Source organism: Streptomyces sp. NPDC040410 (assembly GCF_055595715.1).
Genome location: NZ_JBVIVK010000019.1, coordinates 1 through 56970 on the forward strand (window position 1 = coordinate 1; position 56970 = coordinate 56970).

Annotated in this window: 53 protein-coding genes and 1 pseudogene (1 of these 54 only partly in view); 43 read left to right on the plus strand and 11 right to left on the minus strand. The window is 71.1% G+C overall.

Features of this window, described 5'->3' with window-relative positions; all coding sequences use genetic code 11:
* Positions 1–134 precede the first annotated feature (134 nt).
* Together ACZ562_RS30010 and ACZ562_RS30015 are read right to left on the minus strand one after the other, a co-directional pair.
* Complete coding sequence (locus tag ACZ562_RS30010) at positions 135–635, minus strand: DUF3515 domain-containing protein (protein WP_471185416.1); 501 nt, start codon at positions 633–635, stop codon at positions 135–137.
* 20 nt (positions 636–655) lie between these two features.
* Positions 656–889 (minus strand): Lrp/AsnC family transcriptional regulator, encoded by a 234-nt coding sequence (locus ACZ562_RS30015; RefSeq protein ID WP_037677600.1) that lies wholly within the window; start codon positions 887–889, stop codon positions 656–658.
* Between the two features lie 206 nt (positions 890–1095).
* On the opposite strand from ACZ562_RS30015, the gene ACZ562_RS30020 reads away from it, so the two are divergent.
* Both ACZ562_RS30020 and thiD read left to right on the plus strand, forming a co-directional pair.
* The gene (locus tag ACZ562_RS30020; protein WP_471185419.1) at positions 1096–2061 is read left to right on the plus strand and encodes a thiamine-phosphate kinase; all 966 of its coding nucleotides are present in this window, start codon (positions 1096–1098) and stop codon (positions 2059–2061) included.
* Positions 2058–2864: a bifunctional hydroxymethylpyrimidine kinase/phosphomethylpyrimidine kinase gene (gene thiD, locus ACZ562_RS30025; protein WP_471185421.1), complete on the plus strand. Its 807-nt coding sequence runs from the start codon at positions 2058–2060 to the stop codon at positions 2862–2864. Before ACZ562_RS30020 ends, thiD begins: the two co-directional genes overlap by 4 nt.
* Before the next feature lie 191 nt (positions 2865–3055).
* Here the strand turns inward: thiD and rpmB are convergent, their stop codons facing one another.
* Positions 3056–3241: a 50S ribosomal protein L28 gene (gene rpmB, locus ACZ562_RS30030; RefSeq protein WP_004924906.1), complete on the minus strand. Its 186-nt coding sequence runs from the start codon at positions 3239–3241 to the stop codon at positions 3056–3058.
* Between the two features lie 250 nt (positions 3242–3491).
* On the opposite strand from rpmB, the gene ACZ562_RS30035 reads away from it, so the two are divergent.
* Positions 3492–5240: a DAK2 domain-containing protein gene (locus ACZ562_RS30035; protein WP_471185423.1), complete on the plus strand. Its 1749-nt coding sequence runs from the start codon at positions 3492–3494 to the stop codon at positions 5238–5240.
* A 114-nt stretch (positions 5241–5354) separates the two neighbouring features.
* On the opposite strand, the gene ACZ562_RS30040 is transcribed toward ACZ562_RS30035, so the two are convergent.
* Complete coding sequence (locus ACZ562_RS30040) at positions 5355–8303, minus strand: tetratricopeptide repeat protein (RefSeq protein ID WP_471185426.1); 2949 nt, start codon at positions 8301–8303, stop codon at positions 5355–5357.
* Positions 8300–10153, minus strand: a complete 1854-nt coding sequence (locus tag ACZ562_RS30045; protein WP_471185428.1) for an HSP90 family protein — start codon at positions 10151–10153, stop codon at positions 8300–8302. Before ACZ562_RS30045 ends, ACZ562_RS30040 begins: the two co-directional genes overlap by 4 nt.
* A 167-nt stretch (positions 10154–10320) precedes the next feature.
* On the opposite strand from ACZ562_RS30045, the gene recG reads away from it, so the two are divergent.
* The 8 genes from recG (at position 10321) to mutM (ending at position 17696) form a co-directional block, all read left to right on the plus strand.
* Positions 10321–12528, plus strand: coding sequence for an ATP-dependent DNA helicase RecG (gene recG / locus ACZ562_RS30050; protein ID WP_471185430.1), 2208 nt, complete (start codon positions 10321–10323; stop codon positions 12526–12528).
* 160 nt (positions 12529–12688) lie between these two features.
* On the plus strand, positions 12689–13273 hold the full coding sequence (gene rsmD, locus ACZ562_RS30055; protein WP_471185433.1) for a 16S rRNA (guanine(966)-N(2))-methyltransferase RsmD: 585 nt from the start codon (positions 12689–12691) through the stop codon (positions 13271–13273).
* Between the two features lie 26 nt (positions 13274–13299).
* A complete protein-coding gene (gene coaD, locus ACZ562_RS30060) occupies positions 13300–13779 on the plus strand; it encodes a pantetheine-phosphate adenylyltransferase (protein WP_471185671.1) in 480 nt (159 codons plus the stop codon).
* A 98-nt stretch (positions 13780–13877) separates the two neighbouring features.
* Positions 13878–14945: a cell division initiation protein gene (locus tag ACZ562_RS30065; RefSeq protein ID WP_471185435.1), complete on the plus strand. Its 1068-nt coding sequence runs from the start codon at positions 13878–13880 to the stop codon at positions 14943–14945.
* A gap of 150 nt (positions 14946–15095) precedes the next feature.
* The gene (locus ACZ562_RS30070) at positions 15096–15749 is read left to right on the plus strand and encodes a YceD family protein (protein WP_471185437.1); all 654 of its coding nucleotides are present in this window, start codon (positions 15096–15098) and stop codon (positions 15747–15749) included.
* Between the two features lie 2 nt (positions 15750–15751).
* On the plus strand, positions 15752–15925 hold the full coding sequence (gene rpmF, locus ACZ562_RS30075) for a 50S ribosomal protein L32 (protein ID WP_003951102.1): 174 nt from the start codon (positions 15752–15754) through the stop codon (positions 15923–15925).
* A 19-nt stretch (positions 15926–15944) separates the two neighbouring features.
* A complete protein-coding gene (gene rnc / locus ACZ562_RS30080) occupies positions 15945–16733 on the plus strand; it encodes a ribonuclease III (RefSeq protein WP_471185440.1) in 789 nt (262 codons plus the stop codon).
* 102 nt (positions 16734–16835) lie between these two features.
* Positions 16836–17696: a bifunctional DNA-formamidopyrimidine glycosylase/DNA-(apurinic or apyrimidinic site) lyase gene (gene mutM, locus ACZ562_RS30085; protein ID WP_471185443.1), complete on the plus strand. Its 861-nt coding sequence runs from the start codon at positions 16836–16838 to the stop codon at positions 17694–17696.
* Here mutM and ACZ562_RS30090 read toward each other — a convergent pair.
* Positions 17669–18070 carry a winged helix-turn-helix transcriptional regulator gene (locus ACZ562_RS30090; protein WP_471185444.1) on the minus strand — a complete coding sequence of 134 codons (402 nt, stop codon included), beginning with the start codon at positions 18068–18070 and terminating at the stop codon, positions 17669–17671. The genes mutM and ACZ562_RS30090 overlap by 28 nt on opposite strands.
* Positions 18071–18222: 152 nt before the next feature.
* Between ACZ562_RS30090 and ACZ562_RS30095 the strand changes: the two genes are divergently transcribed.
* On the plus strand, positions 18223–18813 hold the full coding sequence (locus ACZ562_RS30095; RefSeq protein WP_471185446.1) for a flavodoxin family protein: 591 nt from the start codon (positions 18223–18225) through the stop codon (positions 18811–18813).
* 47 nt (positions 18814–18860) lie between these two features.
* On the opposite strand, the gene ACZ562_RS30100 is transcribed toward ACZ562_RS30095, so the two are convergent.
* Positions 18861–20000, minus strand: a complete 1140-nt coding sequence (locus tag ACZ562_RS30100) for a CAP domain-containing protein (protein WP_471185449.1) — start codon at positions 19998–20000, stop codon at positions 18861–18863.
* Between the two features lie 160 nt (positions 20001–20160).
* On the opposite strand from ACZ562_RS30100, the gene ACZ562_RS30105 reads away from it, so the two are divergent.
* The 3 genes from ACZ562_RS30105 to smc all read left to right on the plus strand — a co-directional run bounded on the left by ACZ562_RS30105 (position 20161) and on the right by smc (position 24814).
* A complete protein-coding gene (locus ACZ562_RS30105; RefSeq protein WP_471185451.1) occupies positions 20161–20442 on the plus strand; it encodes an acylphosphatase in 282 nt (93 codons plus the stop codon).
* Positions 20443–20826: 384 nt separating this feature from the next.
* Positions 20827–21030: a hypothetical protein gene (locus tag ACZ562_RS30110; RefSeq protein WP_016432419.1), complete on the plus strand. Its 204-nt coding sequence runs from the start codon at positions 20827–20829 to the stop codon at positions 21028–21030.
* A gap of 229 nt (positions 21031–21259) precedes the next feature.
* Complete coding sequence (gene smc / locus ACZ562_RS30115) at positions 21260–24814, plus strand: chromosome segregation protein SMC (protein WP_471185453.1); 3555 nt, start codon at positions 21260–21262, stop codon at positions 24812–24814.
* A 134-nt stretch (positions 24815–24948) separates the two neighbouring features.
* On the opposite strand, the pseudogene ACZ562_RS30120 reads toward smc, so the two are convergent.
* Positions 24949–25092 (minus strand): annotated as a pseudogene (locus ACZ562_RS30120) (LLM class flavin-dependent oxidoreductase); the annotation flags it as partial.
* 228 nt (positions 25093–25320) lie between these two features.
* On the opposite strand from ACZ562_RS30120, the gene ftsY reads away from it, so the two are divergent.
* A complete protein-coding gene (gene ftsY, locus ACZ562_RS30125; RefSeq protein ID WP_471185456.1) occupies positions 25321–26532 on the plus strand; it encodes a signal recognition particle-docking protein FtsY in 1212 nt (403 codons plus the stop codon).
* Positions 26533–26647: 115 nt separating this feature from the next.
* Here the strand turns inward: ftsY and ACZ562_RS30130 are convergent, their stop codons facing one another.
* Positions 26648–27304, minus strand: coding sequence for a bifunctional DNA primase/polymerase (locus ACZ562_RS30130; RefSeq protein WP_471185458.1), 657 nt, complete (start codon positions 27302–27304; stop codon positions 26648–26650).
* A 434-nt stretch (positions 27305–27738) separates the two neighbouring features.
* On the opposite strand from ACZ562_RS30130, the gene nsdA reads away from it, so the two are divergent.
* The 6 genes from nsdA (at position 27739) to ftsH (ending at position 37500) form a co-directional block, all read left to right on the plus strand.
* Positions 27739–29229 (plus strand): transcriptional repressor NsdA, encoded by a 1491-nt coding sequence (gene nsdA, locus ACZ562_RS30135; protein WP_471185460.1) that lies wholly within the window; start codon positions 27739–27741, stop codon positions 29227–29229.
* Between the two features lie 313 nt (positions 29230–29542).
* Positions 29543–30883 carry an ammonium transporter gene (locus ACZ562_RS30140; RefSeq protein ID WP_471185463.1) on the plus strand — a complete coding sequence of 447 codons (1341 nt, stop codon included), beginning with the start codon at positions 29543–29545 and terminating at the stop codon, positions 30881–30883.
* Positions 30880–31218, plus strand: coding sequence for a P-II family nitrogen regulator (locus ACZ562_RS30145; protein ID WP_003997576.1), 339 nt, complete (start codon positions 30880–30882; stop codon positions 31216–31218). Before ACZ562_RS30140 ends, ACZ562_RS30145 begins: the two co-directional genes overlap by 4 nt.
* Positions 31219–31246: 28 nt before the next feature.
* Positions 31247–33694, plus strand: coding sequence for a [protein-PII] uridylyltransferase (locus ACZ562_RS30150; protein WP_471185465.1), 2448 nt, complete (start codon positions 31247–31249; stop codon positions 33692–33694).
* A 219-nt stretch (positions 33695–33913) separates the two neighbouring features.
* Positions 33914–35467 carry a signal recognition particle protein gene (gene ffh, locus ACZ562_RS30155; protein WP_471185467.1) on the plus strand — a complete coding sequence of 518 codons (1554 nt, stop codon included), beginning with the start codon at positions 33914–33916 and terminating at the stop codon, positions 35465–35467.
* A 95-nt stretch (positions 35468–35562) separates the two neighbouring features.
* Positions 35563–37500, plus strand: a complete 1938-nt coding sequence (ftsH, locus tag ACZ562_RS30160) for an ATP-dependent zinc metalloprotease FtsH (RefSeq protein ID WP_471185470.1) — start codon at positions 35563–35565, stop codon at positions 37498–37500.
* A 70-nt stretch (positions 37501–37570) separates the two neighbouring features.
* Here the strand turns inward: ftsH and ACZ562_RS30165 are convergent, their stop codons facing one another.
* Complete coding sequence (locus tag ACZ562_RS30165; protein WP_471185472.1) at positions 37571–38428, minus strand: class I SAM-dependent methyltransferase; 858 nt, start codon at positions 38426–38428, stop codon at positions 37571–37573.
* A 785-nt stretch (positions 38429–39213) separates the two neighbouring features.
* Here ACZ562_RS30165 and ACZ562_RS30170 point away from each other — a divergent pair.
* The 17 genes from ACZ562_RS30170 to ACZ562_RS30250 all read left to right on the plus strand — a co-directional run bounded on the left by ACZ562_RS30170 (position 39214) and on the right by ACZ562_RS30250 (position 52332).
* Positions 39214–39816, plus strand: a complete 603-nt coding sequence (locus tag ACZ562_RS30170; protein ID WP_471185474.1) for a hypothetical protein — start codon at positions 39214–39216, stop codon at positions 39814–39816.
* 286 nt (positions 39817–40102) lie between these two features.
* Positions 40103–40531 (plus strand): 30S ribosomal protein S16, encoded by a 429-nt coding sequence (gene rpsP / locus ACZ562_RS30175; RefSeq protein ID WP_471185477.1) that lies wholly within the window; start codon positions 40103–40105, stop codon positions 40529–40531.
* A 2-nt stretch (positions 40532–40533) separates the two neighbouring features.
* Positions 40534–40773 (plus strand): RNA-binding protein, encoded by a 240-nt coding sequence (locus ACZ562_RS30180; protein WP_003973401.1) that lies wholly within the window; start codon positions 40534–40536, stop codon positions 40771–40773.
* A gap of 107 nt (positions 40774–40880) precedes the next feature.
* A complete protein-coding gene (gene rimM, locus ACZ562_RS30185) occupies positions 40881–41423 on the plus strand; it encodes a ribosome maturation factor RimM (protein WP_471185479.1) in 543 nt (180 codons plus the stop codon).
* Complete coding sequence (gene trmD / locus ACZ562_RS30190) at positions 41423–42256, plus strand: tRNA (guanosine(37)-N1)-methyltransferase TrmD (protein ID WP_471185673.1); 834 nt, start codon at positions 41423–41425, stop codon at positions 42254–42256. Before rimM ends, trmD begins: the two co-directional genes overlap by 1 nt.
* A 134-nt stretch (positions 42257–42390) precedes the next feature.
* Complete coding sequence (gene rplS / locus ACZ562_RS30195) at positions 42391–42741, plus strand: 50S ribosomal protein L19 (protein WP_053848457.1); 351 nt, start codon at positions 42391–42393, stop codon at positions 42739–42741.
* A 45-nt stretch (positions 42742–42786) separates the two neighbouring features.
* Positions 42787–43524, plus strand: a complete 738-nt coding sequence (gene lepB, locus ACZ562_RS30200; RefSeq protein ID WP_471185482.1) for a signal peptidase I — start codon at positions 42787–42789, stop codon at positions 43522–43524.
* The gene (gene lepB, locus ACZ562_RS30205; RefSeq protein ID WP_471185484.1) at positions 43517–44608 is read left to right on the plus strand and encodes a signal peptidase I; all 1092 of its coding nucleotides are present in this window, start codon (positions 43517–43519) and stop codon (positions 44606–44608) included. The genes lepB (ACZ562_RS30200) and lepB (ACZ562_RS30205) overlap by 8 nt, the downstream gene beginning before the upstream one ends.
* Complete coding sequence (lepB, locus tag ACZ562_RS30210; protein WP_471185487.1) at positions 44499–45479, plus strand: signal peptidase I; 981 nt, start codon at positions 44499–44501, stop codon at positions 45477–45479. Before lepB (ACZ562_RS30205) ends, lepB (ACZ562_RS30210) begins: the two co-directional genes overlap by 110 nt.
* Positions 45480–45593: 114 nt before the next feature.
* The gene (gene lepB / locus ACZ562_RS30215) at positions 45594–46370 is read left to right on the plus strand and encodes a signal peptidase I (protein WP_471185489.1); all 777 of its coding nucleotides are present in this window, start codon (positions 45594–45596) and stop codon (positions 46368–46370) included.
* Positions 46360–46893: an NUDIX hydrolase gene (locus ACZ562_RS30220; RefSeq protein WP_471185492.1), complete on the plus strand. Its 534-nt coding sequence runs from the start codon at positions 46360–46362 to the stop codon at positions 46891–46893. The genes lepB (ACZ562_RS30215) and ACZ562_RS30220 overlap by 11 nt, the downstream gene beginning before the upstream one ends.
* Positions 46894–46949: 56 nt before the next feature.
* Positions 46950–47258 carry a DUF2469 domain-containing protein gene (locus ACZ562_RS30225; protein WP_003965949.1) on the plus strand — a complete coding sequence of 103 codons (309 nt, stop codon included), beginning with the start codon at positions 46950–46952 and terminating at the stop codon, positions 47256–47258.
* A 118-nt stretch (positions 47259–47376) separates the two neighbouring features.
* Entirely contained in the window at positions 47377–47748 is a 372-nt protein-coding gene (locus ACZ562_RS30230; RefSeq protein WP_471185494.1) for a YraN family protein, read from the plus strand.
* The gene (locus tag ACZ562_RS30235) at positions 47748–49373 is read left to right on the plus strand and encodes a YifB family Mg chelatase-like AAA ATPase (RefSeq protein WP_471185497.1); all 1626 of its coding nucleotides are present in this window, start codon (positions 47748–47750) and stop codon (positions 49371–49373) included. Before ACZ562_RS30230 ends, ACZ562_RS30235 begins: the two co-directional genes overlap by 1 nt.
* The gene (dprA, locus tag ACZ562_RS30240; protein WP_471185499.1) at positions 49370–50530 is read left to right on the plus strand and encodes a DNA-processing protein DprA; all 1161 of its coding nucleotides are present in this window, start codon (positions 49370–49372) and stop codon (positions 50528–50530) included. Before ACZ562_RS30235 ends, dprA begins: the two co-directional genes overlap by 4 nt.
* A 271-nt stretch (positions 50531–50801) precedes the next feature.
* Positions 50802–51644: an RNA polymerase sigma factor WhiG gene (gene whiG, locus ACZ562_RS30245; RefSeq protein ID WP_471185501.1), complete on the plus strand. Its 843-nt coding sequence runs from the start codon at positions 50802–50804 to the stop codon at positions 51642–51644.
* Between the two features lie 130 nt (positions 51645–51774).
* Positions 51775–52332 carry a TetR/AcrR family transcriptional regulator gene (locus tag ACZ562_RS30250; RefSeq protein ID WP_471185676.1) on the plus strand — a complete coding sequence of 186 codons (558 nt, stop codon included), beginning with the start codon at positions 51775–51777 and terminating at the stop codon, positions 52330–52332.
* A 454-nt stretch (positions 52333–52786) separates the two neighbouring features.
* Here the strand turns inward: ACZ562_RS30250 and ACZ562_RS30255 are convergent, their stop codons facing one another.
* A complete protein-coding gene (locus ACZ562_RS30255) occupies positions 52787–53389 on the minus strand; it encodes a M23 family metallopeptidase (RefSeq protein WP_471185504.1) in 603 nt (200 codons plus the stop codon).
* Positions 53390–53659: 270 nt separating this feature from the next.
* On the opposite strand from ACZ562_RS30255, the gene rpsB reads away from it, so the two are divergent.
* The 4 genes from rpsB to frr all read left to right on the plus strand — a co-directional run.
* Positions 53660–54592 carry a 30S ribosomal protein S2 gene (gene rpsB, locus ACZ562_RS30260; protein WP_471185506.1) on the plus strand — a complete coding sequence of 311 codons (933 nt, stop codon included), beginning with the start codon at positions 53660–53662 and terminating at the stop codon, positions 54590–54592.
* A 94-nt stretch (positions 54593–54686) separates the two neighbouring features.
* Positions 54687–55523, plus strand: a complete 837-nt coding sequence (gene tsf / locus ACZ562_RS30265) for a translation elongation factor Ts (RefSeq protein WP_471185508.1) — start codon at positions 54687–54689, stop codon at positions 55521–55523.
* Between the two features lie 195 nt (positions 55524–55718).
* A complete protein-coding gene (pyrH, locus tag ACZ562_RS30270; protein WP_471185510.1) occupies positions 55719–56477 on the plus strand; it encodes a UMP kinase in 759 nt (252 codons plus the stop codon).
* A gap of 130 nt (positions 56478–56607) precedes the next feature.
* Positions 56608–56970, plus strand: the 5' portion of a protein-coding gene (frr, locus tag ACZ562_RS30275; protein WP_150954080.1) for a ribosome recycling factor. It continues 195 nt past the right edge of the window; the window shows 363 of its 558 coding nt (coding positions 1–363); its start codon is at positions 56608–56610; its stop codon lies beyond the right edge, outside the window.

The window sequence follows — 56970 nt, forward strand, 5'->3', positions numbered from 1 at the left end:
CGCGACGCCCGGCACGCCCTCTCGCCGCACCGGCCGAAAGCCCGAGTACGTCCAGTACGAGGACTTCCGGCCGGCACGCCGAGAGCACGCACCGGGCGCCGCTCCTTGACGGGCGAACCTTGGCTGACCCGGCACTAGTCGGCGGTCCCCTTGGGGATCGCCTTCCTGATCGCCGAGGCCAGGTCGACCAGTACTCCCGAGCTGTCCCGCCCGTCGGGCACCGTCACCTCGACGTACGCGGAGCGATTCGCCGTGGTGAAGCGGTACGACCCGTCGTCCCGCTTCTCCATCAGCCAGTCGACCCCGTTCACCCCACCGCCGACCGCGTCCGGGTCGGCTCCGGTGGCCACCTTCGGATCGATCATCTTCGGCGGCTGTACGACACCGCAGCGCAGTATGATCTCCGGGCCTCCCCAGCCCGCGGTCAGCGCGGACGCGGGCTCGGGATCCCGGCGACCGAGACCGTCGACCTTCCGCGGCAGCACACCGTCCAGGTTTCGGCACAGCTTCGCGGCCTTCGCGTCCGGGCTGGGAACCGCCGTCGGCCCGCTGTCGTCTGCTGAGGAGCAGCCTGCGGCGGTGATCAGCAGGACGAGCGCGGGCAGACCGAAGGGCCGGTGACGGAAGAAGTTCACCGGCCAAGGGTAGACGGGGGCTACAGATGGACTACCGGGCAGGTCAGGGTGCGGGTGATGCCGTCCACTTGCTGGACCTTCGCGACCACCATGCGGCCCAGGTCGTCGACGGTGTCGGCCTGGGCGCGCACGATCACGTCGTACGGTCCCGTCACGTCCTCGGCCTGGACGACGCCAGGGATCTTGCTGATCGTTTCGGCGACGGTCGACGCCTTGCCGACCTCCGTCTGGATCAGGATGTACGCCTGTACCACGGAACCTCCAGGGCGGCCACGAGGATCATGTGGGGAAAAGGAACGCCACGGTATCGCGTCGCCGCTCGCCGCGGGGAGACCTGCGGCACCCCGGGCCCCCGCGCCGGGGTGCAGGCACGACAGAAGTTGACGGTCACCTCGACCGTAGCGAGGACACTGATGACGCGCGAGCGGGCACGGACAGGGACAGAAGGGGCGTAAGGGCAATGAAGGGCACTGTTGGTGAGCTCGGCGAGTTCGGGCTCATCAGGGAGCTCACCTCCCGTCTCACCACCACCCCGGCGGTCCGGGTCGGACCCGGCGACGACGCCGCAGTGGTGGCCGCACCCGACCGCAGGGTCGTGGCCAGCACCGACATCCTGCTGGAGGGGCGGCACTTCCGCCGCGACTGGTCCACGGCCTACGACGTGGGGCGCAAGGCGGCCGCGCAGAACCTCGCGGACATCGCCGCCATGGGCGCCGTACCGACCGCCCTGCTGCTCGGCCTGGTGGTTCCCGCCGAACTCCCGGTGACCTGGCCGACCGAGCTGATGGACGGTCTGCGCGACGAGTGCCAGGTCGCGGGCGCGTCCGTGGTCGGCGGCGACGTCGTACGCGGTGACACGATCATGGTGTCGATCACCGCGCTCGGCGATCTGCGCAACCACGAGCCCGTGACGCGGGCCGGTGCCCAGCCCGGCGACCTCGTCGCGGTGACCGGCTGGCTCGGCTGGTCCGCGGCCGGGTACGCCGTGCTCTCCCGCGGGTTCCGCTCGCCGCGCGCCTTCGTCGAGGCGCACCGGCGCCCCGAGCCGCCGTACCACGCGGGGCCGGCCGCCGCAGGGCTCGGCGCGACCTCGATGTGCGACGTCAGCGACGGGCTGATCGCCGACCTCGGGCACATCGCGGAGGCCAGCAAGGTCCGTATCGACATCCGCTCCGGCGCCATAGACATCCCGACCCAGATGAACGACATCGGGCAGGCCGTCGGCGTCGACCCGATGCAGTGGGTGCTCACCGGGGGAGAGGACCACGCGATCGTCGCGACCTTCCCGCCGGACGTGAAGCTGCCGGCCCGCTGGAAGGTCATCGGCGAGGTGCTCAACCCCTCGGCGCTGCCCCAGGTGACCGTCGACGGGGCGCCGTGGACCACGAAGGGCGGCTGGGACCACTTCGGGGACATCGAGTCATGAGTGCTCCGCCGAGGGTGCTGACGGTCGCGGGTTCCGACTCCGGCGGGGGCGCGGGCATCCAGGCCGACCTGAAGACGATGCTCGCGCTCGGCGTGCACGGCATGAGCGTCGTCACGGCGGTCACCGCGCAGAACTCCCGAGGTGTGCAAGGGACTTGGGAGCTGCCTGTGGAGGCGGTGCGCGCCCAGTACCGCAGCGTCGTGGACGACATCGGTGTCCAGGCGGTCAAGACCGGCATGCTCGCCTCGGCCGAACTCGTGGAGGCCGTCGCCGAGTTGATCGGGCGGACGGAAGCACCGGCCGTCGTGGACCCGGTGGGGGTCTCCAAGCACGGGGACCCGCTGCTGGCCGCCTCCGCGCTCGACTCGGTGCGGACGAAGCTGCTGCCGGCCGCGACCCTCGCGACGCCGAACCTCGACGAGGTGACCCAACTGACGGGTGTGCGGGTCGAGTCGGCGGGCCAGCTGCGGAACGGCGCGGCGGCCGTGCTGGCTCATGGGCCGCGGTGGGTTCTCGTCAAGGGCGGTCATCTGCCCGGCGAGGCCGTGGACCTCCTCACCGACGGCACCGAGGAGCACTGGCTGCGCGCACCCCGGTACGACAACCGGCACACGCACGGCACGGGCTGCACCCTCGCCTCCGCGATCGCGTCGCAGCTCGCCAAGGGACAGACCGTGCCGGAGGCCGTGGCGGCGGCCAAGGAGTACGTCACCGGGGCCATCGCGGCCGGGTTCGCCCTCGGTGGGGGGATCGGGCCCGTGGACCACGCCTGGGCCCTCAGAAGGGGTACTCCCGCAGTCTGATGTCCGTGGCCGCCTTCTCGGTCCCAGGACCTTCGGGGTCTCCCAGCCCATCCCCGCGAACCGCTCGGCCGGGCGCACCGCAGGTCGAGCTTCCCTCGACGACCGCCCGCGGGCACGGCAAAAAGCCGGCCCACCTGAGGTGGACCGGCTCTGAGCAGCGAACCAGCAGTGGCCGCGCGCTTAGCGGTGCGTCAGCGCGAGACCTTGCCGGCCTTGATGCACGAGGTGCAAGCGTTCACGCGCTTCGGCGTCCCGCCGACCACAGTACGCACACGCTGGATGTTCGGGTTCCAGCGGCGGGGCGTACGGCGGTGAGAGTGCGAGATGTTGTTGCCGAAGCCCGGCCCCTTGCCGCAGACGTCGCAGTTGGCAGCCACGGGTCACTCCAAAGACTTCAGATGCACTTACGGTTGATCCCGGCATGCCGGGATCAAGATCAAGGATCTGAAGTGGCGTTGCCAGGGGAGAGCCCGATCTGGATCGGGCAACCGGAGCAGCATACAACGACTGCGCCAGTACAACGAAACTACCATGGCTGCTCAGGAGGCCTGCTCCCGGCCCTCTTCCGGTGGACAGCGACCCGGGGTCTACGCTGCGTCCCACAGCCGGCAGCTCAAGGAGGCGCAGGTGGCGCACGTGCCGCAGACATTCTTCGATGCTCTCGCGGTGCGCACCTGGTGCGGTCTCGCGCTGGAGGCGCTGGGGCGCGCGCGTGAGGAGATCGACGCGATCAACGTCTACCCCGTGGCGGACGGGGACACCGGCACGAACCTGTATCTGACGGTGGAGTCGGCCTTCGCGGCCGTCGAGGCGGTGTTCGCCGGTCACGAGGTGGGCCCCGCGGCGGCCCCAGAGGGGACGGGAGCGCCGTTCGGTGAACCGTCGCTGTCCGACGCCGTCAGGGCCATGGCCCACGGGGCGCTCATTGGGGCGCGCGGCAACTCCGGGACGATCCTCGCGCAGCTGCTGCGCGGCATGGCGCAGGTGTTCGCCGCCGACGGCGAGGCCGCGCACACCGACGGACGTGGCCTCAGGCTCGCCCTGCGCCACGCGGCCGACTCCGCGCGCCAGGCCGTGGCCCACCCCGTCGAGGGCACGGTCCTCACGGTGGCGTCCGCCGCCGCCGACGCGGCCACCGGAGCCGAGGGCGACTGCGGGACGGTCGCGCGCGCGGCCTACGAGGGAGCCCGCGCGGCCCTCGCCGCCACCCCCGGCCAGCTGGCCGTCCTGGAGCGTGCCGGGGTGGTGGACGCGGGCGGCCGGGGGCTGGTGGCGGTTCTGGCGGCGCTGGTGGAGACGCTGACGGGGGAGGCGGCAGTGACGCCGGCCGGGGCGTCGCACGCGCGCGGTCCCCTCAACCATGCCGACGCCTCCCGTGCGCGCGTGGGCGCCAGGTCCGGCGATGCCGCCGTCGGCGGCTGCGCGGACGGCACCCCGGCACCGGAGGAGCGCGGTCCCGCCTTCGAGGTGATCTATCTCCTGGAGGCCGACGACAGCGCCGTCGACCGGCTGCGGGCGCGGCTCGACGCCCTCGGGGACTCGCTCGTCGTGGTCGGCGGCGACGGGCTGTGGAACGTCCACGTGCATGTGGACGACGCCGGCGCCGCCGTGGAGGCGGGCGTGGAGGCGGGACGGCCGTACCGGATCAGGATCACGCACTTCGGTGCGGGTGACGTGCACACCACCGGTGCCGAGCGGTCGCCCCGGGAACGCGCCCAGCGCGCGGTGGTGGCCGTCGTGCCCGGCGAGGGCCTGGCCGGGCTGTACACCGAGGCGGGGGCGACCACCGTGCTCGCGCGACCGGGGGAGGCGCCGGCGAGCGGGGAACTCGTCGAGGCCGTACGGCGGGCCCACGCGCGCGAAGTGGTGCTGCTGCCCAACGACGCCGACCTGCGCCACACCGCGGCCGCCGCGGCCGAGCAGGCCCGTGCGGAGGGCATCCGCGTGGCCCTGATCCCGACCCGCTCCGCGGTCCAGGGCATCGCGGCGCTCGCCGTGCACGAGCCGGAGCGCCGCTTCGACGAGGACGTCGTGGCAATGACCTCGGCGGCGGGCGCCACCCGCCACGCCGAGGTCCTCGTCGCGGAACGCGAGTCGTGGACCATGGCCGGCATCTGCCAGGCGGGAGACGTCCTGGGCCTCATCGACGGCGACGTGGCCGTGATCGGGTCGGACGTCACGGCCACCGCCGAGACGGTCCTCGACCGCATGCTCTCGGCCGGTGGAGAGCTGGTCACCCTCGTCCTCGGCGACGACGCCCCCGAGACCGTCGCGGACCACCTCGAAGCCCGCGTCCGGGAGTCGTACCTCGCCGTCGACACGGTGGTGTACCGCGGCGGCCGGCAGGGGGCCCTGCTGCTCATCGGGGTCGAGTAGACCCCGCCACCGGGCCCGGGCGGCCCCCACCGGGCCCGGGCGGCCCCCACCGGGCCCGGGCGGCCCCCACCGGGCCCGGGCGGCCCCCACCGGGCCCGGGCAGCCCCTGCCGTCCTACTCCGTCACCCCGTCCAGCAGGTGCCGCGCCTCGGCCCGCCGGGCCTGAGCGGCCTCGCTCTCCTCGGCGCCGTACGCCTCCAGGACCGCACGCGCGCGTGCGGCCGCCTCGGCGGGACGGCCGAGGTCCGCCTCCAGCCGGCCCGCGGCCAGTTCGGCGCCGGTCCGGCTGTGCCGGGCGTCGTCCCCGAGGGCCGCGAACACCCCGATCGCCTCCGCCACCTGGGACAGGGCCTCCTCCAGCGCCGACCGGATCGCGTCGTCTCCCGCGTCCTCGGCGGCCCAGCGGGCGAGCAGGTCGCCGAACTGCCGGCGGGTGTGTCCGCGCTCGGCCAGCAGCCGCCTCCGCGCCTCCGCCTCGACCGGGTCGTCCGCCGCGGCCGGCGCCGCTTCGCACTCCTTGACCGCGGCCGTCATCAACTCCCGTGCCGCGTCGAGACCGTCCTCCGTGCGCAGCGCGAGCCACGCGCGGGCCCGCAGCGACCGGACGAGACCGTGGACGTCGCCGAGCGAACGCCACAGGTCGCCCGCGCGCGCGTAGGCATGGTCCGCCTCGGCGGGCAGCCCCGCGTGCCCGAGGGACTCGGCGGCGAGATGCGCAAGCGTCGCGTGGTCGTGCTGCTCGGGCCAGTGGCGGGCGATCTCGGCGGCCTGCAGTCTGCGCTCGGCGGCCGCCCGGTGCTCGCCGAGCTCGCTCAGGCAGTCGCCGAGCCACCACTGCGTCTGGACGACCGCGCCGTCGCCGTGTGTCTCGGCGGTCAGGTCGGGCAGCGCCGACTCCAGCACCTCCGCGGCCTCGGCCCACCGCCCCTGCCGCAGCATGAACCCACCGAGCTGGTGCCGCGCCCAGGCGCCGAGAGTGGACCCCTCTCCGGCCTCGTCGGCCCAGTGCGCGGCCTCCAGGGCGTGCCCGGCGGCCTCCTCGGACAGGCCCCGGCCGCCGACGACCTCGGCGAGCTGCAGGTGCAGCTGCGCGCGCCCCGTCGCCTCCAGGTGCGGCCCGCCGTGCTCCAGGGCCGCCCGCAGCGCCCGCTCCGCCTCCGCCGTGTCGCCGAGGTGGTGCGCGAGGCCGGCCAGCCGGGCCTCGTACTCCACCGCGAACCACGGCAGACCGGCGTCGACGAACGCCGCCGCGGCCCGCGCGAACAGCCCGGCGGCCGCCTCCACGTCCCCCCTGCGCGCCGCCAGCTCCGCGAGCATCGCGTGCGCCTCGGCGGCCCGGGAGGCGAGCCGTACGTCGTCCCCGACATCGCCCTCCACCCGGGCCAGCACCTCCCGTGCGGCCTCCTCGGCGTCCGCGAGGGCGGCCACCTCTTCGGACTCTTCGGACTCGGCGGACTCGTCGGCCTGGTGCACGCGCCGCATCAGGATCCGTGCCCGTCCCATCAGCACGGACGCCGTCTGCCGTACGCCCGTGCCGTCCTCGGCGTAGAGCGCAAGGACGCTCTCGTACGGCTCGGCCACCGCCGCCAGCGCCTCGTCCACCTCGCCCGTCAGAGCGCGTATGTACGCCGCACGCGTGCGTGCCGCCAGGGACTCACCGGGGTCGCCCGCCTCCGCGTACAGCTCGGCGGCACGCTCGAACAGCCCGATGCCCTCGGGACCCCGGTCCATGGCCTCGTGGTCGGCGATCTCCGCCCGGTCGCGCGCGTCCAGCTCGACGCCCTCCGCCGCCCGGGAGACCGCCGCCCACGCCTCGACGGCGTTCGGCTGCAGCGTGTCCGACAGCCGCCGCGCCTCGGCGAGCATCGCGGCCAGATCCGGTTCGTCCGTCGCGGCCACGTCGGCGGGGGCGGGGGCAGCCACAGGAGGAGGAGTCGAGGTGGCCGCCCGCGCCGACCGCACCCCCAGCGGCAGGCGCTCTGCCAACGGCCGCTGCTCCATTCGCGTCAGGGCCCGCTCACTGACGTACGACGTGCCGTTGCGCTCGTCGAAGCGAGCCGCCAGCGCGAGTGCCTCCGTGCGCGCGTAGGCCGCGAGTTCCCGCGCGGTCCACACCCGGCCGGCCGGACCGGGCACCTGCCGGTCGGCCGGCCCCAGCCCGGTCAGCCGGTCCATGAGCAGGGCCACCACGGCCATGAAATCCAGCCTGCTGCGCGGATGCCCGTCGTCCGTGAAGTACGCCGGCCGCTCCGCGAGCAGCTCCAGACCGCGCGCCTCGTTTCCGGTCAGCGCGCAGAACTCGACGTGGTCCGCGTACGCGCCGCGCATGCTCTCCATCGCCCGTACCAGCCGGAAGCCCCGCAGATGGCCGGCGCGCGCCTCCTCGGTGCGGCCCAGCCGCAGCAGGGGAACCAGGGCCGATGCGAGGACGGTGTGCGGCTCGTGGGCGCAGGTGAACTCGCCCTCGAGGACCGGCCGCCACAGCTCCAGGGCCTCGGCGTCCCGGCCCCGCTCCGACTGCCACCAGCCCTGCCCGTGCAGCTCGCACGCGTGGCAGTCGGCCATGCTGTCACGGTCGGCGGCCAGCCAGGCGCCGTACGCCCGCTCCGCGCGGGCGATGTCCCCGACATGGGCGGCCACGCTGAACTCGACGCTGCGCACAGCCCGTTCGGAGTGCCCGGCGAGCCGGTAGCGGTGCTCCATCTCGCCGAGCCACTTCTCGATGGAGGCCAGCGGCACGTGCGGCTGGTCCAGCATGCCCGCCGACATCCACTTGAAGACCCAGTGCAGCGAGTGCGCCTCTTGGGCGTCGAAGTCCCCGGGCCGCTCGTCCCACATTCGCAGCAGGCGGGCGAAGGGGACGAACATCCTGTCCTTCTCGGAGCTGTAGTTGTAGACCTTCAGCTGGTGTCCGAGCGCCTCGATCACCGCGAGCGGGATGTTCAGCTTCTCGGCCTCGGCGAGCAGCTGCTCCGCGCGCGCGTTGCGGGCAGGGCCCTCCGGCTGCCCGGAGTTCTCCGCCATCGCCCTGCGCAGCGCGTCGAAGTCGGTGATCCCGCTCATCGGCGGTCGTCCTCCCGGGAGTCCGAGTCGCTGTGGGTGGCCCATTCCAGGAGGCCGATGAACGCCCGGTTCAGCAGCGCGGAGTCGGACGGGCGCAGCGGGCGCTGCGCCATCAGCAGCGCCTGCCCGTACAGGGACTCCGTGGCGGTGCCGATCAGCTCCGGGTCGCCGAGTGAACTGATCCGCCGGATCAGCGGGTTGAGGTGGTTGAGCACCAGACGCGCGCGCGGGGCGCTGCCGCGCAGCGAGCCGAGGATGCCCGCCCACAGGTCGTCGGCCCGCTCCTCGGCCTCGGCTCGGGCTTGCTCGTGCCGGGCCGCCCGGTCGTCCAGGTGCAGCGCGGGCACGGACAGCGGGTGGAAGGCCCGCAGGACGACGTCGCAGCCCAGCGGGTCGAGCTTGGCCCGCGCGGCCGCCAGGAAGCCGGACAGGGCCAGCTCCTCGGCCGGGTCGACCGCGTCCAGGTGCGCGGTCACGGTGTCGGAGTCCAGTTCGGTGACCACCGTGCCGGGCCGCACCGACGGCAGCGCCTCGACCAGCTCGCTGTCGTACGTGTAACCGCCGTTGATCACCCCGACGCCCTGCGCCGAAGCGATCGGCGCGACCTGACGGTACTCTTCGACCGTCCGCGTGAAGTGCACCACCGGGTGACGCTGCGCGAACCCCTCCAGGGACAGCCGCCCGTCGGTCGTCTCGAAGGGGAGCCACGGCAGCATGGTGCGCAGCATTTCGCTGTCGTGCCGCGCGAGGGACTTCACCCCCAGGTGGTGCACGGACAGGAAGGCCGCCAGCCGTTCCGGATCGCCCGCCGCGAGCCCGGTCAGCCATGAGCGAATCCTTTCGCCCAGCGCCTCCCGCACACCGGCCAGCGTCTCGTCCTCGTACAGCGACTCGCGCGAGGCCGTGGGCCGCAGGCTGTCCGTGTCGAGGACGCAGCGCACGAAGAACGCCCAGTCGGGCAGCAGCTGTTCGGCCTGTTCGGTCAGCAGCATGCCCTTGAGGTGGACGCGGTGCCCCGCGCGCCGGGCCGGGCTGACCGCCGACGGCAGGACGTACGCCACCCCGCGGATCCCGGCGAGCGGCACGTCCAGGTCGATCGAGTCCAGCGGAGTGAAGCCGAACAGGTCGTGGCAGTGCCGGGCCAGCGCCACCCGCCGGGTGGCGGGGCTCGGATACGGCCGGTCCCAGGGCGCGGGCAGATCGGTGACCGCCTCTTCGCCGACCCGCACGTCGTACGGCAGCAGCGACCCGAAGTCCCGTGCCAGCGCGAGGACTCGCTCCTCGGAAAGCCACTCCCCGGCCCCGGCCCGCGCCACCAGGTGCACCGTGGTGCCCGGTTCGGGACGGGCCTCGTCCGGCAGTGTCCGCACGGTGTACGAACCGTCGTCCGCCGCCGTCCACTCCACGGGCGCCGCATCGGGCGTGCGGGCGCTGCGGCTGACGACCCGGATCCGTTCGGCCACCACGAAGCAGGCCAGCAGGCCGATGCCGAACTGCCCGAGGAAGTCGGAGCGGACCTCCTGAAGGCCGTCGGCGCGCTTGGAGCTGCGCCCGATCGTCGCCAGCAGGTCGTGCACGTCCGACTCGGTGAGCCCGATGCCCGAGTCCTCGACGCGCAGGGACCCGTCCGCGCAGCGCTCGGCGTACAGCCGCACCCGCGCCGGAGCGTCGGGCTGCTCGGCCCGCCGGGCGGTGATCGCGTCCACCGCGTTCTGCAGCAGCTCGCGCAGATAGACCTTGGGACTGGAGTACAGGTGGTGGGAGAGCAGGTCGACCAGGCCACGCAGGTCGACCTGGAACGTATGGGATGCCTGGGATGCCTGGGATGCCTGTGAGGTCTGGGAGTCCATCGTCGCAGCGCCGGTGGGGGGACGGGCGACGGCGCGGGGTCGGGCGGTCCCATGTGAGGTGGTGACCGCGGGGGATGGCCGGAGGCGCGTCATCCTATGACCCCAACGAGCCGTCTGACCAGGGGTTTCCCGGTATGTATACGGCAATGTCAGCGCCGTGGTGTGCAATGGATCTCGTGCCCGCACTGCAAGAACCACTGAAGAAGGTGCTCGGCCCCGCCACCGCGAAGGTGATGGCCGAGCACCTCGGCCTGCACTCCGTCGGCGACCTCCTGCACCACTACCCGCGCAGATACGAGGAGCGCGGCCAGCTCACCCACCTCGCCGACCTTCCGATGGACGAGCACGTCACGGTGGTCGCCCAGGTCGCCGACGCCCGCCTGCACACCTTCGCCTCCGCCAAGGCCCCCCGCGGGAAGGGCCAGCGCCTCGAAGTGACCATCACGGACGGCAGCGGCCGGCTCCAACTGGTCTTCTTCGGCAACGGCGTCCACAAACCCCACAAGGAGCTCCTGCCGGGCACACGCGCGATGTTCGCGGGCAAGGTCTCCGTCTTCAACCGCCGCCTCCAACTCGCCCACCCGGCATACGAGTTGCTGCGGGGCGCCGACGACGCCGCGGAGTCCGTCGAGACCTGGGCCGGTGCCCTCATCCCGATCTACCCCGCGACCGCCAAGCTGGAGTCCTGGAAGATCGGCAAGGCGATCCAGACGGTGCTGCCGAGCGCGCGGGAGGCCGTCGACCCCCTCCCGGAATCCCTGCGCGAAGGCCGCGGCCTGGTCTCCCTCCCCGAGGCCCTCCTCAAGATCCACCGCCCGCACACCAAGGCGGACATCGAGGACGCCCGCTCCCGCCTCAAGTGGGACGAGGCCTTCGTCCTCCAGGTCGCCCTGGCCCGCCGCCGCCACGCCGACGCCCAACTCCCCGCGGTCGCACGCAGGCCCAAGCCGCGCGGCCTCTTCACAGCCTTCGACGACCGGCTCCCCTTCACTCTCACCGAGGGCCAGCGGAAGGTCTCCAAGGAGATCTTCGACGACCTGGCGACGGAGCACCCGATGCACCGGTTGCTGCAGGGGGAGGTCGGATCGGGAAAGACCTTGGTGGCGCTCCGCGCCATGCTCGCCGTCGTCGACGCCGGCGGGCAGGCCGCCATGCTCGCGCCGACCGAAGTGCTCGCCCAGCAGCACCACCGGTCGGTGGTGGAGATGATGGGGGAGCTGGCCGAGGGCGGGATGCTCGGCGGGGCCGATCAGGCGACCAGGGTCGTGCTGCTCACCGGGTCCATGGGGGCCGCCGCCCGCCGTCAGGCGCTGCTCGATCTGGTCACCGGTGAGGCCGGGATCGTGATCGGCACGCACGCGCTGATCGAGGACAAGGTGCAGTTCCACGACCTCGGGCTCGTCGTGGTCGACGAACAGCACCGCTTCGGCGTCGAGCAGCGCGACGCCCTGCGCGGCAAGGGCAGGCAGCCGCCCCATCTGCTCGTCATGACGGCGACGCCGATTCCGCGGACGGTCGCCATGACCGTCTTCGGCGACCTGGAGACCTCGGTCCTCGACCAGCTCCCGGCCGGCCGCTCGCCGATCGCCAGCCATGTCGTCCCGGCCGCCGACAAGCCCCACTTCCTGGCCCGTGCCTGGGAGCGGGTGCGCGAGGAGGTCGGGAACGGCCACCAGGCGTACGTCGTCTGCCCGCGGATCGGGGACGAGGAGGACGCCCCGGAGAAGGCCGGGAAGTCCCCCGAGGACGAGGCCGAGAAGCGGCCCCCGCTCGCCGTCCTCGACGTGGCCGGCCAGCTTGCCAAGGGGCCGCTGCAAGGCCTTGAGGTCGAGGTCCTGCACGGCCGGATGCACCCCGACGACAAGGACGCGGTCATGCGCCGCTTCGCCGCCGGCGAGACCGACGTCCTGGTCGCCACCACGGTCATCGAGGTCGGCGTCAACGTGCCCAACGCCACCGCCATGGTGATCATGGACGCCGACCGCTTCGGCGTCTCCCAGCTGCACCAGCTCCGCGGCCGCGTGGGCCGCGGCTCGGCCGCCGGCCTGTGCCTCCTGGTCACCGAGATGCCCGAGGCGAGCGCGGCCCGTCAGCGCCTGAACGCCGTCGCCTCCACCCTCGACGGCTTCGAGCTCTCCCGCATCGACCTCGAACAGCGCCGCGAGGGCGACGTCCTCGGCCAGGCCCAGTCCGGCGCGCGCACGTCGCTGCGGGTCCTCGCCGTCATCGAAGACGAGGAGATCATCGCCGAGGCCCGCGAGGAGGCCGCGGCGGTGGTCGCCGCCGATCCGGACCTCACCAGCCTCCCCGGCCTGCGCACAGCGCTGGACGCCCTGCTGGACGAGGAAAGGGAGCAGTACCTGGAAAAGGGCTGAGAGCAGCTTGCCCAAAGCGGCGCGGGACTGTGCCGACAAGCGGCTCCGCCGCGTGGGCGCGACCAGCCACAACGACCCGCACCCGACCGACGGCGAAACCGCCCCCCACCTCCGCCTGCCAGACTGGATCCGTACACACACCCACGAACAAGGACCCGAGATGACCCGCGTGATCGCCGGCGCAGCCGGCGGACGCCGCCTGGCCGTCCCGCCAGGGACCGGCACGCGCCCCACCTCCGACCGCGCACGCGAAGGCCTCTTCTCCACCTGGCAGTCCCTGCTCGGCGGCCCCCTGGACGGAGAACGCGTCCTCGACCTCTACGCCGGCTCCGGCGCGGTGGGCCTGGAGGCCCTCTCCCGCGGCGCGAGTCACACCCTCCTCGTCGAGGCCGACGCACGAGCGGTCCGTATCGTCCGGGAGAACGTGAAGAGCCTCGGCCTCCCCGGTGCCGAGGTCCGGGCGGGCAAGGCCCGCCAGATCATCCAGGCACCGCCCGCCGAGCCCTACGACCTCGCCTTCCTCGACCCCCCGTACGCCGTCACGGACGACGATCTTCGGGAGATTCTGCTCACACTCCGCACGGAGGGCTGGCTCGCGGACGAAGCCCTCGTCACCGTGGAGCGCAGCACCAGAGGTGGCGAATTCCGGTGGCCGGACGGCTTCGACGCGGTCCGGGCCCGTCGCTACGGCGAGGGAACGTTTTGGTACGGTCGCGCCGCCTCTACGTGCGAAGACGCACGATGACCGGACCGGAGAGCGAGGGATCTCAAGTGCGCCGCGCCGTCTGTCCCGGGTCGTTCGACCCGATCACCAACGGACACCTCGACATCATTTCCCGCGCCTCCCGTCTGTACGACGAGGTCTACGTCGCGGTCATGATCAACAAGGCCAAAAGGGGCCTGTTCGAGATCGACGAGCGGATCGACCTGATCCGCCAGGTCACCGCCGAGTACGGAAACGTCCGGGTCGAGGCCTTCCACGGTCTCCTCGTCGACTACTGCAAGCAGCGCGACATCCCCGCCATCGTGAAGGGCCTGCGCGCGGTCAGCGACTTCGACTACGAGCTGCAGATGGCCCAGATGAACAACGGCCTGTCGGGTGTCGAGACGCTCTTCGTGCCGACCAACCCGACCTACAGCTTCCTGTCGTCCTCCCTGGTCAAAGAGGTCGCGACCTGGGGCGGGGACGTCTCCCACCTCGTGCCGCCGGTTGTCCTGGAGGCCCTCACCGAGCGGCTCACTCAGGACTGAGTATCTGACGGCCCGTCACCCGGTGTCCGGCGGACACCCCGTGGCCGTACAGTCGTCCCGTCCGTCTCCAACACAGCTGTAGAGAGTGGCGAGCACAGGTGGACGTGCAGAAGAAGCTCGACGAGATCGTCGCGATGGTCTCCGGCGCCAGGACCATGCCCATGTCGGCCTCGTGTGTGGTCAACCGCGCGGAGCTGCTCTCGATGCTGGAAGAGGTGCGTGCGGCGCTGCCCGACTCCCTCGCCCAGGCCCGGGAGCTGATCGGCGGCCGGGAACAGATGGTCGAGCAGGCCCGCCAGGAGGCCGAGCGGATCATCGAGACCGCGCACGCCGAGCGCGGCTCCCTGATCTCCGACACCGAGGTCGCCCGCCGCTCGCAGGCCGAGGCCGACCGCATCCTGGACGAGGCCCGCAAGGAGGCCGAGGACGTCCGCGCGGAGGCCGACGACTACGTCGACTCCAAGCTCGCCAACTTCGAGGTCGTCCTCACCAAGACCCTCGGCTCGGTCGGCCGCGGCCGCGAGAAGCTCCTCGGCACCGGCCCGGGCCTCGACGAGCAGGGCTACGCGGACGAGGACGCGCCCGAGCGCAGCCACGACCCGGAGACCCTGCGCCGCGACGCCGACGCCTACGTCGACACCAAGCTCGGCGCCTTCGAGGCGGTCCTCGCCAAGACCCTGGAGGCCGTCGGCCGCGGCCGCCAGAAGCTGCACGGCCGTATCGCCACCGACGACCTCGGCGCCCTCGCCGACGACCTCTCCACCGTTCAGCACTCCAGCGACGCCGACTACCTGGCCGATCTCGCGGCGCTCGCGGAGCAGGACACCCCGGCCGAGCAGCCAGGCCGGCAGGACTACGCACAGCAGCAGCCGGCTTACGGCTACCAGCAGCCCGACCCGTACGCCGCCGGATACCCGCAGCAGGGCTACGCCCAGCAGCAGGACCCGTACGGCTACCAGCACGCCGACCCCTACGCCTACCAGGGCTACGACGGCCGGCAGGCCGCCTACGACCAGAACGCCGCCGACCACGCCCAGCAGGGGTACGCCCCGCAGCAGCCGGCTCAGCAGTCGTCGCACGCCCTCGACGAGACCAGCCTCTTCGACACCGGCATGATCAGCGCCGAGCAGCTGCGGGCGTACGAGCAGGGGCGCGGCAACGGCTGAACCGCGGTCGGCGGCCGGAGCGGACACCGGATTGGGCCGTCGGCGAAAGGTCCAGTATCCTGGCTCTTCGGTCGCGTGTACGTCCGTGATCAACGCTGCCCGGAAGCACCGATGGGCGGTGTCCCCGAGCTCAGAAGATCGAAAGCAGGAATGGCCCTGAACGCCCGCCTCGACCACCGCAAGCCTCTCGTGTTCGACACGCACGAGCTGGGGCGGCGGCCTGGTGCGCTGCAGCGCCTGAACCGCGAGATCGACGCTCCCAAGGATCTCGGGATCCAGGGAGTGATCGGAGTGCCGGAAGGTGCGACGGTGGAGCTCGAACTCCGGCTCGAGTCGGTCATGGAAGGGGTGCTCGTCACAGGCACCGCCCGTGCACAGGCAGAGGGGGAGTGCGTAAGGTGTCTGGAGCCGCTCGAGCTCGAACTCGAAGCGGACTTCCAGGAGATGTTCTCGTACCCTGACGCCGATGACCGGGGCCGCGTCAAAGCGGAACCGGCCGACGACGCCGAGGAAGACGAGGACAGGCTCTTTCTCGAGGACGGCCTGTTCGACCTCGAATCCGTGCTGCGCGATGCGGTGGTGCTCGCACTGCCGATGCAGCCGGTGTGCCAGGACGACTGCCCCGGCCTGTGCTCCGAGTGCGGAGCCCGGCTGGCGGACGACCCGGACCACCACCACGACGCCGTCGACATCCGTTGGGCGGCACTGCAGGGACTCGCCGGTTCACTCGGAGACGGCGAGAAGGACGAGATGAGCGGCGACGCGCCTCGATCAGCACGCGTCGACGAGAAGCAGGAGAAGTAGCCGTGGCTGTTCCGAAGCGGAAGATGTCGCGCAGCAACACGCGCCACCGCCGGTCGCAGTGGAAGGCTGCGGTCCCCACCCTGGTTGCGTGCGAGCGCTGCCACGAGCCCAAGCAGCAGCACATCGCGTGCCCGTCTTGCGGCACCTACAACAAGCGCCAGGTCCTCGAGGTCTGAGCGGCTGGTGAGAGGCACTGTGTCCACGCCTAAGAAGAACTCTGCGGACAACACGGCCTCGTCCCACACGCTGTTGGAAGGGCGGCTCGGGTACAAACTCGAGTCCGCCCTTCTGGTGCGTGCGCTGACCCACCGCTCGTACGCGTACGAGAACGGCGGCCTGCCCACCAACGAGCGCCTGGAGTTCCTCGGGGACTCCGTCCTCGGCCTCGTGGTCACGGACACGCTGTACCGCACCCACCCCGACCTGCCCGAAGGCCAGCTGGCCAAGCTGCGGGCCGCGGTGGTCAACTCGCGTGCACTGGCGGAGGTCGGTCGCGGCCTCGAACTCGGCTCCTTCATCCGGCTCGGCCGCGGTGAAGAGGGCACGGGCGGCCGGGACAAGGCATCCATCCTCGCCGACACCCTCGAAGCGGTGATCGGCGCGGTCTATCTCGACCAGGGCCTCGACTCGGCGGCGGAGCTGGTGCACCGCCTGTTCGACCCACTGATCGAGAAGTCCTCGAACCTCGGAGCCGGCCTGGACTGGAAGACCAGTCTCCAGGAGCTCACCGCGACCGAAGGCCTCGGCGTGCCCGAGTACCTGGTCACGGAGACCGGCCCCGACCACGAGAAGACCTTCACTGCTGCCGCCCGCGTCGGAGGCGTCTCGTACGGCACCGGCACCGGCCGCAGCAAGAAGGAGGCGGAGCAGCAGGCCGCTGAGTCCGCGTGGCGGTCGATCCGGACCGCGGCGGACGAGCGAGCCAAGGCGGCTGCCGAGAAGGCCGCCGAGGACGACGAAGGTCCGACGTCCGTCTCCGCCTGACCGAACAGCGCACCCGAGCGCCCGGCGCCCCGATCTGGTTCGTTCACCTTTCGGGGAGGCGGGCGCTCGGTTTCATACACCGGTGTCGTCACGGGGGATCCCATGCCCGAGTTGCCCGAGGTCGAGGTCGTCCGGCGCGGCCTGGAGCGGTGGGTCGCCCACCGCACGGTCGCCGAGGCCGAGGTGCTGCATCCGCGCGCGGTGCGCCGTCATCTCGCCGGTGCCGACGACTTCACGCACCGCCTCAAGGGCCACCGCATCGGCACCCCCAGCCGCCGCGGCAAGTACCTGTGGCTGCCCCTGGAGGACACGAACCAGTCGGTCCTGGCGCACCTCGGGATGAGTGGCCAGCTCCTGGTCCAGCCGCACGCGGCTCCGGACGAGAAGCACCTCAGGATCCGCGTGCGGTTCGCGGACGAGGTGGACACGGAACTCCGCTTCGTCGACCAGCGCACCTTCGGCGGCCTGTCGTTGCACGACAACACGCCGGGCGGCCTGCCCGACGTCATCGCGCACATCGCCCGCGACCCCCTCGACCCGCTGTTCGACGACGAGGCCTTCCACCAGGCCCTGCGCCGCAGGCGCACGACCATCAAACGGGCCCTGCTGGACCAGTCGTTGATCAGCGGCGTCGGCAACATCTACGCGGACGAGGCCCTCTGGCGCGCCCGCGTCCACTACGAGCGTCCCACCGCTGCCTTCACCCGCCCGCGCACGCTCCAACTCCTGGGCCATGTACGGGACGTGATGAACGCGGCCCTCGCCGTGGGCGGCACCAGCTTCGACAGCCTGTACGTCAACGTCAACGGCGAGTCAGGCTACTTCGACCGCTCACTCGACGCGTACGGGCGTGAGGGCCTGCCGTGCCGCCGCTGCGGCACGCCGATGCGCCGGCGCCCCTGGATGAACCGCTCCAGCTACTTCTGCCCGAGGTGTCAGCGGCCGCCGCGCGCGTCGTCGTAGCGCCCCCGTGCTTCGAGTACGTCGTCCATACTGCCCTCCAGGAAGTGGATGAGGGTCAGCAGCCGCTCGGCCACCCCGCGGCCCAGCGGTGTCAGCTCGTAGTCCACACGAGGCGGGTTGGTCGGCTGCGCCTCGCGGTGTACCAGGCCGTCGCGCTCCAGGGCGTGCAGCGTCTGGGAGAGCATCTTCTCGCTCACCCCGTCGATGCGGCGGCGCAGCTCGTTGAAGCGCAGGGAGCCCTCGTACAGCGCGCCCAGCGTGAGCGAGCCCCAGCGCCCCGTGACGTGCTCCAGCGTGCCGCGCGAGGGACAGGCCTTGGCGAACACGTTGTACGGGAGGTCCTGCTCCTCCGTGAGCTCCTGCATGGTCTCCATACCTCAAGCGTACTCGCACGCAGCGCTAACTGGCAGGTTGCACTAACTGGAAGTTAGTGCTTTCCTTTGGTCATCGCCGATGAGCTGCTGCTTCCGCGGCATCACTTGTCGTTGGTCTCTGTCTCTCGCTGTTTCTCCCTGAGGAGTACGTTGTGACCACCCCTGTTGTGTCCATCGCCTACCACTCCGGCTACGGCCACACCGCCGTCCTCGCCGAGGCCGTCCGCTCCGGAGCCGTCCAGGCGGGCGCCGAGGTGCACCTGATCGACGTCGGGCAGATCGCCGACGAGCAGTGGGCGCTCCTCGACGCCTCGGACGCGATCGTCTTCGGCTCGCCGACGTACATGGGCACCGCGTCCGGCGCCTTCCATGTGTTCGCGGAGGCGTCCTCGAAGCGCTGGTTCGGGCAGGACTGGAAGGACAAGCTGGCCGCCGGCTTCACCAACTCCGGCTCGAAGAGCGGCGACAAGCTGCACACCCTGCAGTTCTTCCAGATCCTCGCCGCGCAGCACGGCATGAACTGGGTCAACCTCGGTCTGCACCCGGGCTGGAACAAGAGCGACGGCTCCGAGCACGACCTAAACCGCCTCGGCGTCTTCGCCGGCGCCGCCGCCCAGACCAATGTCGACGAGGGGCCGGAAGGCGTGCACAAGGCCGATGTGGCCACGGCGGAGCACCTGGGCCGACGGGTGGCCCAGACGGCGAAGGTCTTCGTTCAGGGCCGGGCGGCGGCAGCGGCCTGAGCGGGCGGGCGAGCCGCGAACCGTGGCTGACGCGGCACTAGCAATGGCTAGTACCCGAAGTCCTGCGTCCACCAAGGGCCGCCCGACCCGAAGTGGACGCCGACCCCCAGTGTCTTGAAGTCGCAGTTCAGTATGTTCGCCTTGTGGCCCGGGCTGTTCATCCAGGCCTCCATCACCGCGGCCGCGTCGGACTGCCCCCGGGCTATGTTCTCGCCGCCCAGGCTGCTTATCCCGGCCTTGTCGGCCCGGTCCCACGGGGACGCCCCGTTCGGGTCGGTGTGGTCGAAGAAGCCCTGAGCGGCCATGGCGTCACTGAAGTCCTCGGCCAGGCCGGCCAGGGCGCTGTTGGCGGACACCGCGCTGCAGCCCACCTTCGCCCGCTCCTCGTTGACGAGCTTGATCACCTCGGCGGCGGCCTTCTTCTCCGCCGACAGGGTCACGGGGGCGCTGCTCTGCTCCGGAACCTTCGTCGCCCTCTGCGCGGGCGTCGTGCTCGGCTTCTTGCTGGGCGTCGCCTTCGGCTTCTTCGACGGTGTCCTGGTCGGCGCGGCCGACGAGGCCGAGGCGGACGGCGTGGGCGAGGCGGAGCGACCCGTGTCGCGGCTCGCCGGCGAGCCGTAGTCGGGGCTCTCGGCGCTGCCGGAGGCGCCGCCCTGCTCGGTGGCGCTGTTGGCCGGCGAGCCCGCGGACTGCACGTTGTCGCCGGTGTTGCTGCCGCCGCCGAGCTTGTACTCGCCGAGGCCGGGCACCGCACCGGTGGCGACCGCGACCGTTCCGAGGGCGACCGCGGCGGAGACCCCGAGCAGGCCGGTGCGGACCGGTGTCACGGCCTTCTTCTTCTTGCGGCGGTGCGATCCGCCGCGCCGGGAACCGCCGTCGGGCGTGAAGCCGTCGCCGGTGCCGAAGACCGTGGCGTAGTCGTCCTCCGTCGCGAAGAGATAGGCGGCACTCCTCGCGGACGCCTCGGCCTGGGCCTCGGTGTTCAGGTACGGGGCGATGCCCTCCGTGGGGCGGTCTCCCGCATACGTGCCCCGGGGGCTTTGAACGTAGGAACCTTCCGGGACGTGGTCATAGCCGTACGAGTTCAGCGGATTGTGTCCGCCCGTGTACGAGCTGTAGGTTTCTGTGACCCCCGTGGCGCGGCCCGTGGCGGCGCGGCCGGCGGCGGAGCGTCGGTGGCGTCCCATGTCCTTGCCTTCCTCGTTCTGGCGGTCGACGCGTCCCCCCGGGTCAACCAGCCCCACTCGATCGAGTGAGTTTCATATGAGATTCATTGGGGGTGGACGGTACCGCATGGCGCCAGAGGAGGAAGTGCCCAGCGAGACATTGGTTGGCTAGGTTGCACTCATGAGCGAGGAAGTGCGACTGGTCGCCTGGGTGCGCGGACGTGTCCAAGGTGTGGGTTTCCGCTGGTTCACGCGGGCCAAGGCCCTGGAGATCGGCGGCCTGAGTGGTTTTGCTCTCAATCTGGACGACGGACGGGTCCAAGTCGTCGCCGAGGGCCCGCGCCCGGGCTGCGAAGGACTCCTTGACTGGCTCCAGGGCGACGACACGCCCGGCCACGTCGACGGTGTCACCGAGATCTGGGACACACCCCGCGGCGGCTACGACGGCTTCGCCGTCCGCTGACCCGTTTCCGCAAAACAGTCGGGGCGAAAGCGGAGGGACATGCCACCGGCACCCGGCCGGAGCGGAAAATGGCCTGGTGGTTGCCAAGAACGGCTTGCGATGGCAAGCTCCGCAGCGTAAGGATGATCGCCACGCCCCGAGGGCCCCGCAGGAGTCGCAGCGCCGCCGTTTTCCGGCCGCGCCCCCCGGGTTGCCCGCCAATACGGGGCGTGATCGTGTTGACCGTCAAACTTTTTGGTGAGACGCTGAAAGCACCCCGCGCACCTTAGCTGTTTGGCATGGAAGAACGGCAGCACGAACTCAAGAGTGTCAAGCACCGCGGGTGCGAATCCCTCACGACCCACACCGCTTCGGTCGGTCACTCAGTGTGGAGGACCATCCATCATGGCAAAGGCGCTTCTCGGTTACGTCGGCGGCTCCGACCCTCGACTCCTCGCCGAGATGCGACGGCTCCAGCAGCGCGTACAGGACCTGGAATCCGAGCTCGTACGGATCCAGGCCGAGAACGACGCGCTCGCGGCTGCCGCTTCTCACGACAGGATCATGGAGAGCATCGACGCACACCAGGCGGAGCCTGCGCTCACCTGATCACTGCATCGCTCCACGACAGCTCACGCAGTGGTTGGGCGGCCCGTATCAACCGCTAAGTTGTCAGAGTTTGCAAGGGACGCCTCGGCGTCCCTTCTTTCTTGCCCCCGTCTTTTCTTGCTCCCGCGCATCCTTTCACCCTCTTTAACGTCTGGTGTGCCCTGCACGTTCACAGGTGAAACCGCGGGTTCATGGAGTGAGACACCCCCGGAAGGTAGAGTCCAGCGGCGTGCACCTCAAGGCCCTGACCCTCCGTGGGTTCAAGTCGTTCGCCTCGGCGACCACACTCCGGTTCGAGCCGGGGATCACATGTGTCGTCGGACCGAACGGCTCGGGCAAGTCCAACGTCGTGGACGCGCTCAGCTGGGTCATGGGCGAGCAGGGCGCCAAGTCGCTGCGCGGCGGCAAGATGGAGGACGTCATCTTCGCCGGCACCACCGGCCGCCCCCCGCTGGGCCGCGCCGAGGTGTCCCTGACCATCGACAACTCCGACGGGGCGCTGCCCATCGAGTACGCCGAGGTCACCATCACGCGGATCATGTTCCGCAACGGCGGCAGCGAGTACCAGATCAACGGCGACACCTGCCGTCTGCTCGACATCCAGGAACTTCTCTCCGACTCCGGCATCGGCCGCGAGATGCACGTCATCGTCGGCCAGGGCCAGCTCGACTCCGTCCTGCACGCCGATCCCATGGGCCGCCGTGCCTTCATCGAGGAGGCGGCCGGCGTCCTCAAGCACCGCAAGCGCAAGGAGAAGGCACTGCGGAAGCTTGACGCGATGCAGGCCAACCTCGCGCGCGTGCAGGACCTGACGGACGAACTGCGCCGCCAGCTCAAGCCGCTGGGCCGTCAGGCGGCGGTCGCCCGCCGGGCCGCGGTGATCCAGGCGGACCTCCGCGACGCGCGCCTGCGCCTGCTCGCCGACGACCTCGTACGGCTCCGGGAGGCGCTCAGGGCCGAGATCGCCGACGAGGCCGCACTCAAGGAACGCAAGGAAACCGCCGAGCAGGAGCTGAAGAAGGCCCTCCAGCGCGAGGCGCTCCTGGAGGACGAGGTACGGCAGCTCACGCCGCGCCTCCAGCGCGCCCAGCAGACCTGGTACGAGCTCTCCCAGCTCGCCGAACGGGTGCGCGGCACGGTCTCGTTGGCCGACGCGCGCGTGAAGAGCGCCACCTCCGCGCCCCCGGAGGAGCGGCGCGGGCGCGACCCCGAGGACATGGAGCGCGAGGCCGCCCGGATCCGGGAGCAGGAGGCCGAGCTCGAAGCGGCCCTGGAGGCGGCCGAGCGGGCGCTGGAGGACACGGTCGCCCACCGCGCCGACCTGGAACGCGAACTCGCCCTCGAAGAACGGCGCCTGAAGGACGTCGCCCGCGCCATCGCCGACCGCCGGGAGGGCCTGGCCCGGCTGAACGGCCAGGTCAACGCGGCCCGTTCACGCGCCGCCTCCGCCCAGGCCGAGATCGACCGCCTGGCCACCGCTCGCGACGAGGCACAGGAGCGGGCCGTCGCCGCCCAGGAGGAGTACGAGGCACTCAAGGCGGAGGTCGACGGCCTCGATGCCGGCGACGCCGAACTCGCCGGACAGCACGAGGCGGCGAAGCAGCGGCTCGCCGAGGCGGAGGCCGCCCTCACCGCCGCCCGCGAGGCGGCCACCGCGGCGGAGCGCAGCAGGGCCGCGACCCAGGCCCGTCACGAGGCCCTCGCCCTGGGCCTGCGCCGCAAGGACGGAACCGGGGCGCTGCTCGGGGCGACGGACCGGCTCACCGGCCTGCTGGGCCCGGCCGCGGAGCTGTTGACCGTGGCCCCGGGCCACGAGGCAGCCCTCGCCGCCGCCTTCGGTGCCGCCGCGGACGCCCTCGCCGTGTCCACACCGTCGGCCGCCGCCGACGCCATCCGGCTGCTGCGCAAGCAGGACGCGGGGCGGGCGGCACTGCTGTTGAGCGGAGCCCCCCAAGACGCACCTCACCAGCCGCGGGGCGACGGGCCGCCGTACGCCGCCGACCTCGTCCGCGGCCCCTCGGACCTCATGCCCGCCGTACGACGGCTGCTGCGCGGGATCGTCGTCGTCGGCACCCTCGAGGACGCGGAGGACCTCGTCTACGCGCGGCCCGACCTCACCGCCGTCACGGCCGAAGGCGATCTGCTGGGCGCCCACTTCGCACACGGCGGGTCCGCCGGGGCGCCCAGTCTGCTGGAGGTGCAGGCCTCCGTCGACGAGGCCGCCGCCGAGCTGGAGGAGCTGGCGGTGCGGTGTGAGGAGCTCACGGAGGCGCAACACGCGGCCGGCGACCTGCGCAAGGCGTGTGCCGCGCTCGTCGAGGAGCTGGGGGAGCGGCGCCGGGCCGCCGACCGTGAGAAGTCGGCCGTCGCCCAGCAGCTCGGCCGGCTCGCTGGTCAGGCGCGGGGCGCCGCCGGCGAGGCCGAGCGGTCCACCGCGGCGGCCGTACGGGCGCAGGAAGCGCTCGACAGGGCCGTAGAGGAAGTCGAGGAACTCGCCGAGCGGCTTGCCGTCGCCGAGGAGCTGCCGGTCGAGGAGGAGCCCGACACGTCGGTACGGGATCGTCTCGCCGCCGACGGGGCCAATGCGCGGCAGACCGAGATGGAGGCGCGCCTCCAGGTCCGTACGCACGAGGAGCGGGTCAAGGGGCTTGCCGGGCGGGCCGACTCGCTGGACCGGGCCGCGCGCGCGGAACGCGAGGCACGCGCGCGTGCCGAACAGCGGAGGGCCCGGATGCGGCACGAGGCGGCCGTGGCGGAGGCCGTCGCCTCCGGCGCTCGCCAGTTGCTCGCGCACGTCGAGGTGTCGCTCGGCCGGGCGGATGAGGAGCGGGCCGCCGCGGAGACCGCCAAGGCCCGGCGCGAGCAGGAGCTGACCGCCGCCCGCGGCACCGGGCGCGACCTCAAGGCCGAACTCGACAAGCTGACGGACTCGGTGCACCGCGGCGAGGTGCTCGGCGCCGAGAAGCGGCTGCGGATGGAGCAGTTGGAGACCAGGGCGCTGGAAGAGCTCGGCGTGGAGCCGGCCGGACTCGTCTCCGAGTACGGCCCGCACGAGTTGGTGCCGCCCTCCCCGCCCGCCGAGGGCGAGGTGCTGCCGGAGGACCCCGAGCACCCGCGCAACCAGCCCAGGCCGTTCGTCCGGGCTGAGCAGGAGAAGCGGCTGAAGGCGGCCGAGCGTGCCTACCAGCAGCTCGGCAAGGTCAACCCGCTCGCCCTGGAGGAGTTCGCGGCGCTGGAGGAACGGCACAAGTTCCTCAGCGAGCAGCTGGAAGACCTGAAGAAGACCCGCGCCGACCTGCTGCAGGTCGTCAAGGAGGTCGACGAGCGGGTCGAGCAGGTCTTCACCGAGGCCTACCGGGACACGGCCCGTGAGTTCGAGGGCGTCTTCAGCCGGCTGTTCCCCGGCGGGGAGGGGCGGCTCGTGCTGACCGACCCCGACAACATGCTGACCACGGGCGTGGACGTCGAGGCGCGCCCGCCGGGCAAGAAGGTCAAGCGGCTGTCGCTGCTCTCCGGCGGTGAGCGGTCGCTGACGGCCGTCGCGATGCTGGTGTCGATCTTCAAGGCCCGGCCCAGCCCCTTCTACGTCATGGACGAGGTCGAGGCGGCGCTCGACGACACGAACCTGCAGCGGCTCATCCGCATCATGCAGGAGCTGCAGGAGGCCTCGCAGCTGATCGTGATCACGCACCAGAAGCGCACGATGGAGGTCGCCGACGCGCTGTACGGCGTCTCCATGCAGGGCGACGGGGTGTCGAAGGTCATCAGCCAGCGACTTCGCTGACCCCCGCCGGTACCCGATACCGGCTACCGTCGCCTGTCGCCTGTCGCCTGTCGCCTGTCGCCTGTCGCCTGTCGCCTGTCGCCTGTCGCCTGTCGCCTGTCGCCTGTCGCCTGTCGCCTGTCGCCTGCCGCCTGCCGCCTGCCGCTGAGCAGATCGAGTACGGCGATGTCCTCGGCGAGCCGCAGGGCGTCGTGCAGCGGGCCGATGACCGCCGAGACGGTGACCGCGAGGTGCCGGGTGGCCCCGAAGACCGCTCCCGCGAAGGCGAACGGCGACGGCCGCGAACGAGGCGGCAGTGGCGTCGGGCTCGACGAGGTTGAAACGTACGACCGTGACGTGCCTGCCAGGTCCTCCTTCGCCGGACGGATGTGCGGGAGGTCGTCGACTGACGGAGCACCAGACGGCCGCGGCGGCGTTCAGTCGGTCAAGCGTTCGAATGCCGGGCGGACATCCCCGCGCGGACGAAGAAAGGCCGCGCGGGCAGGTCACGCCATACTGGAGCTGTTATGGAAACCGTCATCCTTGCTGTAGTCATCGCCGTGGTCGTGCTCGGCGCGCTCGGCGGGCTCATCGTCGGCAGCCGGCGCAAGAAGCCGCTGCCTCCGCCGCCCCCCGCCGCGCCCGACATCACCGCCCCTCCGGCCGAGCCGCACGTCGGCGACGAGGCCGAGACGCCGCGCGACGAACCGCGCCGGACGATAGAGGAGGTGGACCTACCGGACGGCTCGGCCCCCACGGCCGTCGCGGAGCCCCCTGCCGCCCCCGAACTCGAGATTCCCGAGATCGAGGTCCCCGAGCCGACGGCCGGGCGCCTCGTACGCCTCCGTACCCGGCTCTCCCGCTCCCAGAACGCGCTCGGCAAGGGGCTGCTCACGCTCCTGTCGCGCGAGCACCTCGACGAGGAGACCTGGGAGGAGATCGAGGACACGCTGCTCACCGCCGACGTCGGCGTGCAGCCCACCCAGGAGCTGGTCGAAGGGCTGCGCGAGCGCGTGAAGGTGCTCGGCACCCGCACACCCGAGGGGCTGCGCGCGCTGCTGCGCGAGGAGCTGCTCAAGCTGGTCGGCACCGGCTTCGACCGCACGGTCAGGACCGAGCCCGAGACCAGCAAGCCCGGCATCGTGATGGTCGTCGGCGTCAACGGCACCGGCAAGACCACCACCACCGGCAAGCTCGCCCGCGTCCTCGTGGCGGACGGCCGCACCGTTGTCCTCGGTGCCGCCGACACCTTCCGCGCCGCCGCAGCCGACCAGCTGCAGACCTGGGGCGAGCGGGTCGGCGCCTACACCGTGCGCGGACCGGAGGGCGGCGACCCGGCCTCCGTCGCCTTCGACGCGGTCAAGGAGGGCAAGGAGATGGGCATGGACGTCGTGCTCATCGACACCGCCGGCCGGCTGCACACCAAGACCGGGCTCATGGACGAGCTCGGCAAGGTCAAGCGAGTGGTGGAGAAGCACGCGCCGCTCGACGAGGTGCTGCTCGTCCTCGACGCGACGACGGGGCAGAACGGTCTGGTGCAGGCCCGCGTCTTCGCCGAGGTCGTCGACATCACCGGCATCGTGCTCACCAAGCTGGACGGTACGGCCAAGGGCGGCATCGTGGTCGCGGTCCAGCGCGAGCTGGGCGTGCCGGTCAAGCTGGTCGGGCTCGGCGAGGGTGCGGACGATCTGGCGCCGTTCGAGCCGGAGGCGTTCGTTGACGCCCTTATCGGCGAGTAGACACCTGCCGAATTCGGCAACTGCCGGCACCTCCCGATTCGGGATCGGCGAGAGAAGAAGCGCCCGCCCCCAAGGTGCAGTTGGGGTCGGGCGCTTCGCTGTGTACGCCGTGGTCCTACGCCCGTGACCGGTGCGCCACGTAGGCCAGCGTTCCCAGCAGCAGTCGTGCCGCCGGTGGCTTCGTCGCGGAGTCCAGGGCCGGGGAACGCAGCCAGCGGACCGGGCCCAGGCCGCCGCGGTCGGAGGGCGGGGCCGTGATGGACGTACCGGGGCCGAGGCCGTGCAGGTCGAGGGAGGCCGGGTCGTCCCACCCCATGCGGTAGAGCAGCTCGGGAAGGCCGGCGGCGGCGCCGGGCGCGACGAAGAACTGGGCGCGGCCCTCCGGGGTCGCGGTCACCGGGCCGAGGGGGATGCCCATGCGTTCGAGCCGGACCAGGGCGCGGCGCCCGGCGGGCTCGGCGACCTCGATCACGTCGAACGACCGCCCGACCGGCAGCATCACCGAGGCCCCGGGAGACTCGGCCCACGCCTTGGTCACTTCGTCGAGCGTGGCCCCGGCCGGGACGCGGGGCGCGAAGTCGAGCGGATGGGCGCCCGGGGCGGGGCAGTCGGCGTGCCCGCACGAGCAGGCGCCCGCCGCGGCCCGCGCACCCGGCACGACGTCCCAGCCCCACAGTCCGGTGAACTCGGCGACGGCGGTGCACTCCGAGGAGCGCCCGCGCCGACGCGAGCCGGGGCGGATCTCCCGAATGCCGCCGATCGTGAAGCCCATGCCCCCTCCAACGGGTCCAGCGCGCCGGTGGTTACGAGACGAACGCGAAGTGTGACTCTGTGTCACCATTTCCGGTGTATGTGGCGCTCGGAAGCGTCCCGGGTGGTGTGCCCGTCCTCGCGCGCCCCCGAGTGCACCGCTCCGCCCACTCTCGTCGCGTCCTGTGTCAAGTGAATCGCGCGCAGGCCACCGCGAGTTCATTCGAAGGGGTGGCGAATGGTGGCGTTTCAGGGTTCGCCATGGCTGGGCGCGTGATCGTGGGATTACTTTGAGTGCACGAGCCGTGGGGGCACATGCGCTCGTGGGTATGCCGGAGGCAAGTCGGCTTTCCGCTCGAAGGGTGACAACTACCGGACGGGAGGACGCATTTACCGGCATTCTGATAGGGCTTGGCGCACTCAGTGACAAGTGGTCTCAGGGATGGGGGCGTTCCAGTGGGCGGCAACGGCGGAAGCGGATCGAGTTCTGGAAACGCCGCGCAGGCTGACAAGCGCCCCAACGAGTTGCTCACCTCGTGGTTCGTGCGCAGCGGCTGGTCCAAGGGTGAACTCGCCCGCCAAGTGAACCGCAGGGCCCGCCAGTTGGGGGCCAACCACATTTCCACGGACACCTCCCGCGTACGCCGCTGGCTGGACGGCGAGAATCCCCGCGAACCGATCCCCAGGATCCTGTCCGAGCTGTTCTCCGAGCGGTTCGGCTGTGTGGTCTCCGTGGAGGACCTCGGCCTGCGCGCCACCCGCCAGTCACCGTCCGTGTCCGGCGTCGACCTGCCCTGGACGGGCCCGCAGACGGTGGCCCTGCTCAGCGAGTTCTCGCGCAGCGACCTGATGCTGGCGCGGCGCGGCTTCCTCGGGACCTCGCTCGTCCTGTCCGCCGGCCCGTCCCTCATCGAGCCGATGCAGCGCTGGCTCGTGCCCACGCCGGCCGCCCCGCGGCCGGAGCCCGAACCGGCGGCCAACCGCCGCGGCGGCCGGCTGTCCCGGCCGGAGCTGGAGCTCCTCGAGTCCACCACCGTGATGTTCCGTCAGTGGGACGCCCAGTGCGGCGGCGGCCTGCGCCGCAAGGCGGTCGTCGGCCAGCTGCACGAGGTGACGGACCTCCTCCAGGAACCCCAGCCCGAGGCCACCACGCGCAAGCTGTTCAAGGTCGCCGCGGAGCTCGCCGAGCTGGCGGGCTGGATGTCGTACGACGTCGGGCTGCAGCCCACCGCGCAGAAGTACTTCGTCCTCGCCCTGCACGCCGCCAAGGAGGCGGGCGACAAGCCGCTCGGGTCGTACATCCTCTCCAGCATGAGCCGCCAGATGATCCACCTGGGGCGGCCCGACGACGCCCTGGAGCTGGTCCACCTCGCGCAGTACGGCAGCCGGGACTGCGCGAGTCCGCGCACCCAGTCCATGCTGTATGCGATGGAGGCGCGCGCGTACGCCAACATGGGGCAGCCCGGCAAGTGCAAGCGGGCGGTCCGGATGGCCGAGGACACCTTCGCCGACACCGACGAGTGGGACGAGCCGGACCCCGACTGGATCCGCTTCTTCTCCGAGGCCGAGCTGTACGGCGAGAACTCCCACTCCTACCGCGACCTGGCCTACGTCGCAGGCCGCAGCCCCACGTACGCCTCCCTCGCCGAGCCCCTCATGCAGCGGGCGGTCGACCTCTTCGCCAAGGACGACGAGCACCAGCGGTCGTACGCACTGAACCTGATCGGCATGGCCACGGTGCACCTGCTGCAGCGCGAGCCCGAGCGGAGCGCGGTGCCGGCCACCGAAGCCATGCGGATCGCCAAGAAGGTCCGCTCCGAGCGCGTCACCACTCGTATCCGAAAAACGGTCGACACGGCCGTACGCGATTTCGGGGACCTCGCCGAGGTCGTGGACCTGACCGAGAAGCTCGCCGCAGAGCTGCCCGAGGCCGCGGAAGCGGTCTGAACCCAATGAACCCCGGCCGCGGCCGGCCCTCCCGAACTGCCCGACTCGGCTCCCCCATGCCAGGTCATCGGAAGGCCGCCCGCGGCCGGATCCCTTCCCTCTTCGAAGGTTGCGCCACGATAACGATCGACGCGGGCGATATCCGCCAGTTCATCGACGCGTAACACAGCAGGCGCCTTCGTCACGGCGGCGAAACAACGAGGGGCTTCCACCGAAACGGCGCTGCGTCAATCTCGTGGCGCATAACCGGCCCACCCCTCAATCCGCTCAGGCTTCGCCCGCACGGGGCCGTACCAACGACGAGGAGACGCCGATGGCACCAGCCATCACACTCGCCGCAGAAGCACCCAAGCTGTCTGCCGCCAACACGGGCTTCATGCTCATCTGTTCCGCCCTGGTGCTGATCATGACTCCGGGTCTCGCCTTCTTCTACGGAGGCATGGTCCGCGTCAAGAGCACCCTCAACATGCTGATGATGAGCTTCATCAGTATGGGGATCGTCACCATCCTTTGGGTGCTGTACGGCTTCTCCCTTGCCTTCGGTACGGACTCCGGCAGCGTCATCGGCTGGACCTCCGACTGGGTGGGCCTCAGCAACATCGGGCTGACGGAACTGTGGCCCGGATACACCATCCCGGTCTTCGTGTTCATGGTCTTCCAGCTGATGTTCGCGATCATCACGCCCGCCCTGATAAGCGGTGCCCTCGCGGACCGCGTGAAGTTCACGGCATGGTCGCTGTTCGTCGCCCTGTGGGCCACGATCGTCTACTTCCCGGTCGCCCACTGGGTCTGGGGCACCGGCGGCTGGGCCTTCGAGCTCGGTGTCATCGACTTCGCCGGTGGTACGGCGGTGCACATCAACGCCGGTGCCGCGGCGCTCGGCGTGATCCTGGTCATCGGCAAGCGCGTCGGCTTCAAGAAGGACCCGATGCGTCCGCACAGCCTCCCGCTGGTCATGCTCGGTGCCGGTCTGCTGTGGTTCGGCTGGTTCGGGTTCAACGCCGGTTCGTGGCTCGGCAACGACGACGGTGTCGGCGCGCTGATGTTCGTCAACACGCAGATCGCCACCGCGGCCGCCATGCTGGCCTGGCTCATCTACGAGAAGATCCGCCACGGCGCGTTCACCACGCTGGGCGCCGCCTCCGGTGCGGTCGCCGGTCTGGTCGCCATCACCCCGTCCGGTGGTGCGGTCTCCCCGCTCGGCGCGATCGCCGTCGGCGCCATCGCCGGTCTGCTGTGCGCCATGGCCGTCGGCCTGAAGTACAAGCTCGGCTACGACGACTCGCTCGACGTCGTCGGCGTCCACTTGGTCGGCGGTGTCGTCGGCTCCCTGCTGATCGGCTTCTTCGCCAGCGGCAAGGGCCAGTCCACGGTCGAGGGCCTCTTCTACGGCGGCGGCCTGACCCAGTTCTGGAAGCAGTGCGCCGGTGTCTTCGCGGTCCTCGCCTACTCGCTCGTCGCCTCCGCGATCCTCGCCTTCCTGATCGACAAGACGATCGGCATGCGGGTCTCCGAGGACGAGGAGGTGGCCGGCATCGACCAGGCCGAGCACGCCGAGACGGCATACGACTTCAGCGGCGCCGGCGGCGGTGCCGCCCGGACCGCCGTACCGGCCCCGGTCGCCGACGCTGCGAGCAAGAAGGTGGACGCATGAAGCTCATCACCGCCGTCGTCAAGCCCCACCGGCTCGACGAGATCAAGGAGGCCCTCCAGGCCTTCGGAGTCCACGGCCTGACGGTCACCGAGGCGAGCGGCTACGGTCGTCAGCGGGGCCACACCGAGGTCTACCGCGGTGCCGAGTACACCGTGGACCTGGTCCCCAAGATCCGCATCGAGGTGCTGGCCGAGGACGACGACGCCGAGCAGCTGATCGACGTCATCGTCAAGGCCGCCCGTACCGGCAAGATCGGTGACGGCAAGGTCTGGTCCCTGCCGGTCGAGACGGCCGTACGGGTCCGGACCGGCGAGCGCGGCCCGGACGCGCTCTGACATTCAGAAGAAGGACAGGAGTCGCTGGGTGACGAGTACGGACGTGAGCAAGGAAGCAGAGGACTCGGGACCCAGCGGCTACGCGGCGGCCCGGCTGCGCCTCCTCCACGAGGAGGCGCGGTCCGGGCCGCCGCGCCGTGCCGCCCTCAGCGAACTGACCGACGACTGGCTCTCCGGCCTGTTCGACGCGGCCGCCCCGGGGCTGCGCGGCGCGTCCCTCGTCGCCGTCGGCGGTTACGGTCGCGGCGAGCTGTCCCCCCGCAGCGACCTGGACCTTCTGCTGCTGCACGACGGCAGCGACTCCGACACGGTCGCCGCCCTCGCCGACCGCCTCTGGTACCCCGTCTGGGATCTCGGCCTCGCCCTGGACCACTCGGTCCGTACGCCCGCCGAGGCCCGCAAGACCGCCGCCGAGGATCTCAAGGTCCAGCTCGGCCTGCTCGACGCCCGCCATCTCGCGGGCGACCTCGGCCTCACCGCAGGACTGCGCACGGCCGTGCTCGCCGACTGGCGCAACCAGGCGCCGAAACGTCTCCCCGAACTCCAGGAGCTGTGCGCCGAGCGCGCCGAGCGCCAGGGTGAGCTGCAGTACCTCCTGGAACCCGACCTCAAGGAGGCCCGCGGCGGCCTCCGTGACGCCACCGCGCTGCGCGCGGTCGCCGCCTCCTGGCTGGCCGACGCCCCGCGCGAGGGCCTCGACGACGCCCGGCGCCGGCTGCTGGACGTCCGCGACGCGCTGCACCTGACGACGGGGCGCGCGACCGACCGGCTCTCCCTGCAGGAACAGGACCAGGTCGCCGCCGAGCTCGGCCTCCTCGACGCCGACACGCTCCTGCGGCAGGTTTACGAAGCGGCGCGCCTCATTTCGTATGCGAGTGATGTCACCTGGCGCGAAGTGGGGCGCGTGCTGCGGTCGCGCTCAGTGCGGCCGCGTCTGCGCGCCATGCTCGGGGGCGGCAAGCCCGTCGCCGAGCGCTCCCCGCTGGCCGAAGGGGTGGTGGAGCAGGACGGCGAGGTGGTGCTCGCCCGCGCCGCGCGCCCCGAACGCGACCCCGTACTTCCGCTGCGCGCCGCGGCGGCCGCCGCCCAGGCCGGCCTTCCGCTCTCCCTGCACGCCGTGCGGCGCATGGCGGCCACCGCGCGCCCCCTGCCCACGCCCTGGCCCGCGGAGGCGCGCGAGCAGCTCGTGACGCTGCTCGGCTCCGGCCGCCCCACCATCGAGGTCTGGGAGGCGCTGGAGGCGGAAAGCCTGATCACGCGGCTGCTGCCCGACTGGGAGCGGGTGCGCTGCCGCCCGCAGCGCAACGCCGTCCACCTCTGGACCGTCGACCGGCACCTCATCGAGACCGCCGTCCGGGCAGCCGAACTGACCCGCCGCGTCAGCCGGCCCGACCTCCTCCTGGTCGCCGCGCTGCTGCACGACATCGGCAAGGGCTGGCCCGGCGACCACTCGGTGGCCGGGGAGATCATCGCCAAGGACGTGGCCGCGCGTATCGGCTTCGACCGCGCGGACGTGGCCGTGCTCGCCGGCCTCGTACGCCATCACCTGCTGCTCGTCGAGACGGCCACCCGGCGCGACCTGGAAGACCCCGCCACCGTGCGGTCGGTCGCGGAGGCGGTCGGCACGCAGAGCACCCTCGAACTGCTGCACGCCCTGACCGAGGCGGACGCGCTGGCCACCGGGCCTGCCGCCTGGTCCTCATGGCGCGGGTCCCTCGTCAACGACCTGGTGAAGCGGGTCGCCGCGGTGCTCGCCGGGGACGACCCCGTCGAGCCCGAGGCTGCCGCGCCCACCGCGGAGCAGGAGCGGCTCGCCATCGAAGCGGTCGCGACGGGCAGCCCGGTGCTGAGCCTGCGCGCCCAGGCCGAGCCGCCGGTGGAGGAGCAGCCGTCCGGTGATCCGGAGCCCCTCGGCGTGGAGCTGCTCATCGCCGTACGGGACCAGGCGGGTGTGCTGCCCGCCGTGGCCGGCGTCCTCGCCCTGCACCGCCTGACGGTCCGCACGGCCGAACTGCGTGCGCTGGACCTGCCGGACGGCGTCGAGGGCTCCGTGCTGCTGCTGAACTGGCGGGTCGCCGCCGAGTACGGCTCCCTTCCGCAGGCCGCGAGGCTGCGTGCCGATCTGGTGCGGGCCCTCGACGGCACCCTGGACATCGCCGGCCGCCTCGCCGAGCGGGACGCCGCGTATCCGCGCCGCCGGGGCGTCGTCGCGCCCCCTCCGCGGGTGACGGTCGCGCCGGCCGCCTCCCGGCTGGCGACGGTGATCGAGGTCCGCGCCCACGACGCCCCCGGCCTGCTGCACCGGATCGGGCGGGCGCTGGACGACCTGAACGTACGGGTGCGGAGCATGCACGTCAGCACGCTGGGTTCCAACGCGGTCGATGCCTTCTACGTGACGACCGCCGAGGGCGTGCCCCTGGCGGGCGACGAGGCGGCATCGGCGGCAAGGAAGCTGGAAGAGACGCTACGGGAGTGACCTTGCCCGCGCTCGCGCGTTCGGCCGGACGTGGTCCCCGCCGGTGCGGGGGTGATCCGGCCGTGGACCCGTGCCGCGCAACGGGGCCCGGCTGCTCCCCGCCGACGCGGGGCTTGCGCCGCCGCCCGCTCCGTACCGCGGGCGGGGACGATTCTCTTGCAGGGCCGGATACTCTGGAAGACGCTCACACTGCCCCCGACTCCGAGGACCGACGCCGCCGTGTTCGATACTCTCTCCGATCGCCTTTCAGCGACCTTCAAGAACTTGCGCGGCAAGGGGCGCTTGAGCGAGGCGGACATCGACGCCACGGCGCGCGAGATCCGTATCGCCCTCCTCGAAGCGGACGTCGCCCTGCCCGTCGTGCGTACGTTCATCAAGAACGTCAAGGAACGCGCGCTCGGCGCCGACGTCTCGCGGGCGCTGAATCCCGCCCAGCAGGTCCTCAAGATCGTCAACGAGGAACTCGTCACGATCCTCGGCGGTGAGACCCGGCGCCTGCGCTTCGCCAAGCAGCCGCCGACCGTGATCATGCTGGCGGGTCTGCAGGGTGCCGGTAAGACCACCCTCGCGGGCAAGCTCGGGCGGTGGCTGGGGGAGCAGGGTCACTCGCCGCTCCTGGTCGCCGCCGACCTCCAGCGCCCGAACGCCGTGAACCAGCTCAGCGTGGTCGCCGAGCGCGCGGGCGTGGCCGTCTACGCGCCCGAGCCGGGCAACGGCGTGGGCGACCCGGTCAAGGTCGCCAAGGACTCCATCGACCACGCCAGGGCGAAGGTCCACGACATCGTGATCGTGGACACCGCCGGCCGCCTCGGTATCGACCAGGAGATGATGCAGCAGGCCGCGGACATCCGGGACGCGGTCTCGCCGGACGAGATCCTGTTCGTCGTCGATGCGATGATCGGTCAGGACGCGGTCAACACGGCCGAGGCCTTCCGCGACGGCGTCGGCTTCGACGGTGTGGTCCTGTCCAAGCTCGACGGTGACGCCCGCGGTGGTGCGGCCCTGTCGATCCGCCAGATCACCGGCAAGCCGATCATGTTCGCGTCGAACGGCGAGAAGCTCGACGACTTCGACGCCTTCCACCCCGACCGGATGGCCTCCCGCATCCTCGACATGGGTGACCTGCTCACCCTGATCGAGCAGGCGGAGAAGACGTTCAGCCAGGAAGAGGCCCAGAAGATGGCCTCCAAGCTGGCGTCCAAGAAGGGCCAGGACTTCACCCTGGACGACTTCCTGGCCCAGATGGAGCAGGTCCGGAAGATGGGCAGCATCAGCAAGCTGCTCGGCATGCTCCCGGGCATGGGCCAGATCAAGGACCAGATCAACAACCTCGACGAGCGAGACGTCGACCGCACGGCCGCGATCATCAAGTCGATGACCCCGGGCGAGCGCCAGGAGCCGACGATCATCAACGGCTCGCGCCGTGCCCGTATCGCCAAGGGTTCCGGTGTCGAGGTCAGCGCCGTGAAGAACCTGGTCGAGCGGTTCTTCGAGGCCCGCAAGATGATGTCCCGCATGGCCCAGGGCGGCGGCATGCCGGGGATGCCCGGGATGCCGGGCATGGGCGGTGGTCCCGGCCGGCAGAAGAAGCAGCAGAAGCAGGCCAAGGGCAAGCAGCGCTCCGGCAACCCGATGAAGCGCAAGCAGCAGGAGCAGGAGGAGGCCGCGCGCCGCGCGGCCGCGGCCCAGGGCGGCAACGCCTTCGGCGTGCCGGGGCAACAGGCGCCTCAGGACTTCGAGCTGCCGGACGAGTTCAAGAAGTTCATGGGCTGACGCGCACCTGAGCCGTACGACAGTGAGGGCGCCCTCTCTCCAAGGGGGCGCCCTCACTGCGTGCCGTGGCCCGCTGTGTGCCGTAACGTCCATGTATGAGCAATGCCGCGCCGCCCCGCAAGGCACCTGATCAGCCGTGGCGCACCGAGGGCACCCCGGACGAGCCGCCCCGGCGGCCCGAGGGCAGAAGAATGCGTGGCAGATGGTGGGGCCTGGCCGTCACCGCGGTGATCGTCTTCCTGCTGGCCTACATCGGGCTGAACTACCTCGGCAAGGGCAGCGAGCCGACGATCTCGTACACGGAGTTCAGCAGGCAGATCGACGCCGGCAACGTCTCCAAGATCTATTCCAAGGGCGACGCGATCCAGGGCCAGCTCAAGAGCCCGCGGGACGATCCCGACGGCAGCGGCGAATACACCAAGTTCAAGACGCAGCGCCCGGCCTTCGCGGACGACAGGCTCTGGCAGAACCTGAGCAGCCACGACGTCACGGTGACCGCGCGGCCGGTCGTGCAGGAGCGCAGCTTCCTGGCCAATCTGCTGATCTCCTTGATCCCGATCGTGCTCCTGGTCGCGGTGTGGATCTTCTTCGCCCGGCGGATCGGTGCGGGCCTCGGCGGTGCGGGCGGCATGTTCGGCCGCAAGGCGCCGCCCAAGCCGGTCGAGTTGCGGCCGGGCACCGAGCGCACGACGTTCGCGGACGTGGCCGGCATCGACGAGGTCAAGGGCGAGCTGGACGACGTCGTCGACTTCCTGGAGCACCCCGACGCCTACCGCAGGATGGGCGCGAAGATGCCCCGCGGTGTGCTCCTCGCGGGTGCGCCCGGCACCGGCAAGACCCTGCTGGCACGAGCGGTCGCGGGCGAGGCGGGCGTGCCGTTCTTCTCAGCCTCCGCCTCCGAGTTCATCGAGATGATCGTCGGCGTCGGCGCCTCCCGCGTCCGCGAGCTGTTCGCCGAGGCCCGCAAGGTGGCGCCGTCGATCATCTTCATCGACGAGATCGACACGATCGGCCGGCAGCGGGGCGGCGGCCCGTCGGTGAGCGGCCACGACGAGCGCGAACAGACGCTGAACCAGATCCTCACCGAGATGGACGGCTTCTCCGGCTCGGAGGGCGTGGTCGTCGTCGCGGCGACGAACCGCGCCGACATCCTGGACCCGGCGCTGACCCGGCCCGGCCGATTCGACCGGGTGGTCAACGTCTCCCCGCCCGACCGGGCCGGGCGCGAGGCGATCCTGAAGATCCACACCCGTGAGATCCCGCTCGCCGAGGACGTGGACCTGGCCCAGATGGCTCGCAGGACCCCGGGCATGACAGGTGCGGATCTGGCCAATCTCGCCAACGAGGCCGCTCTGCTCGCGGTCAAGCGCAAACAGGAGACGGTGACCCAGCCGGACCTGTCCGAGGCGCTGGAGAAGGTGCAGCTGGGTGCCGAACGCACCCTCGTGATGCCCGAGGAGGACCGCCGTCGCACCGCGTACCACGAGAGCGGGCACGCCCTCCTCGGCATGCTTCAGCCGGGCGCCGACCCCGTCCGCAAGGTCACCATCGTCCCGCGCGGCCGGGCGCTCGGGGTGACTATGTCGACCCCCGAGGTGGAGCGGTACGCGCACTCGGAGGAGTATCTGCGCGGCCGCATCATCGGCGCCCTGGGCGGGATGGCGGCGGAACAGGTGGTCTACGGGGTCATCACCACGGGCGCGGAGAGCGACCTCGAACAGGTCACCAACATCGCGCGCGGGATGGTGGCCCGCTGGGGCATGAGCGAGCGCGTGGGCCGGCTGTCGGCGCTGCCGAGCGACGCCCAGCAGGCCTACGGCCTCTCGGCCGCCCCGCAGACGCTGGACGTGATCGACGCCGAGATGCGCCGGATCGTCGACGAGTGCTACGAGGAGGCCTGCCGCAAACTCCGCGACCACCGGGGCACGCTGGACGCCCTGACCGAGGCTCTGCTGGAGAACGAGACGCTGGAGGAGGCGGACGCCTACCGCATCGCGGGGATCACACGGGTGACGAAGGACGCGGACGCCTGAGAACCCGTCCGGCGGACCTGCGGCTTGATCCGCCGGACACGCCACAGCCCCGTCTCGGACGGGCAGGCCGCTACGGCGTGCGCGCGATCAGGTACCGGAACACGTTCGGCATCCACACCGTCCCGTCCTGGCGCCGATACGGATGCAGCGCCTCCGTCACCTCCTTGTCCACCTGCGCCCGGTCCGTCGCCGAGATCGCCGCGTCGAAGAGCCCTGTCGACAGCAGTCCGCGTACGGCGCTGTCGACATCCGCGTACCCGAAGGGGCAGGCGACGCGACCGGAGCCGTCCGGCTTGAGGCCGGCCCGCTGGGCGACCTCCTCCAGGTCGTCACGCAGAGCGGGGCGCCAGCTCCCCGTACCGCGCAGCGGGTCCGCGAGCTTCTTGGCGACACGCAGCACGGCCGACGTGGCGCAGCGTTCCGGCGGGCCCCAGCCTGCCAGCACCACCGCCGCCCCGCGCCCGGCGAGCGGCGTCGCCGCGGCGAGCAGCTCAGCGAGGCCCTCCGAGTCGCCAGCTAGGCACCCGATGGGCTCGAAGGCGGTCACCAGGGTGTACGCGGGCGTCTCCGCGTCGGCCGCGTCCCCGGGCGAACCGTCCACGAGCCGGGTGTCCGCACGCGCGCGCGTGCCCCACGCCTCCGGGAGCAGCCGCTCCCGCGCGAGGGCCAGCCGCTCGGGGGAGGAGGGCTCGACACCGGTGACCGCGGCGCCTCTGGAGGCCGCCATCAGGAGGGCGAGCCCGCTGCCGCAGCCGAGGCCGAGCAGCCGCGTACGGGGGCCCGCTTCCAGCCGCTCGTAGACGGCCTCGTAGAGCGGAACCAGCATCCGTTCCTGGATCTCCGACCAGTCACGCGCGCGTGCCCACCGGTCCACGCGGGGAGTGGATCCCGCGGGAGACAGCTGGTGCCGCACGAGCGTAGGTGTCATAGGAAAGCGCCCCAATCCGCCGAGAGTTGCCGCTGTGCCCGTTTCCGTGGCCCCCGTGACGTGCGCTAGCACTCCCCCCGTATGCCAGATAACTCCGCCCTCGACCCGGCGTCCAGGGGTCGTGAGCCCCTGCTTGCGGGTGAGGCGGGCCTGTGGCGAGATTTCACATTCCGGCAACTTGGGCCCGTAGCATCGCGCCCATGGCGGAGGCGCCTCGGCGTTGTTGATCAGATCCTGGTACCAGCCCGGGAAGTCAGTCGTCACGCCGCGAGGTGATAACGGGCACCCCGTTCGGGCGTCGCGCGGTCGACTCGGAGCTCAAAGGCGTGCCCGTCCGCATCGAGACCGGACCCAGTCACCTGGCCCAACGGCACGGCGACGCTGGCCCGCCGCATCCCGGGCGGCGAGGGCGCCGGTGTCCCCGGACTCCTTGGTGACGATGCTTTCGGCGGGCCTCGAAGAGGGTCGGTGCCGGACGACGGCGACACCCCCAGTAACGTCGCGACCGTCTCGCGCGCTTACTGAAGTAGCGCCCCCCGGTGGGAGAGCGGCCTAAACGCCTCTTGCGCACGCGCGGACCACAGGTGCCCCGGCGTGTGGACATCGTCTACGCGCCGGGCCGTACGTCAGACTACGCACCACATTGTTATGACCTGTGAGGCTTCTCCGCAGATCAGCGCACCCGCCCTCGTCAGGACACATCAGCGGCAACTGACGGGTACGTGCAAATTATTTGGGATGCCCCGGAATCGGAACACAGAGGCACTCCGGCTCGTTGTCATTACGTGAGCACGACACAGACACCACCTGTACTCGCCGCAGAGCTGGCACAGGCGTGGGCCGACATCCAGCGGTACCACCCCGATCTGCCCGATCTTGCCGCGCCCGAGTCTCTGATCGGAGAGTCCTCGTCCGCCTGCGGGCACGAGCTCTCCTTCGAGCGGCTGCTTCACGAGGCAGTCCATGGCATCGCCGCCGCGCGCGGTGTACGCGACACGTCCCGTGCCGGCCGCTACCACAACCGCAGATTTCTCGCGATCGCCGAGGAGCTGGGCCTGGACCACCCCGAGGAACCGCACCCCAGCAGCGGCTTCTCGCTGGTCACGCTCAACCCCGAGGCGAAGCGACGCTACCGTCCGACGATCGACCGCCTCCAGCGCGCCCTCAAGGCGCACACGGCCGCGACCGCGGCGGACACGACCCGCTCGTTCCGCGGCCCGGCCGCCCGCCACGGCTCCTCCGGCGGAGGCGTCCGCGTGAAGGCGGTCTGCGACTGCGGCCGAAACGTACGGGTCGTCCCGTCCGTACTGGCCCAGGCGCCGATCGTGTGCGGCGGCTGCGGAAAGCCGTTCCGTATCCCGGAGGTCGTGGGCGCGGCGGCAAGCTGAGGCGACGGCTGCTCGTGGCAGCCGTACCAGCCAGCTGTCGTGCCCCCGGGTCGCGCACCCGACGTAGGGTGATGCCTGCGCCGGGTGCCGATTCCGCCTGCCCGGCTGCAAACACCCTCGGTCTGAAGCGACCCGCCGGGTGTGGCACAATGGCTAGCTGTACTCGACAGCCGCACAGGACCCCTCTCTCCTCCGGCTGACGCGTCCATCGGGCACTCGGGTACCGCAACCCCACGCGGCCATCTCGCCGTGCCCAACCACGTCAAATCCAGGAGAACCCACTCCCGTGGCAGTCAAGATCAAGCTGAAGCGTCTGGGCAAGATCCGTTCGCCTCACTACCGCATCGTCGTCGCCGACTCCCGTACCCGCCGTGACGGCCGGGCCATCGAGGAGATCGGTCTGTACCACCCGGTGCAGAACCCCTCGCGCATCGAGGTCAACGCCGATCGCGTGGCGTACTGGCTCTCCGTCGGCGCCCAGCCGACCGAGCCCGTGCTCGCCATCCTGAAGAAGACCGGCGACTGGCAGAAGTTCAAGGGCGAGCCCGCCCCGGCTCCGCTGCTGCAGCCGGCCCCGAAGGCCGCGCGCCCGTCGTTCGAGGCTCTCGGTGGCGACGACCAGGGCAAGGGTGAGGCCATCACCCAGAAGAAGAAGGCTGAGAAGAAGGACGAGGCTTCCGCCGAGTCCTCTGCGTCTGCGCCGACCGAGGCCTGAGCATGCTCGAGGAGGCTCTCGAGCACCTCGTGAAGGGCATCGTCGACAACCCTGACGATGTGCAGGTCGCCTCGCGCAACCTGCGCCGCGGGCGTGTGCTCGAGGTCCGGGTCCACCCCGACGACCTCGGCAAGGTGATCGGCCGCAACGGCCGTACCGCACGCGCCCTGCGCACCGTCGTGGGCGCCATCGGCGGCCGCGGTGTCCGCGTCGACCTCGTCGACGTGGACCACGTCCGCTGACGCCAAACGCAGCACCGGCTCGGGCCGGGGAGGGCCACAGGGCCGTCCCCGGCCCGTAGTCGTCCACGAACCAATGCCGTAGGGCACACGACAGGAGAGCAAGCACAGTGCAGCTGGTAGTCGCACGGATCGGCCGCGCCCACGGCATCAAAGGCGAGGTCACCGTCGAGGTACGTACCGACGAGCCGGAACTGCGGCTCGCGCCCGGCGCCGTACTGGCCACCGAGCCCGCATCGGCCGGACCGCTCACCATCGAGACCGGCCGCGTGCACAGCGGCCGGCTGCTCCTGCGCTTCGAGGGAGTCACCGAGCGCAACGGTGCCGAGGCCCTGCGCAACACCCTCCTCATCGCGGACGTCGACCCGGACGAGCTGCCCGAGGACGAGGACGAGTACTACGACCACCAGCTGATGGACCTCGACGTCGTGACCAAGGACGGCATGGAGGTCGGACGGATCACCGAGATCTCGCACCTGCCCTCCCAGGACCTGTTCATCGTCGAGCGGCCCGACGGCAGCGAGGTGATGATCCCGTTCGTCGAGGAGATCGTCACCGAGATCGACCTCCAGGAGCAGCGGGCGGTCATCGACCCGCCGCCCGGACTGATCGACGACCGGGCGGAGATCGCCTCCTCACGGGACGAGGCGTGATGCGGCTCGACGTCGTCACGATCTTCCCCGAGTACCTGGAGCCCCTGAACGTCTCCCTCGTCGGCAAGGCACGCGCGCGTGGACAGCTGAAGGTGCGCGTGCACGATCTGCGGTCCTGGACGTACGACCGGCACAACACGGTCGACGACACCCCGTACGGCGGCGGCCCGGGCATGGTCATGAAGACCGACCCCTGGGGTGACGCCCTCGACTCCGTCCTCGCCGACGGCTACGAGACGGGCTCGCACGCGCCGGCGCTCATCGTGCCCACCCCCAGCGGCCGCCCCTTCACCCAGGAACTGGCCGTCGAGCTCTCCGGGCGCCCCTGGCTGATCTTCACACCGGCCCGCTACGAGGGCATCGACCGCCGCGTCATCGACGAGTACGGGACCCGGATACCCGTCTACGAGGTGTCCATCGGCGACTACGTCCTGGCCGGCGGCGAGGCGGCCGTGCTGGTCGTCACCGAGGCTGTGGCGCGGCTGCTGCCCGGCGTCCTCGGCAATGCCGAGTCCCACCGGGACGACTCGTTCGCTCCCGGAGCCATGGCCAGCCTGCTGGAGGGGCCCGTCTACACGAAGCCGCCCCGGTGGCGCGGGCGGGAGATCCCGGAGGTGCTGCTCAGCGGGCACCACGGCAAGATCGCCCGCTGGCGCCGTGACGAGGCCCTGAGGCGCACCACGGCCAACCGGCCCGACCTCATCGAGCGTTGCGACCCCAAGGCCTTCGACAAGAAGGACCGCGAAATGCTCTCCATCCTGGGCTGGGCGCCGGACCCCGAGGGGGAGCCGCACGGCCGATTTTGGCGCAGGGCAGAGGGCGTGGAAGAATAGGCCGCTGTTGTGCGCCGTCCGGTGTGCGCCCCTGCCACAGGGGGACATGACGCCCGCCCCGACGCGCACGGCTCTCATCCGGTACATCTAGTTCCCGTTGATGACCTGTGGCATCAGCGAAGAAAGCAGACGAAATGTCTCACCTGCTCGACTCCGTCGACTCCGCGTCGCTGCGCAGCGACATCCCGGCCTTCCGCCCGGGTGACACCGTCAACGTCCACGTGCGCGTCATCGAGGGCAACCGCTCCCGTGTGCAGCAGTTCAAGGGCGTGGTCATCCGCCGTCAGGGCGCCGGTGTCCGCGAGACCTTCACGGTCCGCAAGGTCTCGTTCTCCGTCGGCGTCGAGCGCACCTTCCCGGTGCACACCCCGATCGTCGAGAAGATCGAGCTCGTCACCCGCGGTGACGTGCGTCGCGCCAAGCTGTACTACCTGCGCGAGCTGCGCGGCAAGGCTGCGAAGATCAAGGAGAAGCGCGAGAACTGATCTCGCGAAGGGGTTCGAAGCGGGGCCGGATAGCATCTGGCCCCGATGGACACCGAAGCACAGCCGACGGAGCGCGACCGCTCCTCCCGCCCCTCCGGCTCCGAGGCGATCTCGGACCCAGGGGGACAGGAGGGACGGTCGCGTTTTGCGTGGGTGGCGTGGATCACCGACCGGGTCCCCGGCGGCCGGATCAGCCTGACCATGCTGATCTGCCTGCTGTTTTTGCTGCTCCTCAACTCGTTCGTGGCGAAACCATTCGAGATTCCCAGCGGATCCATGGAATCCGGATTGAGGATCGGGGACCGCGTTCTCGTAAATAGGTTGGCGTACCGTTTCGGTGCCGAGCCGCGGCGCGGCGACGTCGTCGTGTTCGACGGCACCGGCTACTTCGGGCACGCGGACTACGTCAAGCGCGTTGTGGGTGTGGGGGGAGACCACGTGGTCTGCTGTGACAAGGAGGGGAGGATCCAGGTGAACGGCCGGCCGGTCGACGAGTCGACTTTCCTGTACCCCGGTGACAGGCCGTCCACGGTGTCCTTCGACGTCGTCGTGCCTGACGGCACGCTGTTCGTCCTCGGCGACCATCGCAGCGACTCCGGCGACTCCCGCGACCACCTGGGCTCGCCGGGCGGCGGCATGATCCCCGTCGGGCACGTCATCGGACGGGCCGACTGGATCGTGTGGCCCACCGCCCACTGGACCCGCGTGCACCGCTCCGGCGCCTACGCGCGCGTACCCGAGGCGGACGCGCCGAAGAACGCGGACGGTGGTGCCCATGGGTAACCGCGGCAAACCGCGCGGTTCGTCCAGCAGCGCCGCCGACAACCTCCTGCCCACGGGTTCCCGGCGCGCCTCCGGCCAGGTCGCCGGCCGCTCGCGCGCCGAGCGGCGCAAGCTCCAGCGCAAGGTCAAGCGACGGCGCAGGCGCAGCGCGGTCAAGGAGATACCCCTCCTCGTCGGCGTCGCGGTCCTCATCGCCCTCGTCCTGAAGACCTTCCTCGTCCAGGCGTTCGTGATCCCGTCCGGCTCCATGGAGCAGACGATCCGGATCGGGGACCGCGTCCTGGTCGACAAGTTCACCCCGTGGTTCGGCTCCAAGCCAGAGCGCGGGGACGTCGTCGTGTTCAAGGACCCCGGCGGCTGGCTGAAGGACGAGCAGACCACCACGAAGAAGAACGACCCAGTCGTCGTCAAACAGGTCAAGGAAGGCCTCACCTTCATCGGCCTGCTGCCGTCCGACAACGAGAAGGACCTCATCAAGCGAGTCGTCGGCGTCGGCGGCGACCGCGTCAAGTGCTGCGACTCGCAGGGACGGGTGACCGTCAACGGCGTTCCCCTGAACGAGGGGGAATACCTCTATCCCGGCAACGTCCCGTCCGAAATGAAGTTCGACATCACCGTCCCCCAAGGGCGGTTGTGGGTGATGGGCGACCACCGGGACAACTCCGCGGACTCCCGCTCGCACCAGAACACCGACTACGGCGGCACGGTCTCCGAGGACTCCGTGGTGGGCCGCGCCATGGTCATCGCCTGGCCCCTCGGCCACTGGACGTCGCTGAACGAGCCCAATACCTACGCTTCCGTGTCCGACTCGGTATCCGGGTCGACCGCGGCTCCCGCACCGTCGCATAGGGTTGCTCCAAAGGATCTGAACGGAACGATCCAACTCCCGAGCCCTGCGGAACTCCCGCTCGTTATGGGAGTGGTGGGCCTGCGCCGAGTATGGGGCAGGCGGCGGCACAGAGTGAGGAGTTGGCGTGGGGGATGTGGCGGTCGGCGCACGGTCCGGACACGACGGCGAGGAACACCGCGGACGTCCCGTGGAAGCAGCTGTCCCGGCCGCGGACAGCGCCGTGTCCGGGAGTGACGACTCCGGGACGAGCGAGGACGGCACGGTGACGGACGAGCGGAGCGGCCCCGGGGACCAAAGGCCCGGCGCCTCCACCCCCAGGACGAAGAAGCCGCGCTCCTTCTGGAAGGAGCTGCCGATCCTGATCGGCATCGCGCTCGTGCTCGCGCTGCTCATCAAGACGTTCCTGTTGCAGGCGTTCTCCATCCCCTCCGACTCGATGCAGAACACCCTCCAGCAGGGTGACCGCGTCCTGGTCGACAAGCTCACCCCCTGGTTCGGTTCGGAGCCCGAGCGCGGCGAGGTCGTCGTCTTCCACGACCCCGACAACTGGCTGGCGGGCGAGCCGACGACGAACCCGAACGCCGTACAGACGTTCCTCAGCTGGATCGGCCTGATGCCGTCCGCGGAGGAGAAGGACCTCATCAAGCGCGTCGTCGGCGTCGGCGGCGACACCGTCTCCTGCAAGGGCACCGGCCCGCTGAAGGTCAACGGCAAGGCGCTCAGCGAGCCGTACGTGTTCCCGGGCAACACCCCGTGCAGCGTCGACGAGCAGGGCGGCCAGTTCTCGGTGAAGGTGCCCGAGGGCTACATCTGGGTCATGGGCGACCACCGGCAGAACTCGCGTGACTCCCGCTACAACCAGTCGGACAAGCACCACGGCATGGTCCCGGTGGACGAGGTCGTCGGACGGGCCGTCGTGAAGGCCTGGCCGGTCAACCGCTGGGGCACGCTGCCGGTCCCGGACACCTTCGACCAGCCGGGTCTGAACGACCAGTCGTCGGCCGCCGCCGCGCTGACGGTCGCCCCGGACGGGATCGCGCTGGCCGGCGTGGTGCCGGTGGCGCTGTGGCGCCGCAGGAAGATCGCCGCGGCCGAGACCCGCTGAGATCCGCTGAGTCCTGCTGGGCGGGCTCCGGAGTGAATCCCTCGTGGAGCTTGTGACCTTGGCCGGGGTGGAAGGGCTGACCCGGTCAGGTACCGCCGGGTAGGGTGCGGACCCATGGGTGAGACCACGACGCGTACGGCCACGCGCAGCGGCGGCGCGGACAGGGGCCAGGTGGGCAGCCGGACCGGGCAGCGGTTGTCCGGGCTGGCCGTCGCGCTGGGCCTTGTGCTGTTCCTCGGCGGATTCGGCTGGGGAGCGGTGGTCTACCGGCCCTACACCGTGCCCACCAGTTCGATGAGCCCGACGATCGACGCGGGCGACCGGGTGCTGGCGCAGCGCGTCGACGGCGGAGAGGTCCGCCGCGGCGACGTCGTCGTCTTCACGGACAAGACCTGGGTGACCAACGCCCCCGTGGTCAAGCGCGTGGTCGCCGTCGGCGGTGACACGGTCGCCTGCTGCACGGACGGCAAGCTGACCGTCGGCGGCAAGCAGATCGACGAACCGTATCTGCCGAAGGGGAGCCTGGCCGAGATCACGGACTTCCCGACCGTGACGGTGCCCAGGGGGCGACTGTTCCTGCTCGGCGACGAGCGCCAGGGCTCGCTGGACTCCACGGCCCACCTCACCGACGCGGCCAAGGGCACCGTGTCGCGTGACGCGGTCACGGCCCGGGTGGACGCGGTCGTCTGGCCCATGGACGGCATGCTGGAGCGCCCGGCCGGCTTCGAGCCGCTCGGCGCCCTCTCCTCGCCGGGACCGCTGCGTACGATCGTCGCCCTGATCGTCGTCGGCGCGGTGCTCGTCCTGGGCGGCGGCGCGTACGGTCCGGTCGCCAAGCGGCTGGCCGGCGGGCGCTCCCGTACACGGACGGAGCCCGCCGGTGCCCGCTGAGGCGACGGAGACGGGCGAGGGCGCGGACTACTCCCGCCAGGGCGGGCTGCGCAGGGTCGCCCGGGTGGTGCTGCTCGACCCGCAGGACCGCATCCTGTTGCTGCACGGCCATGAGCCGGACGATCCGGCGGACGACTGGTGGTTCACGCCCGGCGGCGGCGTGGAGGGCGACGAGACCCGTGAAGAGGCCGCGCTCAGGGAACTCGCCGAGGAGACCGGCATCACCGAGGTCGAGCTGGGTCCGGTGCTGTGGCGGCGGAGGTGCTCCTTCCCGTTCGCCGGCCGCCGCTGGGACCAGGACGAGTGGTACTACCTGGCCCGTACGACCCAGACGGCCATCGAGGCGGCTGGCCTCACCGAGCTGGAGCGGCGCAGCGTCGCCGGAGCACGCTGGTGGACGTGCCCGGAACTGACCCGGGCACATGAGACGGTGTATCCGACCAGACTCGCCGAGCTGCTGCGCAGGCTGCTCGACGAAGGTCCCCCGGCCGGGCCCGTGACCCTTGACACCGAAATCGTCTAGGGGCTGACGGGACTGGCGCACAATGGTGGGATCGCACGGCTGAAGGGGAACATGCCATGAGCGCCGAGGACCTCGAGAAGTACGAGACCGAGATGGAGCTCAAGCTCTACCGGGAGTACCGCGATGTCGTCGGTCTGTTCAAATACGTGATCGAGACCGAGCGGCGCTTCTACCTGACCAACGACTACGAGATGCAGGTGCACTCGGTCCAGGGTGAGGTCTTTTTCGAGGTGTCCATGGCGGATGCCTGGGTGTGGGACATGTATCGGCCAGCTCGTTTTGTGAAGCAGGTTCGGGTGCTCACGTTCAAGGACGTGAACATCGAGGAGCTGAACAAGAGCGATCTGGAGCTGCCGGGCGGGTGAGAGCCGGGTGACGGCCACTCGCGAGGGTGACGAGGTTTTCCACAACCGCTGAGTCATCCACCAAGATCCACTGAAGAGGCCTGGATACGTGACGGTTGGCGCCGGAGGTGGTGCCGACATGAACACGCATCGGGCACGCAGCGCACTCGGCAGGTACGGCGAGGATCTGGCCGCGCGGCGGCTGACCGAGACCGGGATGACGGTCCTGCAGCGCAACTGGCGCAGCGGCCGGACCGGAGAGATCGACATCGTGGCCCGGGACGGTGACGTCCTGGTCGTGTGCGAGGTCAAGACCCGCAGGACGGGTGCCTTCGAGCATCCCATGGCCGCGGTGACCCCGGAGAAGGCGCATCGGCTGCGCGGCCTGGCAGAGCGCTGGATCCAGGCGCACGGAGGGGCTCCGCCGGGTGGCGTCCGCATCGACCTGATCGGCGTCGTCCTGCCCCGCCGCGGCGCGCCCGTCGTCGAGCACGTGCGGGGGGTGGCCTGATGGGATTCGCCCGTACCTGCGCGGTGACGCTGGTGGGCGTCGAGGGCGTGGTGGTCGAGGTCCAGGCCGACCTGGAACCGGGCGTCGCGGCGTTCACACTGGTCGGCCTGCCCGACAAGAGCCTGACGGAGAGCCGGGACCGGGTGCGGGCCGCGGTGGTCAACTCGGGCGGGGAGTGGCCGCAGAAGAAGCTGACGGTCGGGCTCAGTCCGGCCTCGGTGCCGAAGGCGGGCAGCGGTTTCGATCTTGCGGTCGCGTGCGCCGTGCTCGGCGCCGCCGAGCGGATCGACCCGCGGGTCCTGGCCGACATCGTGATGATCGGGGAGCTCGGCCTGGACGGACGCGTGCGTCCGGTGCGGGGCATCCTGCCCGCGGTGCTGGCCGCCGCGGACGCCGGCTTCGAGCAGGTGGTCGTGCCGGAGTGCGCCGCCGCCGAAGCCTCTCTGGTGCCCGGCGTGTCCGTGCTCGGCGTGCGCAGCCTGCGACAACTGATCGCCGTCCTCGCGGACGAGCCCGTGCCCGACGAGGAGCCCGACGACCTGGGCCGGCCAGACCCGCTCCTCGCGGGTCTGCGCATGCCGGGTACGGGCGCCGCCACAGGAATGCACGGCATGGGCGGCGCACGGCACGACCACGGCCATGACCTGGCCGATGTCGTGGGTCAGATCTCCGCACGCACGGCGGTGGAGGTCGCCGCGGCCGGCGGGCACCACCTGTTCCTGGAAGGGCCGCCCGGCGCCGGCAAGACGATGCTCGCGGAGCGGCTGCCCGCCATCCTGCCCCGGCTCGGCCGGCAGGAGTCGCTGGAGGTCACAGCGGTGCACTCGGTGGCGGGCCTGCTGCCGCCGGGCAGACCACTGATCGACGTCGCCCCCTACTGCGCCCCCCACCACTCGGCGACGATGCAGGCGCTGGTCGGCGGCGGCCCCGGTATCGCACGGCCCGGAGCCGTGTCGTTGTCCCACCGGGGCGTCCTCTTCCTGGACGAGACGCCGGAGTTCAACAGCCAGGCCCTCGACGCGCTGCGGCAGCCCCTGGAGGCGGGGCATGTCGTGATCGCCCGCAGCGCGGGCGTCGTGCGCTTCCCGGCGAAGTTCCTCATGGTCCTCGCGGCCAACCCGTGTCCCTGCGGACGCTTCTCGCTCAAGGACTCCCTGTGCGAATGCCCGCCCTCGGCGATCCGCCGTTATCAGGCGCGGCTGTCCGGCCCGCTCCTCGACCGGGTCGACCTCCGCGTCGAGGTGGACCGCGTCACGCGGGCGGAGCTGACCGGGCGCGGTGCGCGGGGCGAGTCCACCGCGACGGTCGCCGACCGGGTGCGGGCCGCCAGAGAACGGGCGACGGCACGCCTCTCCGGCACCTCGTGGCGCACCAACAGCGAAGTTCCCGGCCGTGAGCTGCGCAGCCGCTGGCACGCGGCGATCGGCGCCATGGACGAGGCGGAACGGAACCTGGAGCGGGGCGTACTGAGCGCTCGCGGCATCGACCGCGTCCTGCGCGTCGCCTGGACCGTCGCGGATCTCGTCGGCCATGACCGGCCGGACGCGACGGACGTCGCCCTGGCGCTGCAGCTGCGCACCGGAGTGCCGCGAGGCGTGCCCATGGCCATCGGGGCGCTGACGTGAGCGCCAGTGACGATCCGGATCACGAGCTGCTCGCCCGTGTCTTCCTCACCCGTGTCATCGAGCCCGGCGACGAGACCTGTGGGCGGTGGATGCGGGAGTGCGGGGTCCGGGAGGTGGTCAGGCGGTTGCGGGCAGGCGGGCCGCGGCCTTCGGGAGTGAGTGAGAAGCGGTGGGCGGGGCTGCTGGCCCGGGCCGGGCAGGCCGAACCCCACAGGGACCTGGACGCCGCGCGGGCCGCCGGGGTGCGGTTCGTGTGCCCCGGCGACGCAGAGTGGCCCGGACAGCTCGACGACCTGGGCGACACACGGCCCCTGGGGCTGTGGGTCCGCGGTCGGCCCAGTCTGCGGATGTGGGCGCTCCGCTCGGTCGCCGTGGTCGGCGCCCGCGCCTGTACCGAGTACGGCGCGCACATGGCGGCCACCCTCTCCGCCGGGCTCGCCGAGCGCGGGTGGGTGGTCGTGTCGGGGGGTGCCTACGGGGTCGACGGGGCCGCCCATCGCGGCGCTCTCGGCGCCGGTGGTGCCACCGTCGCCGTCCTGGCCTGCGGCGTCGACCGGCCCTACCCGCGCGGACACGCCGAGCTGATCACCCGGATCGCCGAACAGGGACTGGTGGTCGGGGAGTTGCCGCTCGGTGATCACCCGACGCCGAGCAGATTCGTCCTGCGCAACCGGGTGATCGCCGCACTCACCAGGGGGACTGTGGTCGTCGAGGCCGCCTACCGCAGCGGCTCGCTCGTCACCGCGCGGGCCGCGGAGCGGCTGGGACGTCACACGATAGGGGTACCCGGCCCGGCCACCAGCGGTCTCTCCGCGGGCGTGCACGAGCTGCTGCGCAAGGACGCGGTGCTGGTCACGGACGCCGCGGAGGTCGTCGAACTGGTCGGCGACATGGGTGAGCTGGCACCGGACCGGCTCGGGCCGGTGCTGCCCCGCGACCTGCTCGACGCCGCCGCCCGGCACGTCCTGGCCGCACTGCCGGGGCGCCGCGCGGCGACCGCGGGCGAGATCGCGCGCGGTGCGCAGACGACGGAGGACGACGCCACCGCGAGGCTGTACGAACTCCGATCACTTGGTTACGTCGAACGACACGGCGACGGCTGGAAGTTGACACGCCAGTCGATGATCTCCGTCCGCGGTGATCGGAGCCGATGTTGACCGAGCGTGTTCGGCCGTCCGGGGGACCCTGACGCCCTTGAGAAATCCCGGAGTTGGCGGGACGGGCCGATCACGCACAGCGACCGGCGCGCCCCGTCGGGGCGTCCAGCGGAACGTATCTGCGCACGGGGTGAGCCTCGTTCTTCGCGCACCGCGACACTCCAGTCACGCTACGCTCACGTGGGTTCCGACGCAGACAGGCAATCTCGACATCAGACCGACAGCTCACTCCTGCAGCTGCACTTCACGGCAGAACGGCACAAGGCGACGAATGCCCCAGCACACCTCCGGGTCCGACCGGGCGGCGATCCCCGCAGCCGCCCGCGACGGTGGCAGCGTGCGGCCCCCCGCTCCCTCGACGCTCGACGAGTTGTGGCGGTCGTACAAGGCGACGGGGGACGAGCGGCTGCGCGAGCAGCTGATCCTGCACTACTCACCGCTCGTCAAGTACGTGGCCGGCCGGGTGAGCGTGGGACTGCCGCCCAACGTCGAGCAGGCGGACTTCGTCTCCTCCGGGGTGTTCGGGCTGATCGACGCGATCGAGAAGTTCGACATCGACCGGGAGATCAAGTTCGAGACGTACGCGATCACGCGGATCCGGGGCGCGATGATCGACGAGTTGCGGGCGCTGGACTGGATTCCGCGGTCCGTGCGCCAGAAGGCACGGAACGTCGAGCGGGCGTACGCGACGCTGGAGGCGCGGCTGCGGCGCACGCCCACCGAGGGCGAGGTGGCCGCGGAGATGGGGATCGCGGTGGACGACCTCCACGCGGTGTTCAGCCAGTTGTCGCTGGCGAACGTGGTAGCCCTGGAGGAACTGCTGCACGTGGGCGGCGAGGGCGGCGACCGGCTCAGCCTGATGGACACGCTGGAGGACACCGCCGCCGACAACCCCGTGGAGGTAGCCGAGGACCGGGAGCTGCGGCGGTTTCTGGCGCGGGCGATCAACACCCTGCCCGAGCGGGAGAAGACCGTGGTCACGCTGTACTACTACGAGGGCCTCACGCTCGCCGAGATCGGGAACGTGCTGGGTGTGACCGAGAGCCGGGTGAGCCAGATCCACACCAAGTCCGTGCTGCAGCTGCGCGCGAAACTGGCCAGTTTTGGGCGTTGACCTCGTCCACCGTGACGCGGCGGACGGCCGGCGTCCGGTGGTCGGACGGGCGCCGGCAGCGTGGAGTGACTCCCCTCGGGGATGCCGCGCTCGTAAAGTGGTCGACGTGCCAAGGATTCGAGCGGCCTCCGTGGCCGAGCACCGGTCGATGCAGCGAGCCGCCCTGCTGGACGCGGCACGCTCCCTGCTGTCCGAGGGCGGTACGGAGGCGCTGAGCTTCCCGGCCCTTGCCGAGCGGACAGGACTTGCCCGGTCGTCCGTGTACGAGTACTTCCGGTCCCGGGCGGCCGTGGTCGAGGAGCTGTGCGAGGCCGACTTCCCGGTCTGGGCCGCGGAGGTCTCGGCGGCGATGGAACTGGCGGACTCGTCCGAGGGCAAGGTCGAGGCGTATGTGCGGCAGCAGCTGGCGCTGGTCGGGGACCGGCGGCACCGGGCTGTCGTGGCGATCTCGGCGAGCGAGCTGGATGCGGGGGCCCGGGAGAAGATCCGGGCCGCGCACGGCGGGCTCGTGGCGATGATCGTCGAAGCGCTGGGGGAGATGGGCCACGCGGAGCCCCGGCTGGCGGCGATGCTGCTTCAGGGCGTCGTCGACGCGGCCGTGCGGCGGATCGAACTGGGCGCGGCGGAGGATCCTTCGGCGATCACCGACGCGGCCGTTTCCATGGCCTTGCGCGGGGTCCGGGGCTGAGGCCCGCTACGGCCGACGAGGGTCGGGCCGCGCGACCGGCGCCACGGGGTACCGTCCCGCGCCCACCCGTGCCGCCCCAGCGGCACGACTGACCGCGCGGCTCCGCACACCCGGCGGCCAGCCCTGTCGTCACATTCCCGCCTGCCCGCGACGCCATGCACGCTCCCCCACTGCCTTGGGGGCGTGGGAGGTGCCCCCACTCGCCGCACCGGGCCCGTGCCCACGTGCATCCCGTACGAGGGCCAGGGCCCGGCACGCCGAGAGCACGCACCTGACGCCGTGGGGCCCGCCCTCCCAGCGTCAGGTGCCCCACTCGCCGCACCGGGCCCGTGCCCACGTGCATCCCGTACGAGGGCCAGGGCCCGGCACGCCGAGAGCACGCACCTGACGCCGCGCGGGGCCCGCCCTCCCAGCGGACGACGGGAATATGGCGACAGGGCCTGGCCGTCCGCCGCTACGGCAGCGGAACCCCCAGCACCGGCAGCAGCCGTGACGGGCCCCGTCGCAGCAGCCACGGCGGCACCAAGGACAGCGGGTCCAGGTACGTCTCACCGCTGAGCAGACCCCAGTGCACACACGCAGCCGTGCAGTGCGAGCCCGTCGGCTCCACCGTGCCCACCACCTCGCCCGCCGTCACCTCGGCGCCCTTCTTCACCGACGCCCGTACCGGTTCGTACGTCGTTCGCAGGGGCGGCTCACCCGTCGTCGGCAGTTCCACCGAGACGACACCCTTGCCGGCCACCCGGCCCGCGAACGACACCTTCCCCGACGCGACGGCCCGCACCGGTGTGCCAGGCGGCGCGGCCAGGTCCACGCCCCGGTGTCCTCGCCCGTACACCGTCGCCGGAGGCTCCCAGCCCCGCAGGACCACGGGCCGCGTCCCCACCGGCCAGGCGCGGCCCACGGGAGGGACCGGCACATCCCGGCCGACCGGCTCCAGGAGCGCCGGCCGTGCCGGGTGGCCCGGCCGGCACGTCGAGGTGGAAACCGCCGCCGTCAACAGCAGCAGCAGCCCCAGCCACGCGCCCGCACGTCGCTCACATCGCTTCACTCGCATGCGAGAACCGTTCCGCAGCCCCGTCGATCATGGCCGGGATCTGTGGAATACCCGCCGGTTGTGGACAGCGGCGTCACCCGGTGCCTCGCGGGTCCCGTACACTTCTTCTGGCGATCCGGGTCACCGGGTCGACTTCGCACGCCCCGACACCTGGTGGTCAAAAGCCGGTGTCAGCGCTCCTCGGTCCTTAGCGGCACGGCGCACGCGGGCGTCAGGCGCGGGTGCCGTCCGGCACCCGCGGCACAACCGAGAAACTCAAGGAGAACGGCCATGGCCGTCGTCACGATGCGGGAGCTGCTGGAGAGCGGCGTCCACTTCGGTCACCAGACCCGTCGCTGGAACCCGAAGATGAAGCGCTTCATCTTCACCGAGCGCAACGGCATCTACATCATCGACCTGCTCCAGTCGCTGTCGTACATCGACCGTGCCTACGAGTTCGTCAAGGAGACCGTCGCCCACGGCGGCACGGTCATGTTCGTCGGCACGAAGAAGCAGGCGCAGGAGGCCATCGCCGAGCAGGCCACCCGCGTCGGCATGCCCTACGTCAACCAGCGCTGGCTGGGCGGCATGCTCACCAACTTCTCGACCGTCTACAAGCGTCTGCAGCGCCTCAAGGAGCTCGAGCAGATCGACTTCGAGGACGTCGCGTCCTCCGGTCTGACGAAGAAGGAGCTCCTGGTCCTCTCCCGTGAGAAGGCCAAGCTGGAGAAGACCCTCGGTGGTATCCGCGAGATGCAGAAGGTGCCCAGCGCCGTCTGGATCGTGGACACCAAGAAGGAGCACATCGCGGTCGGCGAGGCCCGGAAGCTCAACATCCCGGTCGTCGCCATCCTCGACACCAACTGCGACCCCGACGAGGTCGACTACAAGATCCCGGGCAACGACGACGCGATCCGCTCCGTCACCCTGCTCACCCGTGTGATCGCCGACGCCGTCGCCGAGGGCCTCATCGCCCGCTCCGGCGTCGCCACCGGCGACAAGGGCGAGAAGGCTGCCGGCGAGCCGCTGGCCGAGTGGGAGCGCGACCTGCTCGAGGGCGAGAAGAAGGCCGACGAGGCCGAGGCCCCCGCCGCCGAGGCCGCTGCCGAGGCCCCCGCTGCCGAGGCCCCCGCTGCCGAGGCCCCCGCTGCTGAGGCTCCCGCCGCCGAGGCCGCCGCCGAGGCTCCGGCCGAGGCCCCCGCCGCGGACGCCGAGCAGGCCTGACCCCTCACCGCTTCGGGTCACGGACGGCGGGGGCCACACAGCCCCCGCCGTCCGGCCCGTAGATCTTCAGACATCGAGAGAGATTCCAGGAATCATGGCGAACTACACCGCCGCCGACGTCAAGAAGCTCCGTGAGCTCACCGGCGCCGGCATGATGGACTGCAAGAAGGCGCTGGACGAGGCCGAGGGCAACGTCGAGAAGGCCGTCGAGGCGCTCCGCATCAAGGGCCAGAAGGGCGTCGCCAAGCGCGAGGGCCGCTCCGCCGAGAACGGCGCCGTGGTCTCCCTCATCGCCGACGACAACACCTCCGGTGTCCTGGTCGAGCTGAAGTGCGAGACGGACTTCGTCGCCAAGGGCGACAAGTTCCAGGCCGTCGCCAACCAGATCGCCGAGCACGTCGCGAAGACGTCCCCGGCAGACCTCGAGGCGCTGCTCGCCTCCGAGATCGAGCCCGGCAAGACCGTTCAGGCGTTCGTGGACGAGGCCAACGCCAACCTGGGCGAGAAGATCGTCCTGGACCGCTTCGCGCAGTTCGCCGACGGTTACGTCACGGCGTACATGCACCGCACGATGCCCGACCTGCCGCCGCAGATCGGTGTCCTCGTCGAGCTGGACAAGCCGAACGCCGAGGTCGCCAAGGGCATCGCCCAGCACATCGCCGCCTTCGCGCCGAAGTACCTCTCCAAGGAGGACGTGCCGGCCGAGGTCGTCGAGTCCGAGCGCCGTGTCGCCGAGGAGACCACCCGCGCCGAGGGCAAGCCCGAGGCCGCCCTGCAGAAGATCGTCGAGGGTCGCCTCAACGGCTTCTTCAAGGACGCCACGCTGCTCGGCCAGCCGTACGCGCTCGACAACAAGAAGTCTGTCCAGAAGATCCTGGACGAGGCGGGTGTCACCCTGAAGCGCTTCACGCGCATCAAGGTCGGCATCTGAGTCCGTACCGCGATCGACGCGCGATCCGGGGCACGAGCCCGCTAGGGTCGACAGCAGTCGTCAAGGTACGCCGCCGCACACGCGCGTGTGGCGGACGACAGCAGATCTGACGAGGAGGCCATTGCCGCGCATGGGTTGCGAACGACACCCCACCGGCAGTGGCCTTCTTCGTATGTGCACCATTAGGAGAACGCCATGAGCACCAAGGCCCAGAAGAGCGACGACGGCAAAGGAAGCGGCCGGTTTCTGCTGAAGCTGTCCGGAGAGGCCTTCTCCGGGGGCGGGGGCCTGGGCGTGGACCCCGACGTGGTGCACAAGATCGCCCGCGAGATCGCGGCCGTAGTGCGCGACGGCGCGGAGATCGCGGTCGTCATCGGCGGCGGCAACTTCTTCCGCGGTGCCGAACTGCAGCAGCGCGGCATGGACCGGGCCCGCTCGGACTACATGGGCATGCTCGGCACGGTCATGAACTGCCTCGCCCTCCAGGACTTCCTGGAGAAGGAGGGCATCGACAGCCGGGTGCAGACCGCCATCACCATGGGGCAGGTCGCCGAGCCGTACATCCCGCTGCGCGCCGTGCGCCATCTGCAGAAGGGCCGCGTGGTCATCTTCGGCGCCGGTATGGGCATGCCGTACTTCTCCACCGACACCACAGCCGCCCAGCGCGCCCTGGAGATCGACGCCGAGGCGCTGCTGATGGGCAAGAACGGCGTGGACGGGGTCTACGACTCCGACCCGAAGGCCAATCCGGACGCCGTCAAGTTCGACTCCCTCGGCTACGGCGAGGTCATCACACGCGACCTCAAGGTCGCCGATGCCACGGCGATCACGCTGTGCCGCGACAACAAGCTCCCGATCCTGGTCTTCGAGCTTCTGACGGAGGGCAATATCGCGCGCGCCGTCAAGGGTGAGAAGATCGGCACGCTAGTGGGTGACCAAGGCAGCCAGGGCTGATCACCCTGACCGGGGGATGGACAATGTCCTGCCGGTCGGGAACCGTGCAGGAAGAAGACGCGACGCAGCCGGCCGCCGCCCCCGTCAAGGAACCGCAGCCGGGCCTACTCAAGACACGCAGGAGCAAGTGGTGATCGAAGAGACCCTCCTCGAGGCCGAGGAGAAGATGGAGAAGGCCGTCGTGGTCGCCAAGGAGGACTTCGCCGCGATCCGCACCGGCCGTGCGCACCCGGCGATGTTCAACAAGATCGTGGCCGACTACTACGGTGCGCCGACGCCGATCAACCAGTTGGCTTCGTTCTCCGTGCCGGAGCCGCGCATGGCCGTGGTGACCCCGTTCGACAAGAGCGCGCTGCGCAACATCGAGCAGGCGATCCGCGACTCGGACCTGGGCGTCAACCCGAGCAACGACGGCAACATCATCCGTGTGGTGTTCCCCGAGCTCACCGAGGAGCGCCGCCGCGAGTACATCAAGGTCGCCAAGGGCAAGGGC

Excerpts from the sequence above, each read along its gene's own strand:
- ACZ562_RS30110 (WP_016432419.1), top strand. The coding sequence starts at position 20,827 with ATGGCAAAGGCGCTTCTCGGTTACGTCGGCGGCTCCGACCCTCGACTC.
- ACZ562_RS30165 (WP_471185472.1), bottom strand. The coding sequence starts at position 38,428 with ATGACACCTACGCTCGTGCGGCACCAGCTGTCTCCCGCGGGATCCACT.
- rsmD (WP_471185433.1), top strand. The coding sequence starts at position 12,689 with ATGACCCGCGTGATCGCCGGCGCAGCCGGCGGACGCCGCCTGGCCGTC.
- ftsY (WP_471185456.1), top strand. The coding sequence starts at position 25,321 with ATGGAAACCGTCATCCTTGCTGTAGTCATCGCCGTGGTCGTGCTCGGC.
- ftsH (WP_471185470.1), top strand. The coding sequence starts at position 35,563 with ATGAGCAATGCCGCGCCGCCCCGCAAGGCACCTGATCAGCCGTGGCGC.
- ACZ562_RS30130 (WP_471185458.1), bottom strand. The coding sequence starts at position 27,304 with ATGGGCTTCACGATCGGCGGCATTCGGGAGATCCGCCCCGGCTCGCGT.
- ACZ562_RS30140 (WP_471185463.1), top strand. The coding sequence starts at position 29,543 with ATGGCACCAGCCATCACACTCGCCGCAGAAGCACCCAAGCTGTCTGCC.
- mutM (WP_471185443.1), top strand. The coding sequence starts at position 16,836 with ATGCCCGAGTTGCCCGAGGTCGAGGTCGTCCGGCGCGGCCTGGAGCGG.
- ACZ562_RS30225 (WP_003965949.1), top strand. The coding sequence starts at position 46,950 with ATGAGCGCCGAGGACCTCGAGAAGTACGAGACCGAGATGGAGCTCAAG.
- tsf (WP_471185508.1), top strand. The coding sequence starts at position 54,687 with ATGGCGAACTACACCGCCGCCGACGTCAAGAAGCTCCGTGAGCTCACC.
- thiD (WP_471185421.1), top strand. The coding sequence starts at position 2,058 with ATGAGTGCTCCGCCGAGGGTGCTGACGGTCGCGGGTTCCGACTCCGGC.
- rpsB (WP_471185506.1), top strand. The coding sequence starts at position 53,660 with ATGGCCGTCGTCACGATGCGGGAGCTGCTGGAGAGCGGCGTCCACTTC.
- rplS (WP_053848457.1), top strand. The coding sequence starts at position 42,391 with ATGTCTCACCTGCTCGACTCCGTCGACTCCGCGTCGCTGCGCAGCGAC.
- recG (WP_471185430.1), top strand. The coding sequence starts at position 10,321 with ATGGATCTCGTGCCCGCACTGCAAGAACCACTGAAGAAGGTGCTCGGC.
- ACZ562_RS30180 (WP_003973401.1), top strand. The coding sequence starts at position 40,534 with ATGCTCGAGGAGGCTCTCGAGCACCTCGTGAAGGGCATCGTCGACAAC.
- lepB (WP_471185489.1), top strand. The coding sequence starts at position 45,594 with ATGGGTGAGACCACGACGCGTACGGCCACGCGCAGCGGCGGCGCGGAC.
- ACZ562_RS30235 (WP_471185497.1), top strand. The coding sequence starts at position 47,748 with ATGGGATTCGCCCGTACCTGCGCGGTGACGCTGGTGGGCGTCGAGGGC.
- ACZ562_RS30145 (WP_003997576.1), top strand. The coding sequence starts at position 30,880 with ATGAAGCTCATCACCGCCGTCGTCAAGCCCCACCGGCTCGACGAGATC.
- ACZ562_RS30255 (WP_471185504.1), bottom strand. The coding sequence starts at position 53,389 with ATGCGAGTGAAGCGATGTGAGCGACGTGCGGGCGCGTGGCTGGGGCTG.
- ACZ562_RS30100 (WP_471185449.1), bottom strand. The coding sequence starts at position 20,000 with ATGGGACGCCACCGACGCTCCGCCGCCGGCCGCGCCGCCACGGGCCGC.
- ACZ562_RS30230 (WP_471185494.1), top strand. The coding sequence starts at position 47,377 with ATGAACACGCATCGGGCACGCAGCGCACTCGGCAGGTACGGCGAGGAT.
- ACZ562_RS30040 (WP_471185426.1), bottom strand. The coding sequence starts at position 8,303 with ATGAGCGGGATCACCGACTTCGACGCGCTGCGCAGGGCGATGGCGGAG.
- pyrH (WP_471185510.1), top strand. The coding sequence starts at position 55,719 with ATGAGCACCAAGGCCCAGAAGAGCGACGACGGCAAAGGAAGCGGCCGG.
- ACZ562_RS30070 (WP_471185437.1), top strand. The coding sequence starts at position 15,096 with ATGGCCCTGAACGCCCGCCTCGACCACCGCAAGCCTCTCGTGTTCGAC.
- ACZ562_RS30105 (WP_471185451.1), top strand. The coding sequence starts at position 20,161 with ATGAGCGAGGAAGTGCGACTGGTCGCCTGGGTGCGCGGACGTGTCCAA.
- ACZ562_RS30020 (WP_471185419.1), top strand. The coding sequence starts at position 1,096 with ATGAAGGGCACTGTTGGTGAGCTCGGCGAGTTCGGGCTCATCAGGGAG.
- ACZ562_RS30090 (WP_471185444.1), bottom strand. The coding sequence starts at position 18,070 with ATGGAGACCATGCAGGAGCTCACGGAGGAGCAGGACCTCCCGTACAAC.
- trmD (WP_471185673.1), top strand. The coding sequence starts at position 41,423 with ATGCGGCTCGACGTCGTCACGATCTTCCCCGAGTACCTGGAGCCCCTG.
- lepB (WP_471185484.1), top strand. The coding sequence starts at position 43,517 with ATGGGTAACCGCGGCAAACCGCGCGGTTCGTCCAGCAGCGCCGCCGAC.
- ACZ562_RS30045 (WP_471185428.1), bottom strand. The coding sequence starts at position 10,153 with ATGGACTCCCAGACCTCACAGGCATCCCAGGCATCCCAGGCATCCCAT.
- lepB (WP_471185482.1), top strand. The coding sequence starts at position 42,787 with ATGGACACCGAAGCACAGCCGACGGAGCGCGACCGCTCCTCCCGCCCC.
- whiG (WP_471185501.1), top strand. The coding sequence starts at position 50,802 with ATGCCCCAGCACACCTCCGGGTCCGACCGGGCGGCGATCCCCGCAGCC.